Origin of the sequence: Thalassotalea sp. G20_0 (assembly GCF_017744175.1) — a bacterium.
GTDB lineage: Bacteria > Pseudomonadota > Gammaproteobacteria > Pseudomonadales > Endozoicomonadaceae > Endozoicomonas.
This window is the reverse complement of the sequence record NZ_JAGHQV010000041.1, coordinates 1-50414: the sequence shown is the minus strand read 5'-3', so window position 1 is coordinate 50414 and position 50414 is coordinate 1. Positions and strand designations below refer to the sequence as shown.

At 50.7% G+C, this 50414-nt stretch carries 32 protein-coding genes and 5 pseudogenes; 30 read left to right on the top strand and 7 right to left on the bottom strand.

The window, feature by feature from the left end; genetic code table 11:
• From J7438_RS19710 to J7438_RS19695, 4 genes and pseudogenes are all read left to right on the top strand, one after another.
• On the top strand, positions 1-869 hold an 869-nt coding region (locus J7438_RS19710; RefSeq protein WP_209277902.1), incomplete at its 5' end, for a hypothetical protein.
• 90 nt (positions 870-959) lie between these two features.
• Complete coding sequence (locus tag J7438_RS19705; RefSeq protein ID WP_209277901.1) at positions 960-1448, top strand: IS1/IS1595 family N-terminal zinc-binding domain-containing protein; 489 nt, start codon at positions 960-962, stop codon at positions 1446-1448.
• Complete coding sequence (locus J7438_RS19700) at positions 1417-1671, top strand: transposase (RefSeq protein WP_209277904.1); 255 nt, start codon at positions 1417-1419, stop codon at positions 1669-1671. The genes J7438_RS19705 and J7438_RS19700 overlap by 32 nt, the downstream gene beginning before the upstream one ends.
• Positions 1656-1937: pseudogene (locus J7438_RS19695) on the top strand (transposase); the annotation flags it as partial. The gene J7438_RS19700 and the pseudogene J7438_RS19695, both read left to right, overlap by 16 nt.
• Positions 1938-1941: 4 nt before the next feature.
• On the opposite strand, the gene J7438_RS19690 reads toward J7438_RS19695, so the two are convergent.
• The 3 genes from J7438_RS19690 to J7438_RS19680 form a co-directional block, all read right to left on the bottom strand.
• Positions 1942-2592: a hypothetical protein gene (locus J7438_RS19690; RefSeq protein ID WP_209277900.1), complete on the bottom strand. Its 651-nt coding sequence runs from the start codon at positions 2590-2592 to the stop codon at positions 1942-1944.
• A gap of 143 nt (positions 2593-2735) precedes the next feature.
• Complete coding sequence (locus tag J7438_RS19685; RefSeq protein WP_209277899.1) at positions 2736-4658, bottom strand: RING finger domain-containing protein; 1923 nt, start codon at positions 4656-4658, stop codon at positions 2736-2738.
• Positions 4659-4958: 300 nt separating this feature from the next.
• Positions 4959-5978, bottom strand: a complete 1020-nt coding sequence (locus tag J7438_RS19680) for a DUF1853 family protein (protein ID WP_209277898.1) — start codon at positions 5976-5978, stop codon at positions 4959-4961.
• Positions 5979-6126: 148 nt separating this feature from the next.
• On the opposite strand from J7438_RS19680, the gene J7438_RS19675 reads away from it, so the two are divergent.
• The 7 genes from J7438_RS19675 (at position 6127) to pepN (ending at position 20720) form a co-directional block, all read left to right on the top strand.
• Positions 6127-9177 carry a ShET2/EspL2 family type III secretion system effector toxin gene (locus J7438_RS19675; protein ID WP_209277897.1) on the top strand — a complete coding sequence of 1017 codons (3051 nt, stop codon included), beginning with the start codon at positions 6127-6129 and terminating at the stop codon, positions 9175-9177.
• 430 nt (positions 9178-9607) lie between these two features.
• Positions 9608-14653, top strand: a complete 5046-nt coding sequence (locus tag J7438_RS19670) for a ShET2/EspL2 family type III secretion system effector toxin (protein ID WP_209277896.1) — start codon at positions 9608-9610, stop codon at positions 14651-14653.
• Between the two features lie 357 nt (positions 14654-15010).
• Positions 15011-15895, top strand: coding sequence for an NAD(+) kinase (locus J7438_RS19665; RefSeq protein WP_209277895.1), 885 nt, complete (start codon positions 15011-15013; stop codon positions 15893-15895).
• 21 nt (positions 15896-15916) lie between these two features.
• Positions 15917-16783 carry a rhomboid family intramembrane serine protease gene (locus J7438_RS19660; protein ID WP_209277894.1) on the top strand — a complete coding sequence of 289 codons (867 nt, stop codon included), beginning with the start codon at positions 15917-15919 and terminating at the stop codon, positions 16781-16783.
• A gap of 15 nt (positions 16784-16798) precedes the next feature.
• Positions 16799-17068 (top strand): YeaC family protein, encoded by a 270-nt coding sequence (locus J7438_RS19655; RefSeq protein ID WP_209201012.1) that lies wholly within the window; start codon positions 16799-16801, stop codon positions 17066-17068.
• Positions 17069-17173: 105 nt separating this feature from the next.
• A complete protein-coding gene (locus J7438_RS19650; protein WP_209277893.1) occupies positions 17174-18013 on the top strand; it encodes a DUF2797 domain-containing protein in 840 nt (279 codons plus the stop codon).
• 49 nt (positions 18014-18062) lie between these two features.
• Positions 18063-20720: an aminopeptidase N gene (gene pepN, locus J7438_RS19645; RefSeq protein WP_209277892.1), complete on the top strand. Its 2658-nt coding sequence runs from the start codon at positions 18063-18065 to the stop codon at positions 20718-20720.
• A gap of 124 nt (positions 20721-20844) precedes the next feature.
• Here pepN and J7438_RS19640 read toward each other — a convergent pair whose 3' ends face one another.
• Entirely contained in the window at positions 20845-21345 is a 501-nt protein-coding gene (locus J7438_RS19640; protein ID WP_209277891.1) for a lipocalin-like domain-containing protein, read from the bottom strand.
• Between the two features lie 377 nt (positions 21346-21722).
• On the opposite strand from J7438_RS19640, the gene J7438_RS19635 reads away from it, so the two are divergent.
• From J7438_RS19635 to J7438_RS19620, 4 genes are all read left to right on the top strand, one after another.
• The gene (locus J7438_RS19635) at positions 21723-22724 is read left to right on the top strand and encodes a YCF48-related protein (RefSeq protein ID WP_209277890.1); all 1002 of its coding nucleotides are present in this window, start codon (positions 21723-21725) and stop codon (positions 22722-22724) included.
• Between the two features lie 82 nt (positions 22725-22806).
• Positions 22807-25176 (top strand): efflux RND transporter permease subunit, encoded by a 2370-nt coding sequence (locus tag J7438_RS19630; protein ID WP_209201017.1) that lies wholly within the window; start codon positions 22807-22809, stop codon positions 25174-25176.
• Between the two features lie 176 nt (positions 25177-25352).
• Positions 25353-26699, top strand: coding sequence for an OmpP1/FadL family transporter (locus J7438_RS19625; protein WP_209277889.1), 1347 nt, complete (start codon positions 25353-25355; stop codon positions 26697-26699).
• Positions 26700-26853: 154 nt separating this feature from the next.
• Positions 26854-27579, top strand: coding sequence for a hypothetical protein (locus J7438_RS19620; protein WP_209277888.1), 726 nt, complete (start codon positions 26854-26856; stop codon positions 27577-27579).
• A gap of 29 nt (positions 27580-27608) precedes the next feature.
• Here the strand turns inward: J7438_RS19620 and J7438_RS19615 are convergent, their stop codons facing one another.
• Positions 27609-28367, bottom strand: a complete 759-nt coding sequence (locus J7438_RS19615) for a sulfite exporter TauE/SafE family protein (protein ID WP_209277887.1) — start codon at positions 28365-28367, stop codon at positions 27609-27611.
• Between the two features lie 180 nt (positions 28368-28547).
• Between J7438_RS19615 and ahpC the strand changes: the two genes are divergently transcribed.
• The 6 genes and pseudogenes from ahpC (at position 28548) to J7438_RS19580 (ending at position 33930) form a co-directional block, all read left to right on the top strand.
• A complete protein-coding gene (ahpC, locus tag J7438_RS19610) occupies positions 28548-29117 on the top strand; it encodes an alkyl hydroperoxide reductase subunit C (protein ID WP_101747468.1) in 570 nt (189 codons plus the stop codon).
• 193 nt (positions 29118-29310) lie between these two features.
• On the top strand, positions 29311-30894 hold the full coding sequence (gene ahpF / locus J7438_RS19605) for an alkyl hydroperoxide reductase subunit F (protein ID WP_209277886.1): 1584 nt from the start codon (positions 29311-29313) through the stop codon (positions 30892-30894).
• Positions 30895-31414: 520 nt separating this feature from the next.
• Positions 31415-32295, top strand: a pseudogene (locus tag J7438_RS19600) (type I restriction-modification system subunit M); the annotation flags it as partial.
• Positions 32247-32629 (top strand): annotated as a pseudogene (locus tag J7438_RS28690) (IS66 family transposase). The pseudogenes J7438_RS19600 and J7438_RS28690, both read left to right, overlap by 49 nt.
• Positions 32630-32644: 15 nt before the next feature.
• A complete protein-coding gene (locus J7438_RS19585; RefSeq protein WP_209201025.1) occupies positions 32645-32827 on the top strand; it encodes a hypothetical protein in 183 nt (60 codons plus the stop codon).
• A 47-nt stretch (positions 32828-32874) separates the two neighbouring features.
• A complete protein-coding gene (locus J7438_RS19580) occupies positions 32875-33930 on the top strand; it encodes a ShET2/EspL2 family type III secretion system effector toxin (RefSeq protein ID WP_209277885.1) in 1056 nt (351 codons plus the stop codon).
• Positions 33931-34289: 359 nt separating this feature from the next.
• On the opposite strand, the gene J7438_RS28435 is transcribed toward J7438_RS19580, so the two are convergent.
• A complete protein-coding gene (locus tag J7438_RS28435) occupies positions 34290-34478 on the bottom strand; it encodes an HNH endonuclease (protein WP_353620167.1) in 189 nt (62 codons plus the stop codon).
• A gap of 495 nt (positions 34479-34973) precedes the next feature.
• Here J7438_RS28435 and tnpA point away from each other — a divergent pair.
• The 3 genes and pseudogenes from tnpA to J7438_RS19570 all read left to right on the top strand — a co-directional run.
• Positions 34974-35306, top strand: a pseudogene (gene tnpA / locus J7438_RS28685) (IS66 family insertion sequence element accessory protein TnpA); the annotation flags it as partial.
• 69 nt (positions 35307-35375) lie between these two features.
• Positions 35376-35581: pseudogene (locus J7438_RS27895) on the top strand (transposase domain-containing protein); the annotation flags it as partial.
• Positions 35582-35771: 190 nt separating this feature from the next.
• Positions 35772-36143, top strand: a complete 372-nt coding sequence (locus J7438_RS19570) for a hypothetical protein (protein WP_209277884.1) — start codon at positions 35772-35774, stop codon at positions 36141-36143.
• A 14-nt stretch (positions 36144-36157) separates the two neighbouring features.
• On the opposite strand, the gene J7438_RS19565 is transcribed toward J7438_RS19570, so the two are convergent.
• Complete coding sequence (locus J7438_RS19565; protein WP_209277883.1) at positions 36158-36910, bottom strand: SDR family NAD(P)-dependent oxidoreductase; 753 nt, start codon at positions 36908-36910, stop codon at positions 36158-36160.
• 597 nt (positions 36911-37507) lie between these two features.
• Between J7438_RS19565 and J7438_RS19560 the strand changes: the two genes are divergently transcribed.
• The 6 genes from J7438_RS19560 to J7438_RS19535 all read left to right on the top strand — a co-directional run.
• A complete protein-coding gene (locus J7438_RS19560; protein WP_209277882.1) occupies positions 37508-38323 on the top strand; it encodes a homeobox domain-containing protein in 816 nt (271 codons plus the stop codon).
• A gap of 101 nt (positions 38324-38424) precedes the next feature.
• Complete coding sequence (locus tag J7438_RS28430; protein ID WP_353620166.1) at positions 38425-39450, top strand: homeobox domain-containing protein; 1026 nt, start codon at positions 38425-38427, stop codon at positions 39448-39450.
• A 140-nt stretch (positions 39451-39590) separates the two neighbouring features.
• Positions 39591-42002, top strand: coding sequence for a DNA polymerase II (locus J7438_RS19550; RefSeq protein WP_209277880.1), 2412 nt, complete (start codon positions 39591-39593; stop codon positions 42000-42002).
• Positions 42003-42078: 76 nt separating this feature from the next.
• A complete protein-coding gene (locus J7438_RS19545) occupies positions 42079-43647 on the top strand; it encodes a long-chain-fatty-acid--CoA ligase (protein WP_209277879.1) in 1569 nt (522 codons plus the stop codon).
• A gap of 339 nt (positions 43648-43986) precedes the next feature.
• Complete coding sequence (locus J7438_RS19540; RefSeq protein WP_209277878.1) at positions 43987-46203, top strand: YgiQ family radical SAM protein; 2217 nt, start codon at positions 43987-43989, stop codon at positions 46201-46203.
• A 337-nt stretch (positions 46204-46540) separates the two neighbouring features.
• On the top strand, positions 46541-50414 hold a 3874-nt coding region (locus J7438_RS19535; protein ID WP_209277877.1), incomplete at its 3' end, for a M26 family metallopeptidase.

Below are 50414 nucleotides of genomic sequence, written 5' to 3'. Positions count from 1 at the left end.
GGGGGGGTGTTTGGGTCGAAGGAACGGTTGCCAACACCACGGCGGTGAACAGCACGGTCGCAACCTCGGGTACACATGCAGACGCCGGCATTGGGGGGGGGATTGTTTGGGTCGAAGGAACGGTTACCAACACCACGGCGGTGAACAGCACGGTCGTAACCTCGGGTACAAATGCAGACGCCGGCATCGGGGGTGGAGACGTTAGAGGAACGGTTGCCAACACCACGGCGGTGAACAGCTATGTCGATGGCACTAAAGTGAATAATGGATCTGTCGCCAATGATCAGCTTCTTTGCCAAAAAGCCGACCCACGGGTGTTAACAGCCAATTGCTCTGCGCGAACCGAATTTCTGGATGCATTGCACTTGTCGTACAGTGATGCTTGCCAGGTCAATAACGCTACATCCATTGCCGATGGTTCAAGCACCATAGCGATGAACACCACGGTCGAAACCTCGGGTAAACAAGTCGGCATCGAGGCGGGTAGACATGCCCCCCACCGCATCGGGCGCAGGAGCGTTGGCGATGAAGGAATGATTGCCGACATGGACGGCAGCAATGCCGCTGCAGCGACAACAGCCGCTACGATGGGAATCACCACAGGTTCCCTTCTGGCAGCGGGCGGATTGGGGATTGCCGGCTATTCAACCTATCAATGGATTACCGGTTACCAGGAGGGGGTGCGTGGTCAGGAGCTGGCGATGAAACCACTGACCCGTGGTAAAGAACTGGCAAGCGCTGCGGTCAACTCAGTATCCCAGGGTATTAAGGGAATCCGGGAACGAATGAACAGGCAGAGTGTTCCTGCGCAGGAACCAGCCCATGAAATAAATGAACTCGGTACAGACTGGGACGACTTGATAAAGTAGCTGAGCTGGACAAATGTTTTAGGCTCTTTTCGAATGCCGAACTGCTGAACTATCCTTGGTGGATATAATTAGCCATCGCCAGCATTGACCATGAATATAGGCCGAATCTCAGATCTCATCAGTAATGAAACCTGCTTTGAGATGATCCGTGAGAACCGCTGGCCAGATGGCACTGTTCTCTGTCCGCAATGTGATTCTGAGAATGTCAAAAAGAATGGACACGACAATGTGCAGGTAGAGTGCCAGCACTATTACTGTAAGTCCTGTAAACGCTACTTCGATGACCTGACAAATACGGTTTTCGCAGGACACCACCGACCACTCAAAGTCTGGATTGCCTGTCTCTATTTAATGGGGCTGAACGTCTCCAACAGCCAGATAGCTCAGGAACTTGATCTGTGTGTCAGTGATGCACACCATATGACCACAGTCTTACGAAATGGTGTTGTTGACCGAAAGCCTGAAGTGATTCTTGATGGCGAAGTTGAATTCGACGAGGTCTACATTGTAGCTGGACACAAGGGACACCCTGAAGCATTAAAAAAATCTGGATCGTCCACCGAGAAAAAGAAGGCTTAAAGGCGCTCCGGGCCGTGGGACTCTTGAAAAAGACAAACCGCCGGTATTGGGAATGATTCAAAGGGGAGGTCAGGTCATTATCAACATGCTGTCGAACGTTAAGAAGGCGACAATCAAACCATTTATCAAGAAACACGTAGCCCCACAGAGCCAGATTTATACCGATGAATACAACATCTATGATGACCTTGAAAGCTGGGGCTCACAGCTGAGAATGTCATAGCGGATAAGGGCTACGACAGTGTCAGGGATAAAATCACAGAAAAAGGATCCAATCCGGTTATTCCCAGAAGGAAGGGTTCCAAGGTGGGGAATACGGGTATGGATTGGGGATTATACAAATACCGACATCTGGTCGAGAATATATTTGCCAGGTTGAAGCACTTCCGAGGTGTTGCGACAAGATATGACAAGTTAAAGCGCAACTATGTCAGCGTCAGCGTCAGCGTCGTCGCTATGGCCTGCTGTATCGTCTGGTTACCGATGTAAAACCTCAACAGGCCCTATAGGTTTTAGCGACTTTCATCGCTCTCTCAGGCCAGTCATCAGGCACAATAAACAAATGCATCTGTTGTTGCAGCGCCTGATGGATTGCCCTGATATACACCGGTCGTTTTTGCGGTTGCAGCTGGCGTATCAGCGCATCATGATCGAGCAACTCTGCAACAGGGTTCTGATTCAACCACTGCACTTTCTGAGGTATCTGGAAGCGGACATCCCTGGTGATGGACCGGGTACTCAGAAGGAAATGGCTTTGAGTTAACCAATAACCTTTCAGGTGATTCTGGTTGCAATACTCGGGTGGCGGGCATTGCGCTTTCAATACACTGCCGTTGCTGTCCAGTGTGGGGGCTGTTGATTCTTCACTGCTTAATTCGGACTCTGCCCACTCACGGGTCTCATCATCCAGATACATCATATCCACCAGGTCCCGGGCCCAGCCTTCCGATGACAGACGGTTGAGCAGACGAAATGCCATGACCTGAACGGCGGGAACCTGGCTCCACATACTGTCACTAATAGGTTTTTGGCCTTGTTGTAACAAGCCAGGTGTTTTGCCGGAGGCAGTTTCCGGCGCTGGCAAAGGCTGGTCAAAACCGGCATTGCAGCCCGGGGCTGCCAGAGCGGGTGAAATTGGCTGCATAATTACGTCCTGTTGAAAAGCTGACTTAATGACTGTTGTTTTTTGGCAATTGATAAAGGTTGGTGAAACCCATGGATGAAACTACGCCATGGAAATAGCCGGGAAACGGGAGTTGGACAAAAGGTTATGGGTAAAGTTCGCTGTCAGCAGCTTGACTGCTCCACCCCCGGGCTGTTGCGGTGCAGCCAGTTCAGACTTTTTTGCGCAGCGGGGTACCCCTGCCTGGCGGCCTTGTCAAACCAGGTCAGGGCCACGGCGTAGTTCTGCTCCACCCCCAGGCCCTTCCGGTGCATCGTGCCCAGATGATATTGCGCAGCGGCGGCACCCTGGTCGGCAGACTTGCGGAACCAGAACAGGGCTTCGGCATAGTTCTGCTCCACCCCCTGGCCCATCAGGTACAACCAGCCCAGGTTGTTTTGTGCATCGGCGTTTCCCCGGTCGGCAGACTTGCGGTACCAGGCCAGGGCCTCGGCATAGCTCTGCTCCACTCCGAGACCGTGTTGGTGCATCCAACCCAGGCTGTGTTGTGCACCGGCGTCTCCCTGGTCGGCGGCCTTGCGGAACCAGATCAGGGCTTCGGCATAGTTCTGCTTTATTCCCAGCCCCTTCAGAAGCACCCAGCCCAGATGATACTGGGCAGCGGCGTGTCCCAGGTCGGCAGACTTGCGGAACCAGATCAGGGCCTCGGCGTAGCTCTGCTCCGCCCCCAGACCCTTCTGGTGCATACAGCCCAACTGATATTGCGCAGCGGCGTGCCCCTGGTCGGCAGCCTTACCGAACCAGGTCAGGGCTTTGGCGCAGTTCTGCTGCGTCCCCAGCCCCTTAAGGTGCATCCAGCCGAGCTGATATTGTGACGTGGCGTGTCCCTGGTCGGCAGCCTTGTCGTACCAGGTCAGGGCTTCGGTGTGGTTCTGCTCCGTTCCCAGACCCTTATAGTGCATCCAGCCCAGGTTGTTTTGTGCGGGAGCGTGTCCCTGGTCAGCGGCCTTGCAGAACCAGATCAGAGCCTTACCGTGGCTTTGTTCCACCGCCACCCCCTTAAAGTACATCCAGCCCAGGATGTTTTGCGCGGCGGCGTCTCCCTTTTTGGCGGCCTTGCGGAACAAGATAAAGGCCTCGACGGAGTTTTGCTCCGTCTCCAGAAGCAACTCCCTGAGGATCCAGCTCAGATTGTTTTGCGCGGCGGCACTTCCCTGTTTGACACTCTTACGGAACCAGGTCAGGGCTTCGGCGTAGTTCTGCTTTACCCCCAGGCCCTTTGAATACATCCAGCCCAGGTCGTTTTGTGCGTCGGCGTCCCCTTGGGCGGCGGCCTTGCGGAACCAGGTGAGAGCCTTGGCGTAGTTCTGCTCCACCTCCAGACCCTTTAAGTACATAGAGCCCAGGTTGTATTGTGCGTTGGCGTCCCCCCGGTCGGCGGCCTTGTGGAACCAGGTCCGGGCCTCGGTGCAGTTCTGCTCAACCCCTAGACCTTTCAGGTACATCCAGCCCAGGTTGTTTTGTGCGTTGGCGTTCCCATGGTCGGCGGCCTTGTAGAACCAGGTCAGGGCCTCGGCGTAGTTCTGCTCCCCCCCCAGACCGTTCAGGTACATCAAGCCCAGGTTGTTTTGCGCTACTTTACTGTTGGTGGTCAAACCCGCCCTGATCAACAGTGCTGCTATTTCCCAACATTGTTGCTTTAACGACAGGGTTAGAGGGTTTTTCCTATCCGGGAACGACCGCTGATCAGGGTTGAGCCCGGTTGACAGAATATCCTCCACATCCTCGATCCGGTTGCCCTCAATTGACTTGAATAGCTCCTTCCGCAGATCTACGGGCCAGGTCATTGAGGGAGTACTGCCCGTTATCAAGCGGCGGTCAATTGGACATCGTGGGGATATTCTTACCCAATCGCTTATGCATGCGTGGTGGTATTCATGAGTGCACGGCTGTAGCCTTACGACTGTGGTCGTGTCTTTGATTCGGATCTTTCGAGCCAGGGCCGCTGCAGTGGGAGAGCGCCTTGTACCAGGACTTTCCTTTATTTCATCAAAGCAGATTGCACAAGATTGACTGACACTGTTCATAACTTGTCAGACTTGTTTATCAACCTGAAGTTCCGTGAAAAAGTTGGAGAAAACCGGGGGGCTTTAATCTTGGCTGCCTCAGACTTCCCCTTGAGTAGAATCAGGAAGAAACCGACTGAAATCCTGTCGGCTTATCATCCTGCCGGAAGTAACTATACACGATGTTCGACTTTTAACTGACCTAATAGGGCATGGCTGTCCTTTCTGTCTGCTATTAAAAACAGTGGACTCCAAAAAGGATATCAGCCATGCCAGTTGAACAGTTTATCACCACTGTCTTTTGTATGATCGATTATTTGATCAAAGAACTGTCGAACATCGCGTAGGTTTTACAGCCTTTATCGCTCTCTCAGGCCAGTCATCAGGCACAATAAACAAATGCATCTGTTGTTGCAGCGCCTGATGGATTGCCCTGATATACACCGGTCGTTTTTGCGGTTGCAGCTGGCGTATCAGCGCATCATGATCGAGCAACTCTGCAACAGGGTTCTGATTCAACCACTGCACTTTCTGAGGTATCTGGAAGCGGACATCCCTGGTGATGGACCGGGTACTCAGAAGGAAATGGCTTTGAGTTAACCAATAACCTTTCAGGTGATTCTGGTTGCAATACTCGGGTGGCGGGCATTGCGCTGTTATATTCTGTTCTGCCTGAGTTATTAGTTGGATGTCGTTCAGTTGCGGTATGGCTGTTTTATCTGTGCGGTACAGGGGATAAAAAAGCCTTCCCTGTATCAGGATCTCTTTAGCAACCGGCTGGACAATACCCAGCGTTAATAATGTTTCCCGCCCTTCATGGCTATCACTCAACAGGGCTTGATGATGGAGCAGGCGATCCATCTTGCGATCCAGCCGGTCCCTGAGTCCGGGACCGACCCAATGTTGCCATGGAGACCCCATGGCATTGTCAGCTTCACCAGGCATACCCAGATAAAACTTAACGGCCAGCTCCCGATGGATAAACTGGTTTTTCCGCTGGTAGATAAGGTCATATTCACCCAGTGTGGCAGGCTGACCATTTTTCTCACCATTCACCTGCAGGTTAACGGCAATGGTCTGGTTATCAGGCAGCTGGTTCAGCAGGAACTGCCATAGGGTTTCGTTGAAAATGCCGAGCAGGGGATTGCCTTTTTGGTTAACCAGACTTTCCAGAAGGGCCAGTTGCTGTTGGTCAGGAATCACCGGGGCTGTTCCGGCCGGTAAGGGGGAGTCAAGAAAAAGAGGGCTGGTCGTACGATTAAATAACGGCGGGCTGTTTTGTACCCACTCTACTGCCTGTTGTAGAGTGTGATGTATGCTTTGATGTGAAAATCTGTTCATACTGACGTTTATATACTATTACATGGTTTCAATGTAATTGATGGGTTCTTTTTATCAATGGCCTCCAAACTCTGTTCGTCCTGAGGAACCGAAGGACGCTAAGGGTGAACGGAGATTGTACACATCAAAATCATCGAAATAATGTACTATGGATAATATCAGTCAGAATCCACCTTGTTCATCTGCTGAAATACCTGGTAATGATTCTCAATCTGTTAATGAAGAGACAACCCTCACTGGATTTTCGCGAGCTGTTAAGTCTGTTGATCCAAAACACATTCCCGGGGAAAAGAAAAGTAAGTCAGCCAATGTTCCCCAATATGCATCTCTGATTAGCCGTAAAATCGAACAACTTAACCATCAGGGACGTATTTACCTGTTGCAGGTGGATAAGCCCCCGGATAGTGGCAATATACCCACAGAATCTTCGACAGAGACCTTGCCTGTTAATACCTCCGGGATTTTGCAATACGTATCAAAGGGCGACCTGAGAAGGTTCAACGGCATGGCGAACAATCTCTTTGATCATGAACCGATTAATTGCAGGCATTTGGCCTATGCGTTTGCCACAGGCAAGTTTGGCACGAAAGATGTGGGCAAATTCACGTCCATTGATCGGCTTGATAAAATTTCCCGCCACAGCGGTATTAAAATGGATCAGGCCCTGGATGACACCACGGCGGATGGATATAAAACTGCACAGGAAGGTTATTACTTTGACCGGGCTGGCTTAGGCCAGGCACTTTATACGGCTTGTCAGCAGCAGCTGGTCGATAGCGAACAAAATAAAACCTATCTGTTTTCGTCATTGAACCATTTGATGGCTCTAAAGATAAACTGGTCGCCTGAGCGACCGGAAATAAAAATGGCCTTTTATGATCCCAACGACACCCTGAGAGTCCGACGACTCATCGTCCCTGACCTGCAAACCCTGAAGGCGATTAAAATAGAGCACCTTTTCCCGAATTCTTATTCAATCAAATTATATTTCCCCAAGCCTTCTTCGGGTGGATGTTTAACCACGCTAGCGGTTGAGAGCCGGGCCGGTAACTCGTTGGTCAGGATTCTGGCGGATATGAATTCGTCCATCCTGTTTTTAATGCTCAGGAATGGACATTTTTCTTCAAAAATGGTGGATCAATTCATGGGGCAACTGAACCGGCTTGATCCATATAATCAAAAAATTGTCCTGATGGCTAAAAATGACGATGGTGTGCCAGGGCTGTTCATGGCATCACACAGGGGCCATGGGGAGTGCGCCAGGAAATACCTGGATTGGGTCCTGGCCAGCTCCTTGAGCGACGAGGTCAAACAGGACCTGTTGATGGCGAAATCCGACAGTGGTTTTCCCTGGCTCTGCGTGGCAATGCAAAGCGGCCACGGGGAGTGTGTGAAGCGTTACCTGGAGCGGGTGATGGCCAGCTCCCTGAGCAACGAGATCAAACAGAATCTGCTGATGGTGACATCCCCCAAGGGTTATCACGGGCTCTTTGGGGCGCTGCAAAACGGCCACGGGGAGTGTGTGAAGAGTTACCTGGATTGGGTGATGGCCAGCTCCCTGAGCGACGAGGTCAAACAGAATCTGCTGATAGCGACATCCCCCGAGGGTTATCCCGGGCTCTTCGTGGCACTGGGAAATGGCCACGGGGAGTGTGTGCAGAGTTACCTGGATCGGGTCCTGGCCAGCTCCCTGAGCGATGAGGTCAAACAGAATCTGCTGATGGCGAACTCCCTCAGGGGTTTTTCCGGGCTCTGTGTGGCGCTGCAAAACGGCCATGGTGAGTGCGTCAGGATTTACTGGGATCGGGTGATGGCCAGCCCCTTCAGCGAGGAGGTTAAACTGGATCTGCTGAGGGCGAAATCCGGCTGTGGTTTTCCCGGGCTCTACGTAGCACTGCAAAATGGCCATGGTGAGTGCGTCAGGATTTACTGGGATCTGGTGATGGCCAGCCCCTTCAGCGAGGAGGTCAAACTGGATCTGCTGAGGGCGAAATCCGACAGTGGTTTTTTCGTGCTCTACATAGCACTGCACAATGGCCATAGTGAGTGCGTCAGGATTTACTGGGATCGGGTGATGGCCAGCCCCTTCAGCGAGGAGGTCAAACTGGATCTGCTGAGGGCGAAATCCGACAGTGGTTTTTCCGGGCTCTACGTAACACTGCAAAATGGCCATGGTGAGTGCGTCAGGAGTTACTGGGATCGGGTGATGGCCAGCCCCTTCAGCGAGGAGGTCAAACTGGATCTGCTGAGGGCGAAATCAGATTGTGGTTTTCCCGGGCTCTGCGCGGCATTTAAAACTGGCCACGGGGAGTGCGTGAAGAGTTACCTGGATCGAGTCCTGGCCAGCCCCTTCAGCGAGGAGGTCAAACTGGATCTGCTGAGGGCGAAATCCGACAGTGGTTTTCCCGGGCTCTATGTAGCACTGGAAAATGGCCATGGTGAGTGCGTCAGGATTTACTGGGATCGAGTGATGGCCAGCCCCTTCAGCGAGGAGTTCAAACAGGACTTGCTGAGGGCGAAATCCGACAGTGGTTTTCCCGGGCTCTGCGCAGCACTGCAAAATGGTCATGGTGAGTGTGTCAGGATTTACCTGGATCGGGTGATGGCCAGCCCCTTCAGCGAGGAGTTCAAACTGGATCTGCTGAGGGCGAAATCCGGCCGTGGTTTTCCCGGGCTCAACGTAGCACTGCAAAATGGCCATGGTGAGTGCGTCAGGATTTACTGGGATCGGGTGATGGCCAGCCCCTTTAGCGAGGAGTTCAAACTGGATCTGCTGAGGGCGAAATCCGGCCGTGGTTTCCCCGGGCTCTACGTAGCACTGCAAAATGGCCATGGTGAGTGCGTCAGGATTTACTGGGATCGGGTGATGGCCAGCCCCTTTGGCGACGAGGTCAAACTGAATCTGCTGATGGCGACCTCCGACACGGGATTTCCGGGGTTGTTCAAGGCGCTGCAAAATGGCCAGGAGGCGTGCGCCATGGATTACCTGAGTCTGGTTTTGGCCAGTCCCTTCTGCGATGAGGTCAAACAAAACCTGCTAATGGTGACCCGGGGGGATGGTATTTCCGGACTTTACGTGGTACTGAGAAATGGCAAAAAGGAATGCTTCAGGACGTATGTTACACAGATTATAAATATCAGCCTAACCCGGATATTTCATAAACGTGCTCCCGATCTCGCTGGTCCTTTGCCGCTCTGAGGGAGTTTTGCTCAGTCGACCGTACTCCCCGGTACGGCGCTCCCTCACAAAATCCTCGGAGGCTGACCGAGAATAGCGCCCGTCTAGGCGACCCCGTAGTGAGGATGGCAGAAAATTGAGGATATAAAGTCGGAAATTTTCAGTGAATAGTGGTTCTATTTGCTAAAAATTTCCGACTTTTTAGACCAATTTGCTGACACCGCAATAGGGCAGTCTATTCTCGGTCAGCCTCCTCGGCTTTGGCATCCTGCGTCGCCCTATCTCCCACATCTGTGGTCGTGCGCGAGATTCGGGGTAGTTTATGAAATATTCGGTCTAAAGCATCTGGCAGACTTTCGTTTATAAAATCCTTTGCCAGAATTTGATACTTATATTGATGATGTCAACAGATGCCAGGAATCACAGACTACGGATAAACACCCATTAGCCTATGTATAATATCAGGCAGAATCCTCCAGGCTCATTTGCTGGATCACCACAGAAGGATTTTCAATCTGTCAATGAAGAGATACTCATCACTGGATTTTCGCGAGCCATTAATTCTGTTGACCAAAAAAACATTCCCGGGGAAAAGAAAAGTAAGTTTGCAAATGTTCCCCAACATGCCTCTCTGATCAGCCATAAAATCGAACAACTTAATCGTCAGGGACGCACTTACCTGTTGCAGGTGGATAAGCCTGAAGTGGATAAGGACCCGGGTAGTGGCAATACAACCATAGAATCTTCGACAGAGACCCTGCCTGTTAATACCTCCGGGATTTTGCAATACGTATCAAAGGGCGACCTGAGAAGATTCAACTGTAGAGCGAACAATCTCTTTGATCATAAACCGATTGCTTGCAGGCATTTGGCCTATGCGTTTGCTACCGGGGCGTTTGGCTCGAAAGATGTCGGTAAATTCACGTCCATTGATCAGCTTGATAAAATTTCCCGTCACAGCGGTATTAAAATGGATCAGGCACTGCATGACACCACTGCTGATGGATATAAAACTGCACAGGAAGCTTATTACTTTGATCGCAGTGGCTTAGGCCTGGCAATTCATGAGGCTTGTCAACAGCAGCTGGCCGATAGCGAACAAAATAAAGCCTATCTGTTTTCGTCATCGAACCATTTGATGGTTCTAAAGATAAACTGGTCACCTGAGCGACCGGAAATAAAACTGGCCTTTTATGATCCCAACGACACCCTGAGGGTCCGACGACTCATCGTCCCTGACCTGCAAACCCTGAAGGCGATTAAAATAGAGCACCTTGTCCCGGATTCTGATATCAAATTATATTACCCCGAGGCTTCTTTGGGTGGATGTTTAACCACGACAACGGTTGAGAGCCAGGCCGGTCACTCGTTGGTCAGGGTTATGGCCGATATGAATCCGTCCATCCTGTTTTTAATGCTCCAAAATGGCCATTTTTCTTCGAAAATGGTCGATCACTTCCTGGGGCAATTGAACCAACTTGATTCATACAATCAAAAGATTGCCCTGATGGTTATGGATGAAGATGGTGTACCAGGACTGCACATGGCATTTCAAAGGAACCATGGTGAGTGCGTCGGGAAATACCTGGATCTGGTCATGGCCAGCCCCTTCAGCGAGGAGGTCAAACAGGACCTGATAAAGGCGAAATCCCCCAAGGGTTTTCCCGGGCTCTACGTAGCACTGCAATACGGCTACAGGGGGTGCGTGGAGAGTTACCTGGATCGGGTCCTGGCCAGCCCCTTCAGCGAGGAGGTCAAACAGAACCTGCTGATGGCGAAATCTGACTGGGGTTACCCCGGGCTCTTCGAAGCACTGAGAAATGGCCATGTTGAGTGCGTGAAGAGTTACCTGGATCGGGTCATGGCCAGCTCCCTGAGTGACAAGGTCAAACAGGACCTGATAATGGCGAAATCCAATGATGGTTTTCCCGGGCTCTACGATTTACTGCAAAATGGCCATGGTGAGAGCGTCCGGAATTATCTGGATTGTGTCATGGCCAGCCCCTTTAGCGACGAGTTCAAACAGAACCTGCTGATGGCGAAATCCCCCAAGGGTTTTCCCGGGCTCTTCGTAGCACTACGAAATGGCCATGTTGAGTGCGTCAGGAATTTCCTGGATTGTGTCCTGGCCAGCCCCTTGAGCGACGAGTTCAAACATAATCTGCTGATGGCGAAATCCCCCGGGGGGGTTCCCGGACTCTTTGAGGCACTGCGAGATGGCCACGGTGAATGCGTAAAGGTTTACCTCGATCGGATCATGGCCAGCTCCTTGAGTGACGAGGTCAAACAGGACCTGATGAGGGCGAAATCCAACGATGGTTTTCCCGGGCTCTATGTAGCACTGCAAAATGGCCATGGTGAGTGCGTCAGGAAATACCTGGATTGTGTCATGGCCAGTCCCTTCAGCGAGGAGGTCAAACAGGACCTGCTGCTGGCGAAATCCAGCGATGGTGTTCCCGGGCTCTGCGCAGCACGGCACAATGGCCATGGTGAGTGCGTCAGGAAATACCTGGATTGGGTCATGGCCAGTCCCTTCAGCGATTTGGTCAAACAAAACCTGCTTGGGGAAAAGAAAAGTAAGTCTGCAAATGTTCCCCAACATGCATCTCTGATCAGCCATAAAATCGAACAACTTAATCGTCAGGGGCGCACTTACCTGTTGCAGGTGGATGATAAGCCCGGAGTGGATAAGTCCCTGACCCCGGAAAGTGGCAATACACCCACAGAATCTTCGACAGAGACCCTGCCTGTTAATACCTCCGGGATTTTGCAATACGTATCAAAGGGCGACCTGAGAAGATTCAACTGTAGAGCGAACAATCTCTTTGATCATAAACCGATTACTTGCAGGCATTTGGCCTATGCGTTTGCTACAGGGAAGTTTGGCACGAAAGAGGTTGGCAAATTCACGTCCATTGATCAGCTTGATAAAATTTCCCGTCACAGCGGTATTAAAATGGATCAGGCCCTGGATGACACCACGGCGGATGGATATAAAACTGCACAGGAAGGTTATTACTTTGACCGGGCAGGCTTGGGCCAGGCACTTTATGCGGCTTGTCAGCAGCAGCTGGTCGATAGCGAACAAAATAAAACCTACCTGTTTTCGTCATTGAACCATTTGATGGCCCTAAAGATAAACTGGTCGCCTGAGCGACCGGAAATAAAACTGGCCTTTTATGACCCCAACGACACCCTGAGAGTCCGACGGCTCATTGTCTCTGACCTGCAAACCCTGAAGGCGATTAAAATAGAGCACCTTGTCCCGGATTCTTGTTCAATCAAATCATATTACCCCAAGCCTTCTTTGGGGGGATGTTTAACCACGACAACGGTTGAGAGCCGGGCCGGTAGCTCGTTGGTCAGGATTCTGGCAGATATGAATTCGTCCATCCTGTTTTTAATGCTCAGAAATGGACATTTTTCGTCGCAAATGGTCGATCAATTCATGGGGCAACTGACCCGGCTTGATCCATATAATCAAAAGATTGCCCTGATGGCGAAAAATGACCAAGGTGTACCAGGACTGCACATGGCATTACAAAAGGGCCATGGGGAGTGCGTCAGGAAATACCTGGATTGGGTCATAGCCAGCTCCTTGAGCGACGAGGTCAAACAGGATCTGCTGATGGCGAAATCCGACAGTGGTTTTCCCGGGCTCTTCGTGGCACTGCAAAACGGCCGCGGAGAATGTGTGAAGAGTTACCTGGATCGAGTGATGGCCAGCTCCCTGAGTGACGAGGTCAAACAGAATCTGCTGATGGTGACATCCCCCAGGGGGTATCCCGGGCTCTTCGCAGCACTGCGAAATGGCCATGTTGAGTGTGTCAGGAATTACCTTGATTGTGTCATGGCCAGCCCCTTCAGCGACGAGTTCAAACAGAACCTGCTGATGGGGAAATCCCCCAAGGGTTCTCCCGGACTCATCGAGGCACTGCGACATGGCCATGATGAGTGCGTCAAGTGTTACCTGGATCGGCTCATGGCCAGCTCTTTGAGTGACGAGATCAAACAGGACCTGATCAGGGCGAAATCCAGCGATGGTTTTCCCGGGCTCTACGTAGCACTGCAAAATGGCCATGTTGAGTGCGTGAAGAGTTACGTGGATCGGGTCCTGGCCAGCTCCTTGAGCGACGAGGTCAAACAGTACCTGCTGATGGCGAAGTCCCCCAAGGGTTTTCCCGGGCTCTGCGTGGCGCTGCTAAACGGCCATGGGCAGTGCGTGAAGAGTTACCTGGATCAGGTCCTGGCCAGCTCCCTGAGCGACGAGGTCAAACAGAATCTGCTGAGGGCGAAATCCGACAGGGAGGTTCCCGGGCTCTTCGTGGCAATGGAAAACGGCTGCGGGGAGTTTGTGAAGAGTTACCTGGATCGGGTCCTGGCCAGCTCCCTGAGCGACGAGGTCAAACACAATCTGCTGATGGCGAAATCCCCCAAGGGTTTACCCGCGCTCTTCGTGGCACTGCAAAATGGCTATGTTGAGTGCGTGAAGAGTTACCTGGATCGGGTCCTGGCCAGCTCCTTGAGTGACGAGGTCAAACAGGACCTGCTTAGGGCGACATCCAGCGATGGTGTTCCCGGGCTCTTCGAGGCACTGCGAAATGGCCATAGTGAGTGCGTCAAGAGTTATCTTGATCGGGTTATGGCCAGCTCCTTGAGCGACGAGGTCAAACAGGACCTGATGAGGGGGAAATCCAACGATGGTTTTCCCGGGCTCTACGTAGCACTGCAAAATGGCCATGTTGAGTGCGTCAGGACATACCTGGATTGTGTCATGGCCAGCCCCTTTAGCGAGAAGGTCAAACAGGACCTGCTGATGGCGAAATCCGGCGATGGTGTTCCCGGGCTCTACGTAGCGCTGCAAAATGGCCATGGTGAGTGCGTCAAGAGTTACTGGGATCGGGTGATGGACAGCCCCTTAAGTGATGAGGTCAAACTGAATTTGCTGATGGCGAAATCCAGCGCTGGTTTTCCCGGGCTCTATGCAGCACTGCAAAAGGGCCATGGTGAGTGCGTCAGGAGTTACTGGGATCGGGTGATGGACAGCTCCTTCAGCGACGAGGTCAAACTGAATCTGCTGAGGGCGAAATCCGACAGTGGTTTTCCCGGGCTCTACATAGCACTGCAAAATGGCCATGGTGAGTGCGTCAAAAGTTACTGTGGGCGGGTGATGGACAGCTCCTTCAGCGATGAGATCAAACTGGATCTGCTGATGGCGAAATCCGGTAAGGGTTTTACCGGGTTGTTCAAGGCGCTGCAAAATGGCCATGAGGCGTGTGTCAGGGATTACATGAGTCTGGTCATGGCCAGTCCTTTCAGCGATGAGGTCAAAAAAAAACTGCTGATGGCGACCTGGGGTGATGATATTTCCGGACTCTACGTGGTAATGAAAAGTGGCAAACGGGAATGCTTCGAGACGTATGTTACACAGGCTATTAACAGCGTCTTGAGTAACGATTCAAAACAATCAATGATATCGTCGACTCAGGCTGACTGAACGGCCTTGTCCCGGATTCTGATTTGCATCAAATTATATTATTCCGAGCCTTCTTTGGGTGGGTCGCCACTCTGCTGTCTGTTGAAGAACCTGTTGTAGAACCTGTTGAAGACTATGATGTATGCTTTGATGTAAAAATCTGTTCATGACTAACGTATACTAGGAGCCTGCCGGACTTAAGACTGTCCTACTGCGGTTGCGATAAATTGGTCTAAAAATTCCTGCTTCTTCGTCAAATAGCCCCGCTATTCTCCTCAGAAGCAGAAATTTTTATCCTCAATTTCTCGCAATCCTCGCTACGGACGCTTAAGTCCGGCAGGCTCCCGGCTCACATTCTAAGGCGACATCACCGAGTTTATGGAACACTTCAAAATTGTCGGAGTAACCGGCCGCCAGGGGCGTATTCAGGTGGAGGATACTCTAAGGCATCTGGCAGACTTTCTGCGGAAGCGGGGGGCGACCGTAGTTCTGGATGAACAGCTGGACGGTCTGTTGCCTGCTCAATCCTTTACCATGATCAGTCGTGAGCAAATGGGGCAGCAGTGTGACCTGGTGATCGTTGTGGGTGGTGATGGGAGCATGCTGGGCGCTGCCCGGACACTGGCGCTGTATGATATTCCCGTGATCGGTATCAACCGCGGGCGGCTGGGATTTTTGACCGATATCTCCCCGGATGAGCTGGATGACCAGCTGGCGGAAGTGCTTGAGGGACGTTACCTGGCCGAGAGTCGTTTTCTTCTCGAGGCCCGGGTTCGCCGCCAGGGCAAGGTGATTGGTCAGGGGGATGCGTTAAATGATGTGGTGCTGCATCCCGGCAAGTCGACCCGAATCATTGAGTTTGAACTGTATATCGATGGGCAGTTCGTCTATAAGCAGCGGGCAGATGGCTTGATTATTGCCACGCCAACCGGTTCAACCGCTTACGCGCTGTCCGGCGGTGGTCCCATTATGCACCCGAGGCTGGACGCCATTGTTCTGGTGCCCATGTATCCCCACATGTTAACCAACCGCCCCCTGGTGGTGGATGGCGATAGCGAGCTGAAACTGGTGATTCGCCATGAAAACACCATATCCCCGCAGATCAGCTGTGATGGACAGATTCATATCACCTCGGCACCGGGGGATGAAATCACGATTCATAAGAAGTCTCAGCGTTTAAAGCTGCTGCACCCTCTGAACCATAATTTTTATGAGTCCTGTCGTTCCAAGTTGCGTTGGAACTATCAGGAAGAGCGCTGTTAATTCAAGGACTTTTTTCACGTTATGCATAGGGCATTGGAACTCCCCGGAGACATCGACCTGAGCGACCTATCCTACTTTCTCTATGCCCGGGGGATTCCCCATAAGGTCACAGAAGAGTCAGGCAAACAGGTGATCTGGACTGAGAATGAGGAAAAGTCCCGTATTGTTACCAGCCTTTACCAGCAGTGGCAGTCCGGTGATTTAAAAGTGCTGGCAGCCCCACCCAGGCCCGGTGTGAATGCGGGTGCTTTGCTCAAGAGCATTCCCTGGCAGAGCATACCGGTCACCTTGCTGTTTATGGTGGCCTGTATGGTGGTCGCGCTGATCACCCGGGCCGGTGCCAACTGGCAGGCAATAGCCTGGTTCTCCTTTATTCCCTTCGAAGTGGCTAATGGTTATCTCTACTTTGGCAGTTTTGGCATGGGGCTTGATCAGGGGGAATACTGGCGGCTGATCAGTCCGATCTTTCTGCATTTTGGCCTGAGCCATCTGGCGTTCAATATGCTGGCTCTGTATATTTTTGGCAGTCGGCTGGAGACGCGTCAGGGGGGCATTCATCTACTGGCCATCATCGTTTTTACTGCGGTGATTTCCAATGTTACCCAGTATTTCTGGGGTGGCGATGATACTATTTTCGGTGGTTTTTCCGGTGTGGTGTACGGCCTGATGGGGTATTGCATGACCCGGGAAAGGGTGGACCGGAACTGGCAGTTTGGACTCCCGCCGTTTTACTACGGCTTTATGCTGACCTGGCTGGTGGTGGGTTATACCGGCGTTCTGGGTACTATTGGCTTTGGTAATATGGCCAATGCCGCACATACCGGAGGTCTTGTTGCAGGTTGTCTGCTGGGTGCCATTGCCGGTTTACTGTTTAAAGAAAAAGATTGAAAAGGATTCGATACCATGCAGTTAGATGCTTTTCTGGAGAAGATGACGCCTGCTATTCATCAGGCATTGAAGTTGGCCCTGGAGCTGGGTAAGTGGCCTGATGGACGGGCCATGACGGAAGAAGAACGGGATGTCAGCCTGCAGGCGGTGATTGTTTATGAACACGAACACCTGCCAGAGTCAGAGCGGGTCGGCTATATGCCCGGCAAATGCAAATCCGGTGGTACATCGTCCAAAGAGGACAGCTCTGCTGAAGAGGCCACCATTCTTCGTTTCAGGAACTGAACATTCTCTCTTTATGTTGATGTCGCTCTGTTGGTTGATAACAGGGCCGTTCTTACCCTACACAAGAGTACAACTGTGTCCACCATCACCGGATCGCTCAGCAAAATGCATTCAGACCTGTTGACCGGGACTGACAACAGCAAGAGCCAGGTTACCTACCAACTGCCCGTTGGCGATCAATTGCTGCCATTGAATGAGCTGCTGGGACAAAAGTTGTCCATGCAGTACCAGGGGGAAATTCATTGCTGCCACTGTGGCCGGAAAACCAAAAAGAGTTTTAACCAGGGGTTCTGTTATCCCTGTTTTAAAAAGTTGCCCCAGTGTGACAGCTGCATTATGAGTCCGGAAAAGTGCCATTATCATCAGGGCACCTGCCGTGATCCCGCCTGGGGAGAAACTTTCTGTATGACAGATCATGTCGTCTATCTGGCCAACTCATCCGGTCTGAAAGTTGGCATTACCCGGGCAACCCAGGTGCCAACCCGCTGGATTGACCAGGGTGCCACGCAGGCCATGCCATTTATTCGCGTGGCGACCCGACAGCAATCGGGGCTGCTGGAAGTGATTTTCAAGGAATTTATCAATGACCGGACCAACTGGCGGGCTATGCTGAAGGGGCCCGCTGACCCTCTGGACCTGCAGGACACCGCCCGGGAACTGTTGGACATGAACAATAGTCGGATTACCGCATTGCAGGAGCAATTTGGCATTCAGGCGATACAACCTTTGGCAGGTGTAAAGTCAGATATTGACCCGTCTGCCGTACTGAATATTGATTACCCGGTGATTGAATACCCCGCCAAAGTGACATCCCGATCCTTTGACAAGGAGCCGCTGATTGAAGGCACGCTATTGGGTATTAAGGGGCAGTATCTGATTTTTGATAATGGTGTGGTCAATATTCGTAAACATACCGCCTATAAGGTGAGCGTGGCTGTAAATTAATCACAGTCCCTGTGCAAACGCTTATGAAAAAGACAACAGGATGGACAAGATGAAAGACTCGCAACCAAAAGCGATTTACCTGAAAGATTATCAGGCACCTGACTACTGGATTGATCAGACCAACCTGACCTTTGATCTGTTTGAAGACCATGCGATGGTTACCTCAGTGCTGAGTATTCGTCGTAATCCTGATAATCCGTCAGCCAGCGCTGCAGAAAACGCTCCCCGGAACAAGCTTCCTGAGCTGGTACTGGTGGGGGATGACCTTGAACTTCTTTCTCTTGAAATTGATGACCAGCCATTTCCGGACTTCGTGGAAGAGGGAGGTTTTCTCAGGATTGCCACACCCACAGAAGCGTTCACTTTAAAAACCGTCTGCCGTATCAAGCCCCAGGAAAACACCTCCCTGGAAGGGCTCTATAAATCCAATGGTATGTTTTGTACCCAGTGCGAGGCAGAAGGTTTTCGCAAGATTACCTACTACCTGGACCGTCCTGATGTGATGTCCCGGTTTATCACCCGAATCACCGCCGACAAGGCAGCGTATCCGGTGCTTCTCTCCAATGGTAATGATATTGAGCGTGGCGAGCTGGACCATGGCAGGCACTTTGTCACCTGGGAAGACCCCTTCAAAAAGCCAAGCTACCTGTTTGCCCTGGTCGCGGGTAATTTGCAGTATGTGGAAGATCACTTTACCACCATGAGTGGCCGTGAGGTGACACTGAGGCTGTTTACCGAAGCGCACAATATTGACCAGTGCGATCATGCCATGATCTCTCTGAAGAAATCCATGAAGTGGGATGAACAGGTCTATGGTCGTGAATACGATCTGGATATTTTCATGATCGTCGCCGTTGATCATTTCAATATGGGTGCCATGGAAAACAAAGGTCTGAATATCTTTAATTCAGCCTGTGTGCTGGCCAGTCCGGAAACGGCGACAGATGCCCGCTTCCAGCGGGTTGAAGCGATTGTCGCCCACGAATATTTCCACAACTGGTCCGGTAACCGGGTTACCTGCCGGGATTGGTTTCAGCTGAGTCTGAAAGAAGGGTTTACCGTGTTCCGGGATTCGGAATTTTCTGCGGATATGAACTCCCGGGGGGTAAAACGCATTGAGGATGTCAACATTCTCCGTACCGCCCAGTTTGCTGAAGATGCCGGGCCAATGGCGCATCCGGTAAGACCTGAGTCGTTTATTGAGATTTCCAATTTCTATACCGTCACCGTTTATGAAAAAGGGGCGGAAGTCGTACGGATGATTCATGGCATTCTTGGGCCAGAGGATTTCCGCAAAGGGTCAGATCTTTACTTTGAGCGCCATGATGGTCAGGCCGTGACCTGCGAAGATTTTGTCAAAGCCATGGAAGATGCTTCTGGCCGCGACCTGGGCCTGTTCCGCCGCTGGTACAGCCAGGCAGGTACGCCAGTACTTAAGGTCAGTGATGAATACGATGAAGAGAACAAGCAGTACCGGCTGACCATTGAGCAATCCTGTCCTGCGACACCGGGGCAGAAAGAAAAGCTGCCATTCCATATTCCTGTGCGTATCGGCCTGCTGGACGGAGAGGGTGAGGATCTGCCGCTTAATAACGCAGGAGACACCGATCAGGTACTGGATGTTAAACAGGAAAAGGAAACATTCACCTTTGACAATATTGAAGAGCGCCCACTGCCTTCTATATTAAGAGGGTTCTCTGCGCCGGTGCGGGTCAGGTATGACTATTCCCGTGATGACCTGCTGTTCCTGATGGAAAACGACAGCGATCACTTTAACCGCTGGGATGCCAGCCAGCGTCTGGCCAGTGGTGTGATTGATGAAATGGTGGCGGCCCTGGAACAGGGCAGGGAGTGCAGCCCGGATGAAAGCCTGATCAAGGCGTTTGGGACGATTATCACCGATGAGTCGCTGGATCTGGCGGTAAAAGCCGAGATGCTGTCATTGCCATCGGAAGCGTCCCTGGCGGAACAGGCGGTTGAGGTTTACCCGCAGTTTATTCATCAGGCACGCCTGACCGTCAAGAATGCGATTGCATCTGCGCACCGTGAGTCGCTGGAAACTCTGTGGCGCTCTTTAAGCATCAATAAGCCTTACCGACCTGAAGCAGAAGATATTGCTGAACGCACGCTGAAAAATATCAGCCTGTCCTATCTGACCAGTCTGAATGATAAAGGCATGTTGGCGCTGGCGGAGCAGCAGTATCACGGTGCGTCTAATATGACCGATCGTTTTGCGGCACTGGCCAGTATCGTTAATGCTGGCTGTCAGAATCGGGAGCTGATTGAGGAAGCGCTGGCGGATTTCCTGGAACGCTATCAGGATGATACCAATGTGATGGACCAGTGGTTGTCGGTACAGGCCGCCAGCCCATCAATGGGAACCCTGGAACATATTCTGGCACTGATGCAACACGATATTTTTGATGCCACCAGTCCGAATAAACTGCGTTCTGTGCTGGGTGGTTTTGCCGGCAACATGAAGCAGTTTCACCGTGTGGATGGCCTGGGGTATGAGTTCCTGACGGATCAGCTGCTGGATCTTGATAAGAAAAACCCGCAGATTGCTGCACGGCTGATGACGCCTTTAACCCGCTGGCGTAAATTTGAGCCTGGCTGTCGTGAACGTATGCGCAAAGCACTGGAGAGAATTAAAGCAACGCCTGGCCTTTCTTCTGATGTTTATGAAGTAGTTACCAAAAGCCTCTGATGTTTCGTTTAAGCCGGCTTCCTGAATAAGGTGCCGGCTTCCACAAGCATTCGCCTCGTTCGGTGGCACCCACAATAGCAGTGCTGGTTACATGACCAAATCGCATGCAAATCGATGGTAATGATTAAGCCGTGCGTTTCCACACCAGCTTATCGGCGAAATCACCATCGGTGGCGCTCAGGGTGAGCAGATCACCGTCAAACTCATACTTTCTTTCCAGAACAGTACCTGTCCACTGGGGTATCAGACTGTTTTTAATATGGTGTTGTACCATATCTCCGTTCACAGTAAATGGGCCACAATAGGCAACATAACCCATGCCGGAGCGGCAGAAGAGTTCTTTCAGCCGATCAAACTTCTGTTGTTTTTCAGCGGTCAATTCTGGTGCCTGGATGCCTGCCGGGGGGGCGAGTTGCATACGAGCGGCAAACAGATGGCGACGATCCTGCGGTACGGGCGGACGATCTGTTTCCATCAGGGTGGCTGATACCCAACCGTTTTCAGTGTAGATAATATGGCCTTCGGAATTACCGTCAAATGGGTAGACAACATAGCCGGATGGTTTGTGGGTAACGGACCATTCCTCAAGAGCCCAGACGCCGACAAAGTCGTTAGTGTCAGTCATTCTGTGTTCTCCTGCCGGGGGTTGTTGCCACCGGGGTGACTTGATAGTACGAGCTGTTTGTTATTCATGACAGGTGCCTTTTTTTATCGTTTTTTATAATGTAAAACCGTTGGCTCGGCTAAAGCAGGCGTATACTAACACAAATTGCCGTTTATTATGCTCAAAAGCTGCTGGCAAAAAATAGTCTCCCTGGCACAGCTGGTCACTACCGATGGCGATACCCTGCAATGAACACAACATGACCAGGCGGGCAGATGGTTGTTTTATCCATAATCGTTTTATTTTCAATATCTACACCCGGATATACTTCGCTGTTCAATAATGTTTGTTTATACTCGTCTCACTAAAAACAAGAATATAAAAAGAAGGGAAGTCGTATGCCTGTTGCCATTCTGTCTTTCGTATTACTGTCTGTTGCAATCTTGTCCGCCGAATCGGTGTATGCCTTATCTTCAAAGCCTCCTGTTGACCGCCCGGCGGTCCAGTCCATAAAGGCAGCCAACAGTCTTCTACTGGATGTGACCCGTACTGATGGTGGTGAAAGGCTGGTTTCTGTGGGTGAGCGTGGTCACATTGTCTACTCCGATGATCACGGGGTCAGCTGGCAGCAGGCCAGTGTGCCAACCATGCAAATGCTGACGGCGGTGCACTTTCCCTCAGAAACGATTGGATATGCCGTCGGTCACGATGCCATAGTACTGAAGACAGAAGATGGTGGCGAGACTTGGCAGCAGATGTATGTTGATCGTGAGGCAACAGTACCACTGCTGGATGTATGGTTTAGTGACAGCCTTCACGGCTTTGCCGTGGGTGCGTACGGTTACATTATTGAAACGGTAGACGGCGGCAAGAGCTGGGAATTTATCGATGACCGTATCGCCAATGACGATGAGTTTCACTACAACGCCATTAACGACGATGGTCAGGGCAACCTGTTTCTGGCCGGTGAGGCCGGTATTCTCTTTCGCTCCTCTGACGCGGGCCAGTCCTGGGTAACTCTGGAGAGCCCGTATGAAGGTTCCTGGTTTGGTGTAAGTGGCGGGCATGGTCGTGTTCTGGTTCATGGTTTGCGGGGTAATATTTATCAGAGTGCGGACCTGGGGGAGACCTGGCAACCACTCAGCTCCGGTACCGATCAAACCCTGTTTGGTTCCACCAAACTGACCGATGGCAGTATTGCGCTGGTTGGCAATTCCGGGGCGGTACTGACCGGGTCTGGTGCGGAGCTGGCTTCAGGTACCAACAGTGGTCTGTCGGTTTCACACCGGCCGGACCGGATGACACTGAGTGCACTGGCACCGAGCAGTGATGGGTTTATTGTGGTTGTTGGCCAGGGTGGTGCCTACCGGATGACCCTGGAAGGCAGTGTGTTGGAGTAGAAACAGTTTTATATTGTACGACTGTGAACGTATTTTAAGTAAGCTTTAAAAAAAATAACTAAAAGATCCGGGGCAGCCAGTTATGTCGTCTTTTCATCATTCATCCCAATCCTCTCTATCCAGGGAAGGCAGCGAACCAATAGTGGAACGGATGATTTTCAATAATCGTCTGCGGGTTTGCCTGTTGTTCCTGCTGGTCTCACTGTTTCTCACCTGGCAGATGGTGACCGGACTGCGGATGGATGCCAGTTTCCAGAAAATGGTGCCGCTGGAACACCCTTTTATCCAGAATATGCTTCGTCATATGGAAGAGGGGGGCAACTCCGGAAATACCATTCGCATAGCGGTGGCTCCCCGGGATGGCGATATTTTTTCCGCTGAGTATATGGAGTTGCTCAAGCAGATTAATGATGAAGTGTTTTATCTTCCGGGGGTTGATCGAGGCAATCTGAAGTCCCTCTGGACGCCATCGGTTCGCTGGATTGAAGTAACGGAAGAAGGCTTTACCGGTGGGACGGTGATTCCTGACACTTATGACGGCAGTCGGGCCAGCCTGGACCAGCTTCGGGAAAATATTCTGAAATCCGGCCAGGTCGGAAGGATCATTGCCAACGATTTCCGTTCCAGTATCGTCAGTGCACCGTTGTTTGAGAAACATCCGGAAACCGGCGAAAGCCTGGATTACCAGCACCTTTCTGCGCAACTGGAAGTGCTGCGCAGCAAATATGCGGCACAGGGTGTTGATTTGCATATTACCGGAATTGCCAAGATTTTTGGGGACCTGTTCGAAGGCGTGAAAGCCATTGTCTGGTTCTTTATTATCGCCCTTGGCGTTACCAGCCTCCTGTTATTCCTCTATTCCCGCTGTCTGAAAAGCACCTTTATTCCGCTGTTGACGTCCATCATCGCGGTGGTCTGGCAGATGGGTCTGTTGGCTACCCTTGGCTATGGTCTTGATCTTTACTCGGTTCTGGTGCCTTTTCTGGTGTTTGCCATTGGCGTGAGCCACGGTGTCCAGATCATTAACAGTATCAGTGCCGAAACGGCCCGGGGGGCAAACTCCCTGACCGCTGCACGGCGGACATTCCGAGCCCTGTATATTCCCGGCATGGTGGCACTGATTTCTGATGCCATCGGTTTCCTTACCCTGCTGGTGATTGATATTCAGGTGATTCAGGATCTGGCGATTACCGCCAGTGTCGGGGTTGCTACCATCATTTTAACCAACCTGGTTCTGCTGCCGGTGCTGATGTCGTTTATCACAGTCAGCAAACGCTCCGTTGACCATGCCAGAAAGAGCCAGCAGCAGGAGTCCCGGGTCTGGCAAGTGGTCGCCAAACTGGCCAGCCCCAAGGTGATGCCGGTGTCTATCCTGATTGCCCTGCTGGGCTTCGCTGCGGGCGCTTACAAGGCAACTGACCTGAAAATTGGTGATCTTGACCCCGGTGCCCCGGAGTTTCATCCGGACTCCCGCTACAACCTGGATAACCTGTTTATTAACAGCCATTACGCCACCAGTGCCGATCTGTTCGTCACCTATCTGGAAACTCAGCCCGAAGGTTGTAGCCGTTATCCGGTGATGGATGCCATCGACCGATATATGTGGCATATGGAGAATGTGCCGGGGGTTCAGTCTGCGCTCTCGCTGGTCACCGTGTCCAAGCAGGTGATTAAAGGGCTGAATGAAGGAAGTCTGAAATGGCAAAGCCTCTCCCGTAACCCTTATGTGCTGAACAACTCGGTGGGGAATGCGGCTGGACTGTTTAATGCCGACTGTTCCAGTGCGCCGATTATCCTGTTCCTGGATGATCACAAGGCCGAAACGCTGGAGCGGGTGGTTCAGGCGACCCAGGCGTTTGCTGCTATCAATAACACCGAAGAGTTCCAGTTTGTCATGGCCAGCGGTAATGCCGGAGTAGAAGCGGCCATCAATGAGATTATTGCCCAGGCGCAGAATAAAATGCTGTTCTGGGTGTATGCGGTGGTCAGTATTCTCTGCCTGATTACCTTCCGTTCAGTGAAAGCGGTGCTCTGCATTATTATTCCACTGGGACTGACTTCGGTGCTCTGTCAGGCGCTGATGTCTTACCTGGGGATCGGTGTGAAAGTGGCGACCCTGCCGGTTATTGCCCTGGGTGTGGGGATTGGCGTGGATTACGGAATATATATCTACAGTCGTTTAGAGAGTTTTATGAGGCAGGGTATGTCCCTGGAAGAAGCCTATTACGCAACGCTGAAAATAACGGGTAAGGCCGTTACCTTTACCGGTGTAACTCTGGCCATTGGGGTCGGTACCTGGATCTTCTCGCCGCTGAAATTTCAGGCGGATATGGGGATTTTGCTGACCTTTATGTTTGTCTGGAATATGGTTGGGGCTATTTGGTTGTTGCCGGCTTTGGCCAGGTTGTTGTTGGTGCCTCGGGTTGGGAAAGAGCTTTTGGTTGAAGCATAAAAAAGTTGGCAGTGGGCAGTGGGCAGATTTTTGTGGGGGGTATTGGAAAGTTGCTCACTGGTGGTTCATTACTTTTCAAATTGTTACAAATGTATTAGTATTCGATCACGAAAAGTCACACGACATTCGCACAATAATAAAAATGCACCTCAAGATGTGCCTGAAGGGAAGTACTAATGAAAAAAATCAATCAATCCCTCTTTGCCCTGTCGACACTGACACTGGCCATGCAGGCTGGTGCTGCGGGTTTTGCCCTGAATGAATCTTCAGCGGCTGCTGCAGGTACTGCTTATGCGGGGCGGGGTTCTAATGCAGAAGATGCTTCTATTATGGCGGCTAATCCTGCGGGTATTGCACTTTTGAAAGAGCGGCAGGTGACTGTGGGTGGGGCTGTTGCTGTTCCTAAAGGGGACTTCAAAGGCACCAGTACTAACTCTATAACTCTGCCTCCTCCTACAGGTGCGGTAACTACTAATGGAAGCAGTAGTAATGATGAGTTTCTGAACACTTCTTTGATACCATTTGGCTATTTTTCAATGCCTGTAGATGATCGGCTCTCGTTCGGTTTTGGTATCTATGCGCCATTTGGTTCTTCTACAGACTACAATGACGACTGGGCAGGGAAATATCTTGCAGATGAAACTCAAGTTACTATCGTTAATTTCCAGCCAACAGTCGCCTATAAGTTTTCTGATCAGCTCTCTTTGGGTTTAGGTGTTTTCGCTACCTATGGAGAAGGAGAACTCAGCCGTTTTATTAACCCTGCTTCACCCAATGATAATGTTGTGATCAAAGGTGATGATGTTGCTTATGGGTGGAATATTGGTGCAATTTGGCAGCCACAAGAGTCAACATCTCTCGGTATAAGCTATCGCTCCAGTATCAAACTGAAACTAAAAGGTCATGCTACTGGTAGTGGTAATCTTTTCCTTGCTACATCAGGCTCGGCCTCTGTGAAAGAGAAAGCAAAACTTGATATTACTTTGCCTGAAAACATTGACATTAGCTTAACCCACCAGATTGATGACCGGTGGACAGTAATGGCTGGAGCAACTTGGACACGATGGAGCCAGTTTGACAAGTTAGTCATTAGTTCTGATGAAGGGGCTGGAACTGGCCCAGTTTCTGATCCTTTCCCGGGTTCGCCTGCCCCAGGAATAATCACATACGTTCAGGAAAATTGGACAAACACTTGGGCATTTGCGCTGGGTGCAAGTTATAAGTACAGCGATCAGCTGACTCTGAAAGCAGGCTACGCCCTGGATCAAACCCCGGTTAAAGATGATTACCGTACCGCTCGTATTCCTGATGGTGATCGTAACTGGTTTACTGTGGGAGCGAAGTATGAGCTGGGTAATGACTGGACCGTTGATGCAGCCTACGGCTATATGTTCGCTGGAAAGGTGAAAATTGATGAAAGAAATTATAATGATGATGGAACTCCGGGCAGCAATTTTAACCTGAAAGGTGAATACAACAACACCGCCCACTTGTTCAGCGCATCGGTAACCAAACGCTTCTAAAACCAAAGGGTCTTGTCTGACCCTGTACAAGTGATCGTAAAAGAAAAGCCCGGCCGTCGCCGGGCATTTTTTTTCTGCGCATGGTGAATTTGTTGACTACCTTGTTGATAGGATAAATCAACAAAAGAAATCCCATGGGGGGGTATGAGTGCTAATGAATACACCTGCTTCACTTCAGCTCACCCTGGCGGCGCAGTCACTCCCGTCCAATAGTGAGATTGCCAGTGGCAAACAGATATCTTCAAGGGCTGAAAAAAATGCTGGTACGTTTTTTTCAGGTCATATAATCAATGATTCCTCAGAGGCATGTTCAGGTACATCGACGTTAATGCCTGACTCATATGGTGTTGCTGAAGCAAAGTTGAAAACCCCCAGTGATGACCCAATAGTTTGCCGTTCTGTTACCTCTGCTGACGATCTTTGCAGGAGAATCCGCCTGTTGACTACTTCAGCTTCCAGACCGTCTACGAGTGCAAATATTTCGCTTCCGGATATAAGAGAAGAGGGTGCTGATGATCCTCAGCCAGATATGGTACGGAATAAGTATGTCCTGGATGTACGTGGAAAATACGATTTCCAAACGCTGCGCATTAGCTTGATTCGGCAACATTTACACCAGGCACTGGAACCATTGCTATCTCTGTTGGCTGAGGACAAAAATATAAAAGGCGTCGTCAGGCATAAGGAGGATCCCCTTGTAGTGACCGTCGATATGGAAGCTTATAATCATGGAAAGATTGCTTCCTTAGGGCCCCATTTTGCTTCTCTGCTCAGATACGAGGCTGATGATCCCTACTACCCCTATGTATTCTGGGATACTGAAGGTTGTATTACGGTTAAAAACTTGCTTCTGATCCGTTACAGTACGCCGGCTTTTTAATTACCTGTTGCCGTTAAAAAACCTTCTCGTTAAAAGAATAACGCCGCAAAACACCCGCAAACGGTCATTACCAGCAGCAGCTTTTTCAGTGTGTCTGGTTTGGCCTTAATGGCAAACTTTACGGAAAGGTGTGCGCCAATGATATAACCGATGGACAGAACCAATGCCGGAATCCAGGCCACCTGGTCACGGGCAATAAAGACGACCAGGGCTACTATCGTAAAAGCCAGGGTACAGACCAGTTTCAGGGCATTGCCACGCACCAGGTCGTGACGGAGAACGCCACATACCGCCGCCAGCAAAATAAAGCCGACACCTGCCTGCACAAAGCCGCCATAGAATCCGGCTATGGTCAGGCCGACCCAGGATTTCGGTGAGTCTGCCACTTTCAATGGCACAGTACCTTCTGGCGGAACAATCATGGCTGGCCGCAGTACCATAATCAGGCTCATGGTGACCATGGCTCCCAACAGCATGGGCTTTAATGCCCACTCCGGGCTGTAAGACGCGGTCACTGCCCCCGCCAGACCTCCCGCCAGGGTAGGGATCATCATGGGCAGAATCTCTCCAGTCTCCAGACGGTTATGTTGCCTGAAGCCCAGGGCTCCGGTCAGGCTCTGCAGGAAAATGCCAACCCGATTGCTGGCATTGGCAATATCAGCGGGCATGCCCATGACCATCAGGGCTGGCAGCGTCAGGTTGGAACCGCCCCCCGCCAGTGTGTTGATGATGCCTGCCACTATGCCCAGTGTGATCAGTATTGCGGATGATACTACCGTGACTTCCATAAATCGTTCCTGTTGTCGCCTTTTTGTTCGGGAAACCGAAGTTTTGTCAATTAAGTAAATCTATTAGAGGTATTCTTTTAATTAATTTTTATGTTCGATGATTTGGTCGTAATCTTTATCACGTGAAAGGCAAACTTAAACCAGAAAACACTCTCCGAGAGAAGCGAAAAGGAAAATCAAATGACTCAATCTCTGATTAACACTGTGATCAAGCCATTCAAAGCCACTGCTTTCCACAAAGGCGAGTTTATCGATGTGACCGAACAGAGCCTGCTGGGCAAATGGTCAGTGGTCTTCTTTTACCCGGCTGACTTCACCTTTGTCTGCCCAACGGAACTGGGTGATCTGGCTGACCATTACGAGAAACTACAGTCCCTGGGCGTCGAAGTATACTCCGTGTCAACGGATACCCACTTCACCCATAAGGCATGGCATGACAGCTCTGAAACCATCAAGAAAATCCAGTTCCCGATGATCGGCGATCCAACCGGCACCATCACCCGCAACTTCGGTGTGATGATTGAAGAAGACGGCCTGGCACTGCGTGGCACCTTTGTAATCAATCCTGAAGGTGAAATCAAGGCCATCGAAACCAACGACCTGGGCATTGGCCGCTCTGCCAAAGACCTGGTGCGTAAGGTACAGGCTGCCCAGTACGTCGCTGAGCATGACGGCGAAGTTTGCCCGGCCGCATGGCAGCCAGGTGAAGAGACTCTGGCACCGTCCCTGGACCTGGTTGGCAAGATCTAAGTAATAGATTACCGCTGATAGCCTGCCCGGACAGCCTGTTCGGGCATGGCTCAAAGGCTGACCAGGAATAGTGAGTAAACCGTTGTTCAATATTCCTGGCCAGCTTTACAGAGGCTTGTCTGAGAAGCCCGGTCAGAACAAGCCTGATCGAAGCAAGTAAGAAACCGTTTTTATCATAAACAGGGGTGCGACCATGCTCGACACAAATATGAAAGCCCAGTTACAGAGTTACCTGAAAAACCTGAAAACAGCCGTTGAGCTGATGGTATTTCTGGACGACAGCGATAAGTCCGCGGAAATGGCCTCCCTGGCCAACGACATTGGCAGCCTGTCTGACAAGGTATCTGTCACCCAATCAGACAACAGCAATGAGCGCAAACCCTCCATGCTGGTTCGCTCGGCGGCAACGGGCAGTGAAATCCGCTTTGCCGGCCTGCCCATGGGCCATGAATTCACCTCCCTGGTACTGGCGCTGCTGCACAGTGGTGGTCACCCCATTAAGGTGGATGATTCCGTGGCAGAGCAGGTAAAAGCACTGGAAGGTAACTACCGCTTTGAAACTTACGTTTCCCTCAGCTGTCAGAACTGCCCGGATGTGGTGCAGGCGTTGAACATCATGTCAGCCCTGAATCCCAACATCACCAATGTGATGATCGATGGAGCCTTGTTCCCGAACGAAGTGGACGAACGGAAAATCATGGCCGTACCCTCGGTTTACCTGAACGGTGAACTGTTTGCCCAGGGACGTATATCTGTGCAGGAAATCCTGAACAAACTGGATACCGGCGCTGCCCGGCGTCAGGCAGAAGCGATCTCGGAAAAAGCACCGTTTGATGTGCTGGTGGTTGGCGGTGGCCCTGCCGGTGCCTCTGCTGCCATCTACAGTGCCCGAAAAGGCATTCGTACCGGTATCGTGGCGGACCGTTTCGGTGGTCAGGTGATGGATACTGTTGGTATTGAAAACTTTATCTCCGTTAAGGCGACGGAAGGCCCTAAACTGGCCGCGAGCCTGGAAGAACATGTCCGTGACTATGACGTGGATATCATGACTCAACAGCGTGCCAGCCGGATTGTGGCGGCGGAACAGGTGGGTGATCTGATTCAGGTTGAGCTGGAAAGTGGGGCAACATTGCACAGTCGCTCACTGGTTATCGCTACCGGTGCCCGCTGGCGGGAAATGAACGTGCCCGGCGAGCAGGAGTATCGGGGTAAAGGCGTCGCCTATTGCCCACACTGTGATGGCCCACTGTTCAAAGGTAAAAAAGTTGCAGTCATTGGTGGTGGTAACTCCGGTATTGAAGCCGCAATCGATCTGGCAGGTATTGTTGAACATGTCACTGTTCTGGAATTCGACAGCAGACTGAGAGCAGATGAAGTGCTACAACGCAAGGCTCGCTCCATGGGTAATATCGAAATCATTACCGAAGCACTGACCACTGAAGTGCTGGGCGATGGTGAGAAAGTGACCGGACTGCGTTACACCGACCGGGCAACGGATAACAGCAATACAATTGAGTTGTCGGGTATCTTTGTCCAGATCGGTCTGGTTCCCAACGCCGAGTTCCTTAAGGACACCCTGGAGTTAAGCCCACGTGGTGAGATTATTGTCGGTGCCCAAGGTGAAACTTCGCTACCCGGCGTGTTTGCCGCCGGTGATGTCACCACCGCACCTTACAAACAGATCATTATTGCCATGGGCGGTGGTGCAAATGCGGCGTTGGGTGCCTTTGATTACCTGATCCGGACGCCGGAGCCACAGCAGCAGAAAGCGGCTTGATTGTCGGTACTTTGATATTTTGACATAAAACTTTAGTTTTTGACCAAACAGACCTCGGTAACAATACTCCACGTGTTGTATAACCGAGGTCTTTTTTATGTACCGCAGAAAACTCGGAAAATCCAAGGTTAACAATATTCATGTCGACGACAAAGAAACAACCATATTTTGACTCTTAGGGTGGACATTAAGCTTACCCCGCCATTTTCAATGGCTTTTGAATGGAACCACGAAGGACACAAAGACACGAAGGAAAAGAAAATCTCTTCTTTGTGCTCTTCGTGTCCTTCGTGGTTCCATCTTTAACTTACCGAAGAGGGGAGTAGACGCTTAATGTCTACCCTAAGTATCAATCCTTACCTCGTTCCCACACAGAGCGAGGGAAGGTTAGCTACTTAAATACACGGCTTGAGCCCTTACATATCCTCCACAATAGCGACTGACGTCGTAAGCCAGGCGTTTGTGCCAGCCGAACATCTCTGCACACCCGCACTCCTACTTGCAAGATTCAGAACACTCTATGTCTCAGTCCCATAACAACCTCGCTGCCTTTATCTGGTCTGTTGCTGACCTGCTGCGGGGGGATTTCAAACAGTCCCAGTATGGCCGGATCATCCTGCCATTTACCCTGTTGCGCCGTCTGGAGTGCGTACTCGCGCCCTCCAAAGAGGCGGTGCTGGCCAAATATGAGCAGGTGAAAACCATGAACCTGCCCGCCGATGGCAAGGAGAAAGTGCTGCTGCCTGCCACCCGCACCCGGAGAACCCGCAGGGCCTGACCTTCTTCAACACTTCGCAGATGGACCTGTCCAGACTGGGGCAGACCGGGATTAAAGACAACCTGGAGAACTACATCCAGTCCTTCTCCAAAGATGCCCGGGAGATTTCGATCACTTCCGTTTTGACGAATTTATTGATGCCCTGAACGCCAGTAATCTGCTATTCAAGGCGGTACAAAAGTTCGGCACTATTGATCTCAGTCCGGCAGCGGTGTCCAATCATGAAATGGGTCTGGTGTTTGAAGAGTTGATTCGTCGTTTTGCGGAATCCTCCAACGAAACCGCCGGTGAACACTTTACTCCAACTTCTGATAACCAGAACCCCAGCCGTATCGGTATTATCCTTAACGGTTCGCCGTTGTTTACCGGCGGTGCGGGCAGTGGTGAGAGCGAGATTCGTCGTTATATTCTCGAAGAAGACTTGTTAGAAGCCATTGTCGCTCTGTCCACGGGTATGTTCTACAACACCGGCATCGCCACCTGTGTGTGGGTGCTGAGCAATAAGAAAACTGACGCCCGCAAGGGGAAAGGTGCAGCTGATTAATGGCACCAAACTGTTTGGCAAAATGCGTAAATCCCTTGGCTCCAGGCGCAATATCATGAGCGAAGACGATATTGCCACCAAGACAGTCTCACCCATAAAGCCATGGGCTATGCCCTGAACCAATGGTCAAAACTGGTCGTGTACTGTGAAGATGGCGACCTGAATATCAGCAATGCAGCGGCGGAAAATGCTATTCGCCCCTTTACTCTTGGTCGCAAGAACTGGCTTTTTGCTGATACACCAAAAGGTGCCAGACCAGCGCCATCTTTTACAGCCTGATCGAAAGTGCAAAATCCAATGGCCTGGAGCCTTTCGAATACCTGAACCACATTTTAAAAGAGCTGCCTTATGCGGAAACGGTTGAGAAACTGGAGCAGCTTCTACCCTGGGCAGTGAAGGCATCTCAAGAATAAGCTGATCTGGTAGGGTTGGCTATTACGCTGGTTAAATTGGCGCTTACCAAAGAAAAGCTGGGAAAAGTCGCTTTGAAGACCAAAGATGAGTTCACAGGTTTTGTTCGTAGCAAGATGCGAGCACTACAAAAAATGCCTGAAGTGGTGCAAGGTTTTTTCAGGTTGCATGACGCCAGCTATGCTTGCAGTCAATGTTAACTATAATGGCTGGAAATCGGTAATAACAGGCGGGAGCTGCGGCTATTATGGATGAAATCAAGTTTGGTGTTCAGTCGGCACTTTCACATTCATGGCACAGACATTCAGACTCCTTGATGCCAGTCAGGGCCACAAAATCGCTTGTTAATGGCATCAAGGCAAGTTTTGGTGGTTATTCTGTCAGCGTTTTGCGTTCTATCACCACAAAGTTGATGAAAGAACACCCTGATGCATGGTTTACTAAAGCACTCCACGAACCATTAAGTGCTTATAACATTAACATCCCGCTAGCCTGCGAGAGATCAACTTGCTATGTTGTCAACAAGATAAAACAGCTGCATGAAAAAGGGCGAAGTCTACAGATTAAACTCGTTTTCAAGCAGGATGGTTCTATCGTTCCAATTCCCATGTATAACTCTGATAATTCCTGGTTTCCAAAAAACCTTAATGGTCGAGTCTGCCGCTCTGATAATGACACCATAGCTCCTGGAGAAAAAATAGTCTGCCGACATATTGCCTGGGCTTATGCCAAAAATGTATTCGGCCGGGGCAAAGATAGTTTTAAAAGAATAAATACCTCAGAAAAAATGCAGTCAACCTTTGCAAATACATCTAATCATCCACACGAATCTGTAGAGAATTATCGATATGGATTATTTGCTGATGGATATTATTTCCTTGAGGGAAAGTTTTCAGAGGCCATTACAGGGCTGGTAAAAAAGTATTGGAAAATGTCGGCTGGCGACGAAAAGAACTTTTATTTTCGTTCACGCGACGATGGAGCAATTGACCACTCAATGGCCTTGAGATTAAAGAAGCAGGATGGATGCATGAAGGTTATTTTTTATGACCCTAACGCTACACTTATGCACAGAACAATCCTTCTCTCGGAACCAGATTTGGCTGCACACATTACTGGTGAAGATCTTCAAGCCAGCTTCCTCTCTCATGGAGCACTTATTAATATTGATGATTATAAGAAATTTTCTAACGAATGTGATGTTCAGTGCTTTGGTGCCTCACCCAATGTGATGAGTCATCATATACAAATAGCACCTGGGCATTATCCCGAGATAGTACGCTGGCAAGTTTCTGCCCCGTGATAGATCACCCTGTAGCAAATGGATCATGGTTAATTAATAAAAAGGGATAACATCTATTGGATTAAATAGATCTTGATAATGGGCGAAGTCTTCAGGTTCAACCTGGGAGGCTGACCGAGAATAGACTGCCCTACTGCGGTTGCGATAAATTGGTCTAAAAATTCCTGCTTCTTCGTCAAATAGCCCCGCTATTCTCCTCAGAATCAGAAATTTTTATCCTCAATTTCTCGCAATCCTCGCTACGGGCGCTATTCTCGGTCAGCCTCCTAGCTATTCTCGGTCAGCCTCCTAGTGGGTAGGGAACGTGCTCCTGTAAACAGGTTGCCGTTTCCCCCCCCTCCGAACCGTGCGTGCAACTTTCACTGCACACGGCTCTCTATGCTGTTACGGGGACTGTACCTGTTGTCTGGCAGCTTGCCAGCATGCAGCAGGTCATGGCATTCAACACAGAGTACGAGAGTTTTGCGATTTCTCGCTATCATGAGTCTTTGCCATGTCTTTGTAGTCTCAAGTCCCTCTAATTTTCGTTGTGTTCTTCCGGAAAGCATATTCACTATCCATTACCGTCGAAAATTAAAGATCACACAACACTGCCTCCCTTCCCCCTTCTCCCTTTCGGCTTTCACTCGCATCACTGCTTGCTTATACCGTCCGGATAGGCCGGATTGTTTACCGACTGCCAGTACCATTACAGCCTGACATTGGGTACCACGGAGACTCTGTCGCCATACAGGTCAATGACCAGCTTAGGCGATCCCATGTTTCCAGTGCATAAGAGATGCTATGCCCTTAGGTTCCCTGTCCGTCATTTAACCTGCTTTGATCTCAGGTGGCCCGACCCTGCTGGTTGAGATTTGCATTCGCTGACCCCAGCGTCACAGAGGTCTCTCAAAGGTCGGCGCAACTCAATAGCAATCATGGGCTGCGGGTGCGGTGAAACGCCATGACCAGGGGTTAAACAGTATGGTCTTAACCATAGGCACATTACCTTGACCGGCATCGTTCGGATTGCTCCCCTTTGCTCAGCCTTTTCTGTAGATGCTATGTTCAGCACTCCTTTTCAGGATTTCAGCCTGTTACCAAGCGTACCTAACTACAGTAACGTGAGTTCGATGCAAGAAAAGACAAGGGAACCCCACTGGTTTAACGTAAGCGCCAAAATAACCCACGTCCTACCCTGCTCAGATTTGATTAAGGATCATAAAGCCTCTGATCAGGCTCCAATGACCAATCCAGAAACCACTAAAGAACAATGGCTGCAACGAATCGAAGCCTGGCATGACTCCGGGCTGAGCCAAAAGGCCTGGTGCCGACAAAATGGCGTCAGGCCATCACAGTTTGGTTATTGGAAAAAGAAACTGTGGACCATGAATCAACCTGTCATGCGCCCGTCGTCCACTTTGCCTGAGTCCGGGAAGAGCTGGACATCATTCCAGCCCGGTGCCCCCTTTACTCTTGGTCGCAAGAACTGGCTTTTTGCTGATACACCAAAAGGTGCCAGCGCCATCTTTTACAGCCTGATCGAAAGTGCAAAAGCCAATGGCCTGGAGCCTTTCGAATACCTGAACCACACTTTAAAAGAGCTGCCTTATGGGGGGTTGAGAAACTGGAGCAGCTTCTACCCTGGGCAGTGAAGGCATCTCAAGAATAAGCTGATCTGGTAGGGTTGGCTATTACGCTGGTTAAATTGGTGCTTACACAATAAAAATAACAGTCAGGCAAAACGGTTCATCCGATAATCCTTACAGCGTTGCAAAATCCGAAGCATGCCTGCCTTTTTCTTACTGGTCCATTCTTGAATTATCAACTTGTCGGTGTTTTATTTAATGGTCTAAGTTTCTTTGGATTATAAAAAAAATATTTCAATTGCATATAAAGGTTATATTGATATGAACACTGCAACAACCAAACAATCCGTTCCAGCAAGTCAAACCGTTATAACAAGTCAACCCGTTCCAACAAGCCAACACAATCTGCAAAAAGTAAGTGAAAGCCGTGTCAAAAAAGCCGGTAACTGCTCTGCCAATACCGGCGGTGGAGCATTTGTTGGCTGGTTGTGTGCAATGTATTGGGGCGCTAGCTATCCTGCACCCATACTTACCGGGGCACTTGTCGGCTGCTTAGCTACCAGTGGCTCCGAAACAATAACAAAAATTTATAACAGAGTCATAACTTCAAAAACCCCGGCCGAGCAAGCACCTGAAACTGTTTGAACATTTGTCATGGGTTATTGCACCGGTTGACCGGTATGGAGTTCCAGGCCGCCTGACACCGGCAGGTTAACGCCATTGCAGGAGCGGGAGGCATCGGAGGCGAGGAAGTACATGGCCTCCGCCACCTCTTGCGGGGTGCAGATGCGTCCCAGGGGGGTAGCCTGGTTAAACTGATCGACGAGATTGGTCGGGTTGGCCAGAAACATCGGCGTTGCACAGGCAGAAGGACAGACATTATTCACCCGGATATTGTACTTGCCATAATCCAGGGCCATAGCCCTGGTCAGGTTGACCACCGCTCCTTTTGCCGCATTATAAGCGGCCATGTTGTAGTCACCGTTCAGTCCGGACACCGAAGCGGTATTGACGATAGTACCACCGCCGTTGGCAATCATGGATGGGACAAAGTATTTGCTGGTCAGGAAAATTGATTTCACATCCACAGCGAACAGCGTGTCCCAGTCCTCCTCGGAGGTATTGTGCAATTCACCACCGCGCCAGATGCCCGCATTATTGATAATACTGTCGATGCCACCGAGGGAGGCCATGGTCTGCTCATGCAGCGCCTTGACGGATGCGCTGTCTGAAACATCACAAGGATGAAAATGAATATTCTGTAAACCTTCCTCCAGAAGCTCAGCACAACGGGCACGACCTTCGGTGTCGTTCAAGTCCGCCATCATGACGATCCAGCCACGGTCGGCAAACAGGTGGGAGGCGCTTAATCCCATACCAGACGCTGCACCGGTAATCAGTACTCGCTTCATAGTTTGGCAGCCGCATCAATAACTTTGTGTGAATGGATCTGAGCTAGGAGGCTGTCCGAGAATAGACTGCCCTACTGCGGTGGCAGCAAATTGGTCTAAAAATTCCGTTTTGTTCGGTAAATAGCCCCGCTATTCACCTCACAAAACGGAATTTTTATCCTCAATTTTCTGCCATCCTCGCTACGGGCGCTATTCTCGGACAGCCTCCTAGTGTCACCTTGAATACAGAAAAAACTTTTACAGCTCATTAGATTTTTTGACGCACGCGTCTAGTATGGTTCTACCTACAACAAATTGGCTGATGTTATGGATCCAGCAGCGTTCTCTAGAAAAACACCTGACATGTTGTCTAATGTAGTTAGCTCATCCGGAACTGTTGACACTCGTACTGCCAGTGCACCAGAAGTCAGAAATACGGCAGTTTATGGCAGGTTTTCCATAGCACGAACTACTGCCGTGCAGCCAGTCCATTGCGTGGATAGTGTAATACCTATGGTGTCACAGTTAAGGGAGCTTTCCCCTCCTTACATGTTTGGTTGCGGAGTTTCAAGTGTCGATCATATACCAAGGAATTTGTCCCTGTATACTCATTATGCCATGGCCCCGGCGCTTGACCATTATTACCTGGGAGAGCAGGCAGGATTTGATATGAGTTCTGTTTACCGTCCCCGGCCACCTTATCGGACTGCTACTTCCACCCAGGTAGTGGCTATGGGTGGAGAGCCTGGTCCGTCAGTTTCTGTTGATACGATAAAGAGCAAAGCTGATACGTTAATGAGCAAAGCTGATACGATAAAGAGCAAAGCTGATACAATAAAGAGCAAAGCTGATACGAGCGAGATGGATGCCCAGCCAGTAGAACCTGAGTTTCATCCACGTAGTAGATTGCGGACCACCTTTCAGGATTGGCAACTTCAGAGACTTAATACTGCTTTTCAACGCAACAAGTATTTAACCACGTTTCAAAAGGCTACATTGGCTTTGAAGTTGGGTGTAAAAGAATCACAGATACAAACATGGTTTCAGAATAAAAGATCGGCCATCAAAAAGCAGGCCTCTTCGGTCATAAAAAGCTCTCGATCTGGCAGGGCATCGAAAGCAGTTGCTTCCCAGGCCCTTTCGACGAAGCAGCCAGTGTCTTCAGTATCACGGCAGGAAGTTAGTGCTCAGCATAGATATGCATTATTTCGCGAGAGTAAAGTAATCAGCACGGCTATGGCTCAATCACCAGATGAAGCGTTGCAGATAATATCAGCGAATCTCAAAGATACTCCTCAGGCACAATCTTCCCTTTCAGTTGCTGACTATAGTCAATCCGGTTGTCCCGGGCCCGGACTTCCTGCAACTACTCCAGGGATTGAATTAACTGATGCTGATGATGAGTCAGATTCTTCCACCTCAACTGAAACATGAGCTGGCAACTAAACGTCAACAGGCTTTACAGAATAACTTCTACCTGTTGACTGGATTTTTTGATTCTTGTGTCTATTACCTATAACTAACTGGCTGATTTCATGGACCCTGCATTGCTTTCCCCCGACCAATCTTGCACACCGTTGTCTGGCGCAGTTGGCGCATCTAAAAATGCTCACCCTCGTTCAGCCTCTGGAACAAAACCTGAAAATGTGACTTTCTGCGGCAGGTTTGCTGCAGCCCATCCGGATACTGAGCCAGTTTATTCCGGGCACGAACCAGTTTGTTCTGCGGATGGGTTATTACCCTGGACGTCACAGGCAAGGGACTTTTTTCTGCCGGATAGATTTGGCATGGAGGTTGCCAGTATTGGTAATGTGTCAAGGAATATTCCCCTGTTTGACCAGCCTGCCATGGCATCAGCTCTTCCCCCTTATCACAATAGGCATCAGGGACTGGCTGGGCCTGGTATGAGTTCTGGGCCCGGGCCTTCTGACCGGGCGGTTATTTCCACCAGAACAGAGGATGATCTGGCAGGAAGTTGCCAATCAGCTCCTTCAGGGGAGATAACAAGCCAAGCTGATACGAGTGAATCACATCCCCAGCAGGCAAGCACGGCACTTGCAGCACCCAGAAAACGATTATATGTGCCTGAATGGAAAGCTAAACAACTTGATAAGGTATTTCAACGCAGGGCTTATGTCACAATCCAGGAACGAGCTTTTCTGGCTGCAGAGCTGGGTATGAAAGAAGAGGAGGTTCGAGTATGGTTTCAAAATAAAAGAACGAGTATTAAAAGGCGATGTTTGTCGGATAGTATAAAAAACAGCGCTCAAAATATGATGTCGTCAAGAGCGGTTTCACGGGTCTTGGGGGATCAACAGCAAAGTGTTTCATTGCCCTGGCATGGGATTGGTGAGAATCAGGAATATAAATTAATTTGTGAGAGGTCTGTAATCACCAGTACTGTGGCTAGATCACCAGTTGCAGCGCTGCAAGAGATGTTAGTAGACATCGAAAGAAATCCCACGGTACGATTTTCCCGTTCAGTCGCTAATTACTGCCAATCCAGACTTTCTCAACCTGAACCCTCTGCAACGAGTTCAAATACTGCTCCGGGGGAATGAATAAGGTTGGTAATAAGCCATCTGTCGGCTTATCCATGACTGGCGACTGCAAAGGGAGCACCTGATTGCTGATAGCCATCTGACCTTTCTCACTGAATCAAGGTAAGATAGCACTATCTTCATTTTTCACAATCTTCACAATGGCATCAGGGCAAAAAGGATTTCTTTTAAGTCGGCAGAGTTCAGACCGGCGTAATCAGACGGAAATGGTCTTCTGGGTAGTGACCGATGGGCAACCGGTATGCCTGGTGATAGATAACGAGCTGGCCGTCTTTTTTCTGCCAACGTCTGCTTTTCAGCAGGCTGAAGCGTTACTGCTCCATGCTCAGATAACCTTTACCTTCCGGCATCTGGAGCTGAAGACATTTCATCATCAGCCAGTCACCGCACTCTATTTCAAGACCATTGACAGCAGCCAGCGAGCCCGGCGGTTACTCAGTGCTGAATCTCTGCCCATCTATGAAGCGGATATCCGCCTGCATGACCGTTACCTGATGGAGCGCTTCACCTATGGGCCTCTGGAGTATACGGGGGAGCCGATTCAGCGACAGGGATTTCTGGAATATCGCCATGCCCGTATCCGCCCCACCCGGTATTTGCCGTCATTTCGGGTGGTGTCTCTGGATGTTGAGTGTTCTGCCAGAGGTGAGCTTTACTCCATCGGTCTTTATGGGGAGAACATATCGACCGTCCTGATGATTGGAGAACCTCTTGCAGATCAAGCGCCTGCGACGGATAAATCACCATCAACAAATAGAGAACGCCTGACTGATGATGAACTCACTATTCAATGGGTAGCTGACGAACGGGCGTTGCTGGAATCTCTGGAAGCGCAGATAGCACAGTATGATCCGGATCTGTTTATTGGCTGGAATGTGATTAACTTCGATTTCCGGCTGTTATTGAAGCGTGCGACCCTGCACAGAATGTCATTAAAATTGGGCCGGGGTCGTCAGTCTGCCAGTTGGCGGGAGCGCAACAGTGACGCTGGCGAAGGTTATGTTTCCATACCCGGACGCATGGTGATTGACGGTATTGATGCATTAAAATCGGCCACCTGGCACTTTGAGAGTTTCAGTCTTGAATTCGTTGCCCGGGAGCTGTTAGGCAAGGGCAAGGCCATTAACAATGTGAGTAACCGGATAAACGAAATTACTCACGATTTCCATCACAATAAGCAGAAACTGGCGCAATACAATCTGGAAGACTGTCGTCTGGTAACGGAGATCTTTGCCAAAACCCGATTGCTGGACTTTCTCCGGCTGCGCAGTGAACTTACCGGGCTGGAGCTGGACCGAATCGGTGGCTCCGTGCAGGCCTTTACCAATCTCTATCTGCCGAAACTGCATCGTGCGGGCTATATTGCGCCGAATCTGCCCGAGGGTGGCGGGCTGGCGTCACCGGGTGGCTACGTGATGGACTCCGTGCCGGGGTTATACAGTAATGTGCTGGTGCTGGATTTTAAAAGCCTGTACCCCTCGATTATCCGAACGTTCAAGATTGACCCCCTGGGGCTGGTGGAAGGGTTGCAGGATCCTGACAACGCCATTCCCGGTTTTAAAGGGGCATTGTTTTCCAGGGAACGGCATTTTCTGCCCGGGATTATTACTCAGCTCTGGCAGCAGCGAGATCAGGCCAAGGCAGAACACGACAGTGTCCGTTCTCAGGCGATCAAAATACTGATGAACTCCTTCTACGGTGTTCTGGGCTCTGGTGGCTGTCGCTTTTACGACACCCGGCTGGCCAGCTCCATCACTATGCGTGGCCATGAGATCATGCAGCAGACCTCCCGGTGGGTTGCCGGGCAGGGGCATCAGGTGATCTACGGTGATACGGACTCCATCTTTGTGCTGTTGGAAGGGACGTTTTCAGCGAATGAGGCGGACGCGGTTGGCCAGAGTCTTGCCAAAGACATTAATAAGCGGTGGCAAACCCTGTTGATGGCATCCTACGGGTTAGACTCCTGTCTTGAGATGGAATATGAAACCCACTATCGACGATTTTTGATGCCGACCATTCGAGGCTCTGAAACGGGCAGTAAGAAACGTTATGCTGGTTTGAAAGTGACCAAAGACAAGGAAGAACTGATCTGCAAGGGGCTTGAGACGGTTCGCTCAGACTGGACACCAATGGCCCGTGAGTTTCAGGCTGAGTTGCTCAGGTTGGTTTTTGCCGATAGCAACCCTTCCGCCTACCTGTTGGCAACCGTTGAAGCCGTTCGAAATGGCAACAAAGATGATCAGCTGGTGTATAAAAAAAGGTTACGTCGGCGTTTAAATGACTATGTGAAAAACGTTCCGCCTCAAGTTCGTGCTGCGCGTATGGCCGATGATCATAACCGGGCAGCAGGTAAGCCTCTGCAGTATCAGAACAGAGGTACCGTTCAGTACCTTATGACGATTAATGGCCCTGAACCTGTTGAATACAGGAACAGTGCGATTGATTACGATCACTATATTGATAAACAGTTGAAGCCTATTGCTGATGGTATCCTGCCGTTTGTTGATATGGATTTTGACAACATCATCACGTCACAGACCAGTCTGTTTTAAAGTGCCAGTTTGAGCTTTCACCGGTAGGTGTCTATGTTCTGGGGTGTCCATTTTATTTCCCCGGGGTGTTGGTTTCATGCCCAATCTTGCTGATTTCCTGTTCCGGAGCGCTGCTGTTTATCCCGATAAAACCGCCATTGTTGCGGGTGAACGGCGTATCAGTTATCAGGTATTAAAAGATACGGCAGCCACTATTGGTCAGGGGTTGCAGCAAACAGGTATCCGGCCCGGTGACCGGGTGGCGGTCAGTTGCCCGAATATTCCCCAATTCATGATGGTTTATTACGGCATTCTCAGTGCCGGTGCGGTTGTGGTGCCGTTGAATATTCTGCTGAAGCCAAAAGAGATCGCCTATCATCTTACCGACAGTCAGGCTGTCGCCTATCTGTGTTTTCAAGGTTCGGATGAACTGCCATTGGGGCAGTTTGGACTTGAAGCCTGTCAACGGGTGAACAGCTGTGAACACTTTTTTGTCATTACCGCAGACCTCAGCCAGGATGAGTGGCGAGGTGAGTCCACGCTATCCGCATTGCTATCCAGCGGCTCAATGGCCGACCCGCAGGAGAGGGCCCCGGAAGATACTGCCGCCATTCTCTACACGTCCGGCACCACCGGACAGCCAAAAGGTGCTGAGCTCACTCACTATAACCTGTCGATGAATGCACTTATCTGCTCGGCCTTATTGATGACCGGTGTGAATGATAGTCATCTGGTGGTTTTGCCGTTGTTCCATAGTTTTGCCCAGACGGCCCATATGCTCCATGCCGTGGCATCAGCATCCACCATGGTGTTGATGGTTCGTTTCGAGGCATTGACAACCCTGAAGCTGCTGGCGCAGGAGCAGATCAGCTATTTCGCTGGTGTACCCACCATGTATATTGCCCTGAATGGTGCGCAGGCGGAGCTGTCTGCCGGTGAACGACAGGCCATTACCGATAAGCTGCGGTTGTGTGTCAGTGGTGGTGGCCCTATGCCTGTGGATGTTTTGCAGACATTTGAGGGCAATTTCAACGTCACCCTTCTTGAAGGTTATGGTCTCTCGGAGACGTCGCCGGTCGTCTGTTTTAATACTCTGGATCAGGCGCGCATTCCCGGCTCCATTGGACGACCGATTCCCGGTGTGGCACTAAAAGTGGTTGACGATGAGGGAAACCCTCTGCCCTTTGGTCAGGACGGTGAGCTGGTCATTCGCGGCCACAACGTGATGAAAGGGTACTTTAACAAGCCGGAACAGACGGCCGCGGTGTTGCAAGATGGCTGGTTCCGAACCGGCGATATTGCCCGCCGTGATGAAGCCGGTAACTACTACATAGTAGACCGGAAGAAAGATCTGATTATACGTGGCGGTTTTAATGTTTACCCCCGTGAGGTTGAGGAGGTGTTGCTGGCTCATCCCGATATTATGCAGGCGGCGGTTATCGGGGTACCTGATGATTATTACGTTGAAGAGATTATGGCGTGTCTGATCCTGCACGAAGGTTGTGAGCTGTCGCCGGAATTAGTGAAAACCTGGGCACGGCAACATCTGGGGGACTACAAATACCCGCGCTATGTACGACTTTTTCAGGAATTCCCACTCAGTGCCACGGGTAAAGTATTAAAGAGAGCGTTGCGAGAGCAGGTTAAGGGAGAGCACTTAGGGTAGACATTAAGCGTCTACTCCCCTCTTCGGGTAGTTAAAGATGGAACCACGAAGGGCACAAAGAGCACAAAGAAGAGATTTTCTTTTCCTTCGTGCTCTTTGTGTCCTTCGTGGTTCCATTCAAAAGCCATTGAAAATGGAGGGGTAAGCTTAATGTCCTCCCTAAGAGGGAGAGCATAAAGGGCAGTAGTCTTCGTTTTATTGACGGTTTTTTATGGCAATGGGCCGGTTTGTCTTATTAACCTTTCGCTATTTAGTAGTTGCTGATTTAAATACCGGGGTAGGACTGACGGGCAATTTCTGTGAAAATAGCCGGTTTTTCATCACAGCATCCAAGAATCCATGGCCACACCGAAAACCGCACCGGACCTTTTCTCCTATCCCAAGTACTGGGCTGAATGCTATGGCACATCGCCCTGGTTGCCCATGTCCCGTAAAGAGATGGATGCGCTTGGCTGGGATTCCTGCGACATTATTATTGTGACCGGCGACGCCTATGTGGACCACCCCAGCTTTGGTATGGCGGTGATTGGCCGTTTCCTGGAATCCCAGGGTTTTCGGGTGGGGATTATTGCTCAGCCGCACTGGAGTAACCCGGAAGATTTCCAACGGCTGGGCAAGCCGAACCTGTTCTTTGGTGTGACTGGCGGCAACATGGACTCGATGATCAACCGCTACACCGCCGACCTGAAAGTGCGTAATGACGATGCCTATACACCGAACGCGGAGCCGGGCAAGCGACCGGACCGGTCGGTGATCGTCTATAGCCAGCGCTGTAAGGAAGCATACAGTGATGTTCCGGTGGTGCTTGGTGGTATTGAAGCCAGTTTGCGTCGTATTGCCCAGTATGATTACTGGAGTGATGAAGTGCGTCGTTCCGTATTGATCGATGCCACCGCTGATATTCTGCTTTATGGTAATGCTGAGCGGGCCCTGGCCGAAGTGGCGGATCGATTAGCGAAAGGCATGACCATTCGGGAGATTGATGATATCCGGGGAACCGTGGTGATCAAACCGGCGGTGCCTTCCGGCTGGACCGAGATTGATTCATCACGGATTGACTGGCCCCGGGATATTCAGTCCCTGGAAGAAGCTTATGGCCTCAGTCCTTATGCTGAGGTAGAAGAGACGGTTTGTAATAGCAAAACCGGCAGCCAGCCTGAATCAGCGGGTGATAATGACGTGCAGCCGGTGCGCATAATCCCCATGCCTCTGCATCGCAATCAGCCGCTGGACCCGGCATCCACCTGCATACGGTTGCCATCCTTTGACAAGGTGCGCAAAGACCCGGTGCTTTATGCCCATGCTTCCCGGGTACTGCACCAGGAATCCAACCCTCATAATGCCCGGGTGCTGGTACAGAAGCATGGCAACCGTGAACTCTGGGTGAACCCGCCACCCATCCCCCTGGCAACCCCTGAGATTGACGGTGTGTTTGGCCTGTTTTACCAGCGTCGTCCACACCCGTCTTATGGTAATGCCAATATCCCGGCCTACGAGATGATCAAAACCTCGGTCAATATCATGCGTGGCTGTTTTGGCGGGTGTTCTTTCTGCTCCATTACTGAGCATGAAGGCCGTATTATCCAGAGTCGCTCCCATGAATCGGTGATTGCCGAACTGGAAGATATTCGGGAAAAAGTACCGGGCTTTACCGGGCAGATATCCGACCTGGGTGGTCCAACCGCCAATATGTACTATCTCAATTGCAAGGATGACAAGATACAGGCCAGTTGTCGTCGACTTTCCTGTGTCTTTCCGGGGATTTGTAAAAACCTGAAAACCTCCCATAAGAAGACCACAGAGCTTTATCGGAAAGCCCGTGCCCTGCCGGGTATCAGGAAAATTGCCATTGCCTCCGGCCTGCGCTATGACCTGGCGGTGGAAGACCCGGAATATGTGGAAGAGCTGGTGACGCACCATGTGGGTGGCTATTTAAAGATTGCCCCGGAACATACGGAAAAAGGTACCCTCGATCTGATGATGAAGCCGGGGATGGGCACCTATGACGCCTTTAAAAAGATGTTTGAACACTTCTCCCAAAAGGCAGGTAAAAAGCAGTATCTGATTCCTTACTTTATTGCCGCTCACCCCGGCTGTGAAGATGAAGATATGCTGAACCTTTCGTTATGGCTGAAGAAAAACAAGTTCCGTGTGGATCAGGTGCAGACGTTTTATCCATCGCCCATGTCGCTGGCCACGGCCATGTATCATGCCCAAAAGAATCCGCTGAAGCGGGTCAGCTACAAAAGCCCCCGTTTGTATACGCCAAGAACCTTGGATCAGCGTCGTTTGCAAAAGGCCTTTCTCCGTTACCATGATGCGAAAAACTGGCCATTCCTGCGCCAGGCCCTGCGGGATATGAATCGTTCCGACCTGATTGGTTCCGGTAAGCATCAATTGATTCCGGACGAGGAAAACAAGGGGCAGAGAAGATCTGGCCAGCGGATACAATCGCCGGGTGATTTCCAGAAAGCCCGGGGCGGTCAGTGGGATAATCGCAATTCCAGAACATCAAAGAGTTCATCATCCCGGCAGAAAAAAGGTCGGGGCAGGTAAACTGAATGACCGTTTAAATATCTCCATGGCATTGAAACCGTGTAGGGTAGACATTAAAGAATTCATAGCAGAAAACCAGTTACTGTACTCCGCTTGCTTGAAATTATCACCGGGCGGTAGTGGCACTCCGTCAGATCTTTAAACTTCTCCTGATGATTTTCTGACTCTGAAAATCCTGCACATCGGTATGTGACCAACGTCGTATTTTCTGTGACTTTTTCAACATAGGCATAACGTCTTTAGCATTCTGAGCTATGTTGTTCACAGAGAATTTGAATCAGCAAATAAATATTGGTGTTTATCTCTTATTCGCTGATTTACACGACACAGGATGTTTTTGAGAAAAAGCGTTCGAAGTATTGATGAGGCAGTAATGTTGATACAGCCACCGACCGTGCCCAGAGGCGGCACTGCCAGCGACTCCCGACTTGCCACAATAGCGTCTATAGAGCCACAGGGACGATGGGGCAGTTTGGATGTATCCAGGGAGTCTGGGGTAGTACCGTTTTTAACGCGGGACGGAACCCAGGAAAACGACAACGATAAAATAAAAGACACACAAAAGAAATCATCGCAGCAGCATCGTAAACCGACAAGCACAGCGCCCGGGTCTGGTCATCTGGCGACGGCGGTGCTGGGGGCGCTGTCCGGTCTTGCTGCTGTGGGCCTGGCAGCATCGGCCACCCGTGACAGCGACCCGCCGATTCCGGTGGCGGATGCCGAAACCCTGGGCAATATTGGTCGTAACCAGAGCTATCCACTCAATGGCACTTACCGGCAAACTGTTCCGTGTATTGATGGTGGCCAATTGCAATCCATCGGTAGTGATGACGATCCGTTTACCGGCATCTTTCATGGCGAAAATGGTACCATCGGTAATCTCAGACATTGCCTGATAAAAACCCTGGCCGGTGCAGGCCGTGTCGATCGCCTGCGCTTGACTAATGCCAATATAACGTCCAAAGGCCCGGCGGCAGTGGTGGCCTGTGAAATTTCTGAAAATGCCACGATCAGTAATATCCGGGTTGAAAATGCTCATGTAAGTACTTCGGGCCCTAAAGCCCATGGGGGAGTTGTAGCAGGCATTGCCAAAGGAAAGGTTAACAACACCATGGCGGTGGATTGCACGGTTCTAACTTCAGGCGAGTCTGCCCATGCCGGTGTCGGTGCAGGAAAGGTCGATGGCGGAACCGTTGCTGACACCAGGGCAGTGAATTGCAGTGTTACAACTTCAGGCTGGCGTGCCAATGCCGGTGTCGGTGCAGGAAAGGTCAATGTCGGAACCGTTGCTGACACTAAGGTAGTGAACTGTAACATCACAACCGAAAATTATAGAGCAGACGCAGGTATCGGGGCAGGCCGCGTTATTGATGGCACTGTTGCTAACACGATAGCGGTTGACTGCTACGTTGAAACTGGGGGCGATGAGGCTTATGCCGCTATTGGAGCTGGACATTTGCGTAGAGGAATCGTTACCTACACCAAGGCACTGAACTCCACAGTCAAAACCTCCTATATATCTGGGAGCGCCGGTATTGGCTCAGGCATTGTTGAAAATGGAACTGTTGCCAACACGACAGCGGTTGACTGCCACGTTGAAACAGTGGGCCAGAGTGCAAATGCCGCTGTTGGAGCGGGATCTATTAAAGGTCGCAGCCTCGTTGAACGCACCACAGCGTTGAGCTGCACGGTCAAAACCAAAAATTATTTGGGACGTGCAGGCATCGGAGCTGCAATTGCCTATGATGGTGGCACCGTTGACAGGAGCACAGCGGTGAATTGCAATGTTACAACTACCGGTGATATTGCCAATGCAGCTATCGGCATAGGAGAGCTTGAAAAGAGTGCAACCGCTGCTAACACTCTGGCAGTGAACAGTAATGTCGCAACGAACGGCACTCGGGCATATGCTGGTATTGGGGCAGGGCGGGTTCATGAGAGTAACGGTAATACCGTTACCAATACCACGGCGGTTAATTGCAGGATCGAAGCCTTGGGTCTTGAGGCAAAGGCCCATATCGTAAGTGAGCATCACCAGGTTTGTAACACCTACCTTAACAATGAGCTATTTAAAAATCTCACCTGTCCACTGGATAATGAGTGTAAAGATGTCGCTCATCCGCTCTTGCTCCCGGATTGCCAAACCAACCACGAGTATCTTGACCAGTTAGGCATGTCGAGCAATTTCAGCAGTGATTTCTTCTCCGTCGAAACCCTGCCCATGGCATCCGCCATCCCCTTTTCCGACCTGCCTTGTCCTGCACCATTGACCACGGCAGTGGCAGCATCGGCCACCTGTTACAGCGAGCCGATTCCGGTGGCGGATGCCGAAACCCTGGGCAAGATTGGCCGTAACGAGAGCTATCCACGCAGTTGCACTTACCGGCAAACTGTTCCGTGTATTGATGGTAGCCAATTGCAATCCATCGGTAGTAATGACGTTCCGTTTACCGGCATCTTCCATGGCGAAAATGGTACCATCAGTAATCTCAGACATTGCCTGATAAAAAAACTGGCCGGTAAAGGCCGTGTCGATCGCCTGCGCTTTACTAATGCCAATATAACGTCCACAGACCCGGCCGCAGTGGTGGCCTGTAAAATTTCTGATAATGCCATGATCAGTAATATCCGGGTTGAAAATGCTCATGTAAGTACTTCGGGTTTTCGAGCCTATGGGGGGGTTGTTGCAGGCATTGCCGAAGAAAAGGGAAAGGTTGTCAACACCATGGCGGTGAATTGCACGGTTCGAACTTCAAACATGCTTGCCAATGCCGGTGTCGGTGCAGGATGGGTCGATGGCGGAACCGTTGCTAACACCACGGCCGTGAACTGTTTCATCACGACCGGCAATGATTATGGAAGTGCGGGTATCGGGGCAGGGTATGTTCATGATGGCACTGTTGCTAACACGACAGCGGTTGACTGCCAGGTTAAAACCGGAGGCGAAAAGGCTTATGCCGCTATTGGAGCGGGACATGTTTGGGCCGGAGGAATCGTTACCAACACCAGGGCACTGAGCTGCACGGTGGAAACTTCTGGTGATCGTGGCTTTGCGGGTATCGGCGGGGGATGGTTTGAAGGTGGCACCGTGACTGGCACCACAGCGGTGAACTGCAATGTTGCAGCAACCGGTAGCGAGGCCAGCGCGGGTATCGGGGGTGGGAAGGTTAAGAAGGGTACTACTGTTACTAATACCGTGGCAGAGAATTGTCACGTCAAAACATGGAAGGAAAATGCCGATGCGGGCATTGGCGCGGGAAATGTTGTTGATGGCACTGTTACCAACACGACGGCAGTGAGCTGCAATGTCAAAACCTTCAATTCTGGCAAATCTGTTATGGGGGCCAATGCCGGTATCGGAGCGGGATCTATTCAAGGTGTTGACAGCGTCGTTGAACACACCACAGCGTTGAAATGCACGGTCGAAACCAGAGATGACGATGGAGCGGCAGGCATCGGAGCCGGAACAGCCTTTGACGGTGGCACCGTGACTGGCACCACAGCGGTGAATTGCGAGGTTGAAACTTCTGGTGCTGAGGCCCATGCAGCTATCGGCACAGGATACGTTAGAAGGGGTGCAACCGCTGCCAACACCCTGGCAGTTAAAAGTAATGTCAAAACGAACGGCACTTGGGCATATGCTGGTATTGAGGCAGGGCATGTTCGTGAGTATAGGGGTGCTCGCGTTACCAATACCACGGCGGTTGATTGCAGGATTAAAGGCGTGGTTTTAGAGGAAAAGGTCCGTATCAAAGAAGGTCTTACCCGGGTTTGTGATACCTATCTTAACGATGATCTACGTAACAGTCCTGGTGTCTGTCCGCTGGAGGATGTGTGTAAACCTGTCGCTCATCCGCTCTCGCTCTTGCTCCGGGATTGCCAAACCAACCCCAAGTATCGCATGCCAAGCAATTTCAGCAATGATTTCTTCTCCGTCGAAACCCCGCCCATGGCATCCGACATAACCTTTTCCGACCTGCCTTGTCCTGCACCATTGATCACAGCGATGACACCGTCAACCACCATACCTGTTTCCGAAACAGCTTCTTCTGCGACACTGGCCACAGCGATGACACCGTCAACCACCATACCTGTTTCCGAAACAGCTTCTTCTGCGACACTGGCCACAGCGATGACACCGTCAACTACCATACCTGTTTCCGAAACAGCTTCTTCTGCGACACTGGCCACAGCGATGACACCGTCAACCA

Bases quoted from the DNA above. Each gene is read 5' to 3' on its own strand.
- J7438_RS19705 (WP_209277901.1), top strand. From the start codon at position 960: ATGAATATAGGCCGAATCTCAGATCTCATCAGTAATGAAACCTGCTTT.
- J7438_RS19690 (WP_209277900.1), bottom strand. From the start codon at position 2,592: ATGCAGCCAATTTCACCCGCTCTGGCAGCCCCGGGCTGCAATGCCGGT.
- J7438_RS19685 (WP_209277899.1), bottom strand. From the start codon at position 4,658: ATGAACAGTGTCAGTCAATCTTGTGCAATCTGCTTTGATGAAATAAAG.
- J7438_RS19680 (WP_209277898.1), bottom strand. From the start codon at position 5,978: ATGAACAGATTTTCACATCAAAGCATACATCACACTCTACAACAGGCA.
- J7438_RS19675 (WP_209277897.1), top strand. From the start codon at position 6,127: ATGGATAATATCAGTCAGAATCCACCTTGTTCATCTGCTGAAATACCT.
- J7438_RS19670 (WP_209277896.1), top strand. From the start codon at position 9,608: ATGTATAATATCAGGCAGAATCCTCCAGGCTCATTTGCTGGATCACCA.
- J7438_RS19665 (WP_209277895.1), top strand. From the start codon at position 15,011: ATGGAACACTTCAAAATTGTCGGAGTAACCGGCCGCCAGGGGCGTATT.
- J7438_RS19660 (WP_209277894.1), top strand. From the start codon at position 15,917: ATGCATAGGGCATTGGAACTCCCCGGAGACATCGACCTGAGCGACCTA.
- J7438_RS19655 (WP_209201012.1), top strand. From the start codon at position 16,799: ATGCAGTTAGATGCTTTTCTGGAGAAGATGACGCCTGCTATTCATCAG.
- J7438_RS19650 (WP_209277893.1), top strand. From the start codon at position 17,174: ATGCATTCAGACCTGTTGACCGGGACTGACAACAGCAAGAGCCAGGTT.
- pepN (WP_209277892.1), top strand. From the start codon at position 18,063: ATGAAAGACTCGCAACCAAAAGCGATTTACCTGAAAGATTATCAGGCA.
- J7438_RS19640 (WP_209277891.1), bottom strand. From the start codon at position 21,345: ATGACTGACACTAACGACTTTGTCGGCGTCTGGGCTCTTGAGGAATGG.
- J7438_RS19635 (WP_209277890.1), top strand. From the start codon at position 21,723: ATGCCTGTTGCCATTCTGTCTTTCGTATTACTGTCTGTTGCAATCTTG.
- J7438_RS19630 (WP_209201017.1), top strand. From the start codon at position 22,807: ATGTCGTCTTTTCATCATTCATCCCAATCCTCTCTATCCAGGGAAGGC.
- J7438_RS19625 (WP_209277889.1), top strand. From the start codon at position 25,353: ATGAAAAAAATCAATCAATCCCTCTTTGCCCTGTCGACACTGACACTG.
- J7438_RS19620 (WP_209277888.1), top strand. From the start codon at position 26,854: ATGAATACACCTGCTTCACTTCAGCTCACCCTGGCGGCGCAGTCACTC.
- J7438_RS19615 (WP_209277887.1), bottom strand. From the start codon at position 28,367: ATGGAAGTCACGGTAGTATCATCCGCAATACTGATCACACTGGGCATA.
- ahpC (WP_101747468.1), top strand. From the start codon at position 28,548: ATGACTCAATCTCTGATTAACACTGTGATCAAGCCATTCAAAGCCACT.
- ahpF (WP_209277886.1), top strand. From the start codon at position 29,311: ATGCTCGACACAAATATGAAAGCCCAGTTACAGAGTTACCTGAAAAAC.
- J7438_RS19580 (WP_209277885.1), top strand. From the start codon at position 32,875: ATGGATGAAATCAAGTTTGGTGTTCAGTCGGCACTTTCACATTCATGG.
- J7438_RS28435 (WP_353620167.1), bottom strand. From the start codon at position 34,478: ATGCTTTCCGGAAGAACACAACGAAAATTAGAGGGACTTGAGACTACA.
- J7438_RS19565 (WP_209277883.1), bottom strand. From the start codon at position 36,910: ATGAAGCGAGTACTGATTACCGGTGCAGCGTCTGGTATGGGATTAAGC.
- J7438_RS19560 (WP_209277882.1), top strand. From the start codon at position 37,508: ATGGCCCCGGCGCTTGACCATTATTACCTGGGAGAGCAGGCAGGATTT.
- J7438_RS28430 (WP_353620166.1), top strand. From the start codon at position 38,425: ATGGACCCTGCATTGCTTTCCCCCGACCAATCTTGCACACCGTTGTCT.
- J7438_RS19550 (WP_209277880.1), top strand. From the start codon at position 39,591: ATGGCATCAGGGCAAAAAGGATTTCTTTTAAGTCGGCAGAGTTCAGAC.
- J7438_RS19545 (WP_209277879.1), top strand. From the start codon at position 42,079: ATGCCCAATCTTGCTGATTTCCTGTTCCGGAGCGCTGCTGTTTATCCC.
- J7438_RS19540 (WP_209277878.1), top strand. From the start codon at position 43,987: ATGGCCACACCGAAAACCGCACCGGACCTTTTCTCCTATCCCAAGTAC.